Origin of the sequence: Kitasatospora sp. CB02891 (assembly GCF_002803145.1) — a bacterium.
Lineage (GTDB): Bacteria > Actinomycetota > Actinomycetes > Streptomycetales > Streptomycetaceae > Kitasatospora > Kitasatospora griseola.
Genome location: NZ_NNBO01000021.1, coordinates 1 through 57,671, shown reverse-complemented (window position 1 = coordinate 57,671; position 57,671 = coordinate 1). Strand labels below are relative to the sequence as shown.

Below are 57,671 nucleotides of genomic sequence, written 5' to 3'. Positions count from 1 at the left end.
CCGTTCGGCGTTCTGCGCGGTGCCGCGGGCGGCTACGCGGTGACGACCGCGTACCGCTCCAGCTCGGCCGCCAGCACCGCCGCCACCTTGGCGTGCAGCAGCGTGCCCTCCGCGGTGTGCTCGGCGGAGAGCAGTTCGCCCTCCGCGTGCACCCGGGAGACCAGGTCGCCGCGGGTGTAGGGCACCAGGGCCCGCACCTCCACGGCGGGGCGCGGCAGCTCCTCGTCGATCAGGGCGAGCAGTTCGTCGATGCCCAGGCCACTGCGGGCGGAGACCACGATGGCGTGCGGCTCGCGGCGCAGCAGGCGCTGGAGCACCGCCGGGTCCGCGGCGTCCGCCTTGTTGATCACCACGATCTCGGGCACGTTCTGCGCCTCGACCGAGACGATCACCTCGCGCACCGAGGCGAGCTGCGTCTCCGGCTCCGGGTGGGAGCCGTCCACCACATGCAGGATCAGGTCGGCGTCGGCGACCTCCTCCATGGTGGAGCGGAACGCCTCGACCAGGTGGTGCGGCAGGTGCCGGACGAAGCCGACGGTGTCGGCCAGCGTGTACAGCCGGCCGCTCGGGGTCTGCGCCCGGCGGACCGTCGGGTCCAGGGTGGCGAACAGGGCGTTCTCCACCAGGACACCGGCGCCGGTGAGCCGGTTGAGCAGCGAGGACTTGCCGGCGTTGGTGTACCCGGCGATGGCCACCGAGGGCACCTGGTGGCGCCGCCGCTCCTGCCGCTTGGTGTCGCGGCCCTTCTTCATCTCGGCGATCTCCTTGCGGAGCTTCGCCATCTTCTCGCGGATCCGCCGCCGGTCGGTCTCGATCTTGGTCTCACCGGGACCACGGGTGGCCATGCCGCCGCCCGAGGTGCCGGAGCCACCGCCACCCATCTGCCGGGACAGCGACTGACCCCAGCCGCGCAGGCGCGGCAGCATGTACTGCATCTGCGCGAGCGAGACCTGCGCCTTGCCCTCACGGGACTTGGCGTGCTGGGCGAAGATGTCCAGGATCAGCGCGGTGCGGTCGACGACCTTGACCTTCACCACGTCTTCCAGGTGGATCAGCTGACCGGGCGTCAGCTCACCGTCGCAGACCACGGTGTCGGCGCCGGTGGAGGCGACCAGGTCGCGCAGCTCCTGGGCCTTGCCGGAGCCGATGTAGGTGGCCGCGTCGGGCTTGTCACGGCGCTGGATCACACCGTCCAGGACTTCGGAGCCGGCCGTCTCGGCGAGCGCGGCGAGCTCGGCCATCGAGTTCTCCGCCTCCTCCAGCGTGCCGTCCGTCCACACGCCGACGAGCACCACGCGCTCCAGGCGGAGCTGGCGGTACTCGACTTCGGTGACGTCCTGGAGTTCGGTGGAGAGGCCGGCCACGCGTCGGAGCGCGGCGCGCTCGGAGCGGTCGTACTGCTCTCCGTCGTAGTTTCCGAGGCCCTCGTCGATCGCCGCGAGGTCCTCGTCCATCAGGGCTTCCGCCTTGAGGTCGGCGAGGCGGTTGGCCGACTCGCTCGATCGGGTGCGGCTGTCGAACGTGGAGGTCATTTCATCCTTGGATAGATCGGCTGGTGCTCTCGGACAACACGGCGGAGCCGCCGTGAATTCCCCACGATGGTCGCACGCCCGCTGTGCCCGAGTCATCCCTTTTACCAGCCGCCCCGGCGGCCCCCGTCACCGGCCCCGGCACGGCCGGCTCCGCCCCGGTCGGCGCGGCCGCCGCCCGGACCGGCACTTCCTCGGGCCCGCCCGGCCGGTACACGTCGTACACGCCCGAGACCCGGAGCATCGCCCGCATCACCGCGGGCAGCGCGGCGGCGTCGGCGAGTTCCAGGGTGTAGCTGTGCCGCACCCGCAGCTGGCGGGGCGGCTCGACGTCGGCGGAGAAGATCGACACGCCCTCGCCGGAGATCGCGGCGGTCAGATCGGCCAGCAGCCGGGGCCGGTTCAGCGCCTCGGCGTGCAGGGTGGCCCGGTAGCCCCACTGCGGGGCGCCGCCGGGCAGCCAGCGAACCGCGACCGCCCGGCGGCCGCCGCGCAGCATCCGGGTGCCGGTCGGACAGCCCGCCCGGTGCACCGCGACGACCTCGCCGCGCAGCACGATGCCGGTCACCTCGTCGGGCGGCACCGGCGTGCAGCAGCGCGCCAACCGGACGGCGGCGCCCGGCAGCTCCGGTGCGTCGGCGGGCGCGGCGGCGGGGGGCGCGGGCGGTGCGGCGGGCACCGGGGCGCCGGCCGCGGGCAGGCGTTCGGCGGCGGGCGCGGGCAGCGGGCCGGCCGCCAGCCGGCGCTCGATGGCGAGCCGGGCGGCGGGCGTGCGGACGTACTCCAGCCACTCCGGGTCGGGGCCGCTGTCCTCGCCGACGGGGGCGGTGAGCAGGCCGAGCACGTCGCCGTCGCGCAGTTCGGTGGAGAGCGCGGTGAGCCGGCCGTTGATCCGGGCGCCGATGCACCGGTGGCCGGTCTCCTCGCCGATCAGGTAGGCGGCGTCCAGACAGCTGGCCCCGGCGGGCAGGTGCAGGGTGGTGCCGTCCTCGGTGACGGCGGTGATCTCGCGGTCGTCGCGCAGGTCCGCCGTGAGCGCGGACCAGAAGGCGTCCGGGTCGGGGGTGTCCTGCTGCCACTCCAGCAGCCGGGCCAGCCAGCCGGGGCGGGCCGGGTCGGTGCGGTCCTCCGGGTCCTCGGCGGCGCCCTGCCGGTCGGTGCGCGGGTCGCCGAGCGCGACCACCCCGGTCTCGGCCACCTCGTGCATCCGCCGGGTGCGCACCAGGACCTCGACCACCTCGCCGCCGGGTAGCGCCACCGCGGTGTGCAGCGACTGGTACAGGTTGAACTTGGGGGCGGCCACGAAGTCCTTGAACTCGCCGGGCAGCGGCGTCCAGCAGGTGTGCAGTTCGCCGAGCACCGCGTAGCAGTCGGCGTTCTCCTCGACCACCACCAGCAGCCGACCGAAGTCGGCGGGCCGCAGCCCCGCGCCGTCCGGGCCGGCCCCGCGTTTGATCATCACCCGGTGCAGCGAGACCAGGTGCCGGGGGCGGACGGTGACGGCGGAGGAGATCCCGGCCTCGGCGAGCTGGCGGCCGAGCTCGGCGGCGAACGGGGCGAGCACGCCGTCCGTCCAGCCGCCGGCCACCGCTCCGGTGCGCTCGTACTCCTCGGGGTGCAGGGTGGCGAAGACGATGTCCTCCAGCTCCGCCTTCACCACCTGGATGCCGAGCCGTTCGGCGAGCGGGATCAGCACGTCCCGGGTGACGTTGGCGATCCGCACCTGGCTGGCCGGCTTCATGTGCCGGATGGTGCGCATGTTGTGCAGCCGGTCGGCGAGCTTGATCACCATCACCCGGACGTCGTCGCCGGTGGCGACCAGCATCTTGCGGAAGGTCTCGGGTTCGGCCGCCGCCCCGAAGTCGACCTTCTCCAACTTGGTGACGCCGTCCACCAGGTACGCGACCTCCGGACCGAAGTCCTCGGCGACCTGATCGAGCGTCACTTCGGTGTCCTCGACGGTGTCGTGCAGCAGCGAGGCGACCAGCGTGGTGGTGTCCGCGCCGAGCTGGGCGAGGATCATGGTGACCGCGAGCGGGTGGGTGATGTACGGCTCGCCGCTCTTGCGGGTCTGCCCGCGGTGGCCCTCCTCGGCGACCCGGTAGGCGCGGGCCAGCAGCGCCAGGTCGGCCTGCGGATGGTGCACCCGGTGCGCCTGCACGATCGGTTCGATGGCGTCGGGGACGGGCGTCCGCCCGGTGGCGAGCAGCGCCGCCCGGCCGGCCCGGCCGAGCGCCGCACGGCTGAAGCGGCTCGCCTGCTGCTTGGACGGCGAGCCCGCCAACTCGGAGCGGATGGTCATCTGCACCTCCGGCAGCAACACCGGAGCGACGGCCGACCCGGTGGTCCATGCTACCGAGCACAGCACGTTCGGCGAGCCCCCACTTCGGCTCTGCCATCGGCATCACCCGAACGGGGGGATTAGCCGGACAGCGGCCGGGGAAGCGGGAGCTGACGATTCGTCGGGCTGACCAGCCGTTACACCAGCACGCCCTCGGCGACGATCACCGCGGGGCCGGTCATCTCGATCCGACCGTCGGGGAACTCCTCGATCACCAGCCGCCCGCCGGGCAGGTCCACCGTCCAGCTGACGGCCCGTCCGGTGTCCGCCGGGTCCAGTCCGGCCCGCCGGATCGCGGCCACCGCGACCGCGCAGGCGCCCGTCCCGCACGAGCGGGTCTCGCCGGAGCCGCGCTCGTGCACCCGCATCGCCACGTGCCGCTCGCCCCGGTCCACCACGAACTCCACGTTCACGCCCTGCGGGTACACGCCCGCCGGCGCGGTGGCCGGCGCGTCGTACAGGTGCCCGGCGTGCGCGAGGTCCGCCACGAACGCGACCGCGTGCGGATTGCCCATGTTGACGTTCAGCGCGGGCCAGCTGCGCTCGTCGACGGTGACGGTGAGGTCGTCCGGGCCGGGCAGCAGCGCGCGGCCCATGTCCACGGTGATCCCGCCCGGGGTGCCGTCGGCGGCGTCCTCGGCGATCCGCACCCGCTTCACCCCGGCCCGGGTGGCGACCGACAGCTCGCCCGGCTTCGCGTGCCCGGCGTGCACCAGGTAGCGGGCGAAGACCCGCACGCCGTTGCCGCACATCTCGGCGATCGAGCCGTCCGCGTTGCGGTAGTCCATGAACCACTCGGCCTGCTCGGCCATCCCCGCCGCCACCGGGTCGGCCGCCGAGCGCACCACCCGCAGCACGCCGTCCGCGCCGATCCCGGCCCGCCGGTCGCACAGGGCGGCGACGGTGGCCGCCGACAGCTCCAGTTCGCCGTCCGGGTCGGGGACGATCACGAAGTCGTTCTGGGTGCCGTGCCCCTTGAGGAAGGCCGTTCCGCTGATTCCGCTGTGCTCGCTCACACCGCCGATGGTAATGGCCGGCGAGGGCTAACCGCGCAGGTGGACGACCCGCCAGACGGCCAGCGCCAGGACGGCGGCCACCACCAGGGTGTAGAGCACGATGGCCTTCCAGCCGGCCCGCTCGGAGCTGCCCCGGCGCGGCACGCCGGGCCACTTGTAACCGGCCCGGCGGGCGGCCATCGCGCCCCAGCCGACCGAGGCGGCGGTGATCAGCAGGCCGAGCATCCCGATCATCGCGGTCGCGCCCTCGCTGCCGAAGGCCAGCGGGAAGGCGAACATCAGCGAGCCGAACATCACCGACGCGGCGATCGGCAGGATCTGCCACCAGCGCAGCCGACGGCGCGGCCGGATGTCCCGCTCGTGCACCACGCCGGGCGCGGCGGCCAGATCGTCGATCGCGGGCAGCGCCACCGCGTACGAGGTGGTGGGGACGGCCAGTTCGGGCAGCGTCTCGGAACCGTCGGACACGTCGCCCAGCAGCTCATCGGTTTCGGGGCCGGTACCCGTTGACACGCGGCCTCCCCTGATGGCTCGACACGAGCTCCGGAGCTCGCGGGCGGTGAGGCCGGCCCGCGTGCCGGGCCTCGGTGCTACCGATGATGGCACGTGGCAAGACCCGGACAGGGCGTCCCACGGGGTGATCGGGTGATCCGATGCCAGGACGTGATCCGGTCGTGACCGCCGGTACCTCCTGCACCTGCGTCTGCCGGTGCAGCTGCCCGGGCGGCTGGCCGGATCACGCCCCCGGGCAGCCGAAATCCGCCGGTCAGCCGGTGTCGCCGGGACGTTCCGGGCGATTGATCAGTTCCATTGCGCGGCCCAGGAGTTCGACCGGATCGGCCCCCTCGGGACGGTCCAGCCAGTGGATCCGCGCGTCCCGCCGGAACCACGACTCCTGGCGCCGGGCGAACCGCCGGGTGGCCCGCACGGTCTCCTCCCGCGCCTCGTCCTCGGTGCACTCCCCGGCGAAGAACGCCAGCACCTGCTGGTAGCCCAGCGCCCGGCTCGCGGTCAGGCCCTCGCGCAGGCCGACCCGCTCCAGCGCCCGCACCTCGTCCAGCAGGCCGGCCTCCCACATCCGGTCCACCCGCAGCTCGATCCGCCGGTCCAGCTCCGGCCGCGGCACCTGCACGCCGATCTGCACCGCCTCGTACACCGCGCGCTGCGTCGGCAGGTTCGCAGTGAACGGCTGTCCGGTGATCTCGATGACCTCCAGCGCCCGGACGATCCGCCGCCCGTTGCTGGTCAGGATCGCCTCCGCGGCCGCCGGGTCCAGCTCCGCCAGCCGCCGGTGCAGCGCCCCCGGGCCGACCTGCTCCAGCTCCTCCTCCAGCCGGGCCCGCACCTCGGGGTCCGTGCCGGGGAACTCCATCTCGTCGATCGCCGCCCGCACGTACAGCCCCGAGCCGCCCACCAGCACCGGCACCCGGCCCGCCGCCAGCAGCCGGTCCATCTCGGCCCGGGCGAGGCGCTGGTACTCGGCCACCGAGGCGGCCTCGGTCACCTCCCAGATGTCCATCAGATGGTGCGGAATGCCGCCGCGCTCCGCCTCGGTCAGCTTGGCGGTGCCGATGTCCATGCCCTTGTACAGCTGCATCGAGTCGGTGTTCACCACCTCCCCGCCGAGCTCACGGGCGATCGCCACCGCCAGATCGGACTTGCCGGCCGCCGTCGAACCGACCACCGACACCACCCGGCGCGGACGTACAGAAGAAGAAGAGGAGGAACCGCTCACCCCACCAGTCTCGCAAAACCCGGGCACCTCTCGTGTCGCGGCCTCGTTCACCGGGGAAGATCAGCTATGTCTGGTACCGATCTGACGGGAAAAGCGAGGAATGCACCCCATGAGCCTGATGGACAACCTCAAGGGCAAGGCCGAGGAACTCAAGGACAAGGCCAGCGAACTGGCCGGAAAGCACGGCGACAAGATCGACAACCTGGTGGACAAGGCCGGCGAGACCATCGACAACGTCACCAAGCACAAGTACAGCGACAAGATCGAGAAGGGCGCCTCGGCCGCCAAGCACGCCCGCGACGACTTCGCCGCGAAGCCGAAGGACGACTGACCGCGACCTCCGGCCCGGTGGTCTGCTGGCGCACTCAGCGCCAGGAGGCCACCAGGTAGCCGACGCCGTACGGGGCGTCCTCGTACCGCAGCTCGCCACCGAGCGTCGCGCCCTCCGCCGCACCCGCGAGCACCTGCCAGGGGGCCCGGCCCTCCACCAGCAGCTCCGCCGAGAGGTCCGCGTCCAGTGCGGCCAGCGCCGACGCGTCCGCGGCGGCCAGCGCCCCCGCCACCGCACGGTCGTAGCCCTCGGCCCGCCCGTCCAGGTACCCAGGGGCCTTCACCGAACGCCGGGCACTGCCGTCGCCCATCACCAGCAGGCCCACCCGATCGGCGAGTCCGGCCAACCCCCGGCCCAGGCCCAGCAACCGCTCGGCGGCCGTGTCCGGCCGCACCGCGACGGCGTGCGTCGGCACCCGGACGCCCGCCTCCTCCAGCAGCCACGCCCCCACCGTCAACGCCGGCGACAGCTCCGGGCCGTCCACCCCGCCCAGCGGCAGCTTCACCGCCTTCGGCACCCCGTACCGGCGGAACGACCCCGCCCCGCCCTCCGTCCACACCCCGGCGCGATCGCCCGTCCCCACCACCACGACGAGCTCCACGTCCGCGAGCCCCCGCACCGCGTCCAGACACGCCCCCCGCAACGCCTCCGCCTCCCCCGCGGCCCCCGCCGCGACCTCGGGCACGAGCAACGGCGGACAGGGGCACACGGCGGCGGCAACAAGCATGTCGATCACTCTACGCGGTGCGAAAACAGGGGCGTGGGGAACTGCGCGGAGCCGAAGGGCCTGACCGCAAGGTCGCGACGAAGGCAATGACTTGCACTTGATCGCGACCTTGCGGACGTTCACTAGTTGCTCGCGCAGTCCCCCGCGCCCCCGGTTTCGCACCCCACGGCGCTCGGCAGGGGTGCCGGAACGCCGATCGACGGGAGGCCGAGGAGCACACCGGCCGGCTTCGCCGCGGGAGCGGCGTTCCGCTTCTCCCAGGCGTCGCCCGCCCGGGTGCGGCGGACGCCGAGGGCGGGGCCCTCCGCGAGGAGGTGGTGCGGGGCGGCGTAGGTGATCTCGACGGTCACCACGTCGCCGGGGCGCACGCCCGCCTCGGGGCGACTGAAGTGAACGAGCCGATTGTCGGGGGCGCGGCCGGACAGGCGGTCGGTGCGGTCGTCCTTCTTGCCTTCGCCCTCGGCGACGAGGATATCCAGCCTGCGGCCGACCTGCTTCTTGTTCTCCTCCCAGGAGATCTCCTCCTGGAGGGCGATCAGCCGGTCGTAGCGCTCCTGCACCACGGCCTTGGGGATCTGGTTGTCCATCTCCGCGGCGGGCGTCCCGGGCCGCTTCGAGTACTGGAAGGTGAACGCGTTGGCGAACCGGGCCTCCCGGACGACGTGCAGGGTCTGCTCGAAGTCCTCGTCGGTCTCGCCGGGGAAGCCGACGATGATGTCGGTGGAGATGGCGGCGTCGGGCATCGCGGCGCGGACCTTCTCGATGATCCCGAGGAAGCGTTCCTGCCGGTAGGAACGCCGCATCGCGCGCAGCACGGTGTCGGAGCCGGACTGCAGCGGCATGTGCAGCTGGTGCATCACGTTCGGCGTCTCGGCCATCGCGGCGATCACGTCGTCGGTGAAGTCCTTCGGGTGCGGCGAGGTGAAGCGGACCCGCTCCAGCCCCTCGATCTCCCCGCACGCCCGCAGCAGCTTGGAGAACGCCTGCCGGTCGCCCAGGTCGGAGCCGTAGGCGTTGACGTTCTGGCCGAGCAGGGTGACCTCGACGACGCCCTCGGCGACCAGTGCCTCGACCTCGGCGAGGATGTCGCCGGGGCGGCGGTCCTCCTCCTTGCCGCGCAGGGCGGGGACGATGCAGAAGGTGCAGGTGTTGTTGCAGCCGACCGAGATGGCGACCCAGGCCGCGTACGCGGACTCGCGCCGGGTGGGCAGGGTGGAGGGGAAGGTCTCCAGCGAGTCCAGGATCTCGACCTGCGCGGTCCGCTCGATCGCGGCGCGCTCCAGCAGCGCGGGCAGGTGGCCGATGTTGTGGGTGCCGAAGACGACGTCGACCCAGGGGGCCTTGCGGACGATGGTCTCGCGGTCCTTCTGGGCGAGGCAGCCGCCGACGGCGATCTGCATGCCGCTGTTGGCCTGCTTGGCGGGGGCGAGCCGGCCGAGGTTGCCGTACAGCTTGTTGTCGGCGTTCTCGCGGACCGCGCAGGTGTTGAAGACCACCAGGTCGGGGTCGGCCTCGGCGGCGGCCTTGGTGTAGCCGGCCTCCTCCAGCAGCCCGGACAGGCGCTCGGAGTCGTGGACGTTCATCTGGCAGCCGTACGTGACGACCTTGTAAGTTCGCAAGCTCTCCTCCATACCCACAGTGCACAAGGGTACGGGCAGCGGCAGGGGCCTCCCGCCGGGCGGTCGGGGCTGGCAGTATCCCTGCCATGGCTGCTTCGAGCGATCCGCCCCGTGCCGGTGCCGTGCTGCGTTCCGCGGTGCGCAGTCCGCTGGTGCGGGTGGTCGTGGTGCTGCTGCTGGTGGCGGGGGGCACGGGCGGTTGGTGGGCGTCCTCGGCGCGGGCCGGGTCGGGGCTGCGCGGGGAGGCGGCGTTCGCGACGGGGGTGTCGCGCGGGGTGTACGACCGGTACGGGGTGCTGCTGAAGGACTCGATGCGGTCGGCGTTGCCCGGGGTGAAGGTCCGGCTGGACAACTCGGAGGGTTCGTTCGACAACCTGGAGCGGGTGCTGTCGGGCCGGGACGACTTCGCGATAGCGACGGCGGACTCGGTGGCCAGCTTCAAGAATCCGCAGAAGTCGGAGCTGCGGGCGATCGCGCGGCTGTACGACGACTACATGCAGCTGGTGGTGCCCGCGGATTCGCCGGTGCACAAGGTGTCCGACCTGCGCGGCCTGCGGGTGGGGATGGGGCTGGGGAAGTCGGGCGTGAACCTGGTGTCCCGGCGGCTGCTGGAGGCGGCCGGCCTGGACCCGGACAAGGACGTGCGTCCGGTGCCGCTGGGGGTGCTGGAGGCGACGAACGGGTTGCGCGACAAGCAGTTGGACGCGTTCTTCTGGTCCGGCGGCCTGCCGACGGCGGCGCTGACCGACCTGTCGGAGCACACCCCGATCCGGATCGTGCCGATGGGCGACCTGTCGGACCCGCTGCACCAGTTGGAGGGCGGCGGGATGGACGCCTACCGGGCGGCGACCATCCCGGCGGACGCGTACCCGCTGGTGGAGCCGGAGCGGACGGCGGTGGCGACGGTGGCGGTGCCGAACCTGCTGGTGACCCGGGCCAACGTGGACCCGGCGCTGGTGGAGGCGCTGACCCGGGTGGTGATCGACAGCCGGGACCGGATCGGCGGCGAGGTGCACGCGGCGCAGCTGGTGGACCTGCGGACCGCGGTGTACACCGATCCGCTGCCGCTGCACGAGGGCGCGAAGCGCTACTACCAGTCGGTCAAGCCCTGACGTCAGTTCCGCTTCCGGCGGGGCACCGTGAGCAGCACCCGCAGCCCGTGCGGTTCGGCGGGCGCGAAGCGGAGGTCGCCGTCGCCGGCCAGCAGCAGGGTGCGGGCGATGGAGAGGCCGAGGCCGGAGCCGTCGACGTTCTGGTGCCGGGAGGAGCGCCAGAACCGGTCGCCGACCCGGGCGAGCTCCTCCTCGGTGAGGCCCGGTCCGGCGTCGGTGACGATGGCGGTGACCTCGTCCTTGGTGATGGTCAGGCCGACCCGCACGGTGCTGTCGGCCGGTGAGAACTTGAGGGCGTTGTCGAGGACGGCGTCCAGCGCGCTGCCGAAGCCGATCGGGTCGGCCCAGGCGTGCGCCATCGGCGGTCCCTGCCAGTGGAGCCGGACCTGGCGCCGGTCGGCGAGCGGCTGCCAGGCGTCGGTCCGGGTGCGGACCAGCGCGGCCAGGTCGACGGGTTCGGGTTCGGGCCGGGAGCCTTCGGCGGTGGCCAGGCCGAGCAGGTCGTCCAGGACGCGGGCGAGCCGGGCGCCCTCCTCGCGGACGGCGGCGATCTCCTCCTCGCTGCCCTCGGGGAGCGCCATCCCGATCAGCTCGACCCGCAGCAGCAGCGCGGCCAGCGGGTTGCGCAGCTGGTGGGAGGCGTCGGCGACGAAGGCCCGCTGCTGGTCGATGGCGAGCACCACGTGGTCGGCCATGTCGTTGAACGAGCGGGCCAGGCGGCGCAGTTCGGGCGGTCCGCCGCTGGGGGCGACCCGGACGCCCAGCCGGCCGGTGGCGATGTCGTGGGTGGCCCGGTCGAGGGTGCGGACGGGGCGCAGCACCCAGCCGGTGAGGCGGACGGCGAGCAGGATGGCGACCATCATGGCGAGCGCCTCGCCGCCGGCCAGCACCAGCCAGCGGTGCAGGATCCGGGCGCGCAGCGGCCCGGTGGGCGATTCGGTGAGCACCACGGCGACCACGTCGCCGTCGCGGACCACGGGCAGGGCGACGGTGAGGGTGCGGTCGGCGGTCCACGGCCACACCTGGGGCGGGTTGTGGCTGCGGCGGCCGGCCAGCGCCTCCCGGTAGGCCTGGCCGCCGGGGCCCTCGACGGGGGCGCGCCAGTCGTCGGGGGCGACGGCGACGGCGCTGCCGTCGCGCTGGAAGACGCCGATCCGGGCGCCGTACAGCTCGCGGTAGCGGGCGGCCTCGCTGGACAGGGCGTGCAGCCGGCCGCCGTCGCCGGGGCCGGGTTCCGGTTCGCCCTTGACGGCGGTGGCGCTGGCACGGCCCTGGGTGGGCAGGTCCTGGGCGAACCGGGCGGCGTCGTCGATCCGGTCGACGACCACCTTGGACTGCTCGGACGAGGCGATCAGGTAGGCCAGCGGCACTCCGAGGGCGGCGAGCACGCAGGCCATCAGGGCGATCAGGATGCCGAGCAGGCGGTTGCGCACGGGCGGTCAGCGCTCCGCGGCGTCGTCGGCGGACGGGTTGTCGGGGATGAGCCGGTAGCCGACGCCGCGGACGGCCTCGACCAGGCCGGGCAGGCCGAGCTTGGTGCGCAGCGAGCCGATGTGGACCTCCAGGGTGCGGCCGTTGCCCTCCCAGCCGGAGCGCCAGACCTCGCTGAAGATCTGCTCGCGGCGGTAGACCACGCCGGGGCTCTGGGCGAGCAGCGCCAGCAGGTCGAACTCCTTGCGGGTGAGCGGCACATCGCGTCCGTTGACGCTGACCCGGCGGCGTTCGCGGTCGATCTCGACGCCGCGGGAGGCGAGCGGGCCGTCCGGCTCGGGGCTGCCGCCGTCCTCGCCGGCCCTGGGGGTGCCGCGGCGGGCCACCGCGTGGATGCGGGCCAGGAGTTCGCCCATGTCGTACGGCTTGACCACGTAGTCGTCGGCGCCGAGGTTGAGGCCGTGGATCCGGGAGCGGATGTCGGCGCGGGCGGTCACCATGATGACCGGGACGCCGCTGCCGGCCCGGATCCGGCTGCACACCTCGAAGCCGTCGCGGTCGGGCAGTCCGAGGTCGAGCAGCACCACCCGGTAGGGCTCGCTGCCGTCCGGGACGAGCGCGTCCAGGGCTTCGTGGCCGCTGCGGGCGTGCCGGACCTGGAAGCCGTGCCGGCCCAGCACCGCGACCAGGGCGGCGGCGACGCGGTCGTCGTCCTCGACCAGGAGCAGGCGCATCGGGCTCCTTCCTGCGGTGTTCGTCGGGATGCGTACGGGCCGGTGGCGCGGTCGCCGTCGGCGGGTGGTCGGCATGGCGCGGGTCCGACGCGGAACCGGGCCATCCTGGCATCCACTCCCATCCGACGGCTCCAGGTCAACCGCATCGGCCGGTCCGTTACCGCTCCGGTATTCGCAGTGCACGACTACCCGGCGTAGCCGAACCGTGATGCTCAAGTTCAGCTCAGATCGGCTGACGGGGCGGCGTGTACCTGCCTAAAGTCGCCCCGTTCGGGGGCCGAGGGCTCCGCCGGCTCCGGCCCCCGAGCATGAGACGGACCATCACCGGCTCTGCGGACCAAGCGAGTTGGCCCCGGGTTCGGAGGACGAGGGAGCGGACGGCGATGACCGAGAACAGTGCCGAGCTGCGCGACACCGCGCCGCTGGTGGCCCTGCGCGGGGTGAACAAGCACTACGGCGCCCTGCACGTGCTGCAGGACATCGACCTGGAGATCGCCCAGGGTGAGGTCGTGGTGCTGATCGGCCCGTCCGGCTCCGGCAAGTCGACGCTGTGCCGCACCATCAACCGGCTGGAGACCATCGACTCCGGGACCATCGAGGTGGACGGCAGGCCGCTGCCGGCCGAGGGCCGCGAACTGGCCCGGCTGCGCGCCCAGGTGGGCATGGTGTTCCAGTCCTTCAACCTGTTCTCGCACAAGACCGTGCTGGAGAACGTGGTGCTCGCCCAGGTGAAGGTGGGCAAGGTCGCCAAGGCCGAGGCCGAGCGGACGGCCCGTGAGCTGCTGGAGCGGGTGGGCGTCGGCGCGCAGGCCGACAAGTACCCGTCACAGCTGTCCGGCGGCCAGCAGCAGCGCGTGGCGATCGCCCGTGCGCTGGCGATGGACCCGAAGGTGATGCTCTTCGACGAGCCCACCTCCGCCCTCGACCCGGAGATGGTCAACGAGGTGCTGGAGGTGATGCGTTCGCTCGCCGCGCGGGGCATGACCATGGTCGTGGTCACCCACGAGATGGGCTTCGCCCGCTCCGCGGCCAACCGCGTGCTGTTCATGGCGGACGGCCGGATCGTCGAGGAGAGCACTCCCGACGCCTTCTTCACCGCGCCGCGCACCGACCGCGCCAAGGACTTCCTGTCGAAGATCCTGCAGCACTGACTCCCCCAGCCGATCAAGCGTCAGTAGCGTCAATCCGCAGTGGCCCGGAGCGTGCCGTGGCCCCTATCGAGGAGAAGAACGACCGATGAAGGCCCGTCGCACCGTTGCCGCAGCCCTGTCCGTGCTCGCCCTGACGGCCGTCGCCGCCTGCGGCAAGGACGGCTCCCCGAGCGACGCCGCCCCCGGCGGCTCGTCCGCTCCGCAGCTGCCGACCTACACCGTCAAGACCGACGCCAAGCTGGACGCCTCCCCGGTGTGGACCGAGGCCAAGAAGCGCGGCAAGCTCAAGATCGGCGCCAAGGCCGACCAGCCGTTCCTCGGCTTCGAGGACGTCCAGACCGGCAAGCGCAGCGGCTTCGACATCGAGATCGCCAAGATGATCGCCGCCGACCTCGGCTTCTCCGCCGACCAGATCGAGTGGCAGACCGTCACCTCCACCAACCGTGAGACCTCCATCACCGGTGGCCAGGTCGACTACTACGTCGGCACCTACTCGATCACCCAGGCCCGCAAGGACAAGGGCGTCGCGTTCGGCGGCCCGTACTACATCGCCGGCCAGTCGCTGCTGGTGAACAAGGACAACACCGACATCACCGGTCCCGAGACCGTCAAGGACAAGTCGGTCTGCACCGCCACCGGTTCGACCTCGATCGCCAACATCCAGAAGTACGGCGCCAAGGTCACCCAGTTCGACAACTACTCGCTCTGCGTGGAGAAGCTGCTGACCAAGGAGGTCGACGCGGTCACCACCGACGACTCGATCCTCAAGGGCTACGCCGCGAAGAACCAGGGCAAGCTCAAGGTCGTCGGCAACCCCTTCTCCGAGGAGCGCTACGGCGTCGGCCTGAACAAGACCGACGCGGCGCTGCAGAAGGCGATCAACGACGCCCTGAAGGCGCACGAGGACAACGGCGACTGGAAGAAGGCGTACGACGCCACCCTGGGCCTGTCCGGCTCCGCCGCGCCGAGCATCCCGGCCCTGGACCCGATCGCCGGCTGACGCCCGGCCAGACCCACTACTGAGAAAGGAGGGCCGCCTGCATGGGACTCATATTCGAGAACGGCAACTTCTCGGCATTCGTCGAAGGTTTCCTGCGGACGATCGAACTGAGCGCGCTCAGCGCCCTGTTCGCGCTGCTGCTGGGCTTCGTGCTGGCGGCCTTCCGGGTCTCGCCCGTCCCCGTCCTGCGGTGGTTCGGCACCGCCTGGGTGACGGTCTTCCGCAACACCCCGCTGCTCCTGCTGTTCTTCGCAGTGACGTTCATGCTGCCGCCGCTCGACGTGCACCTCGACAGCTTCACCGCCGCGGTGATCGCGCTCAGCGCCTACACCGGCAGCTTCGTCTGCGAGGTGCTGCGGGCCGGCATCAACACCGTGCCGCTCGGCCAGGCCGAGGCGGCCCGCTCGCTCGGCATGGGCTTCGGCCAGACCCTGAGCCTGGTGGTGCTGCCGCAGGCGGCCCGCTCGGTGATCTCCCCGATGGGCTCGGTGTTCATCGCCCTGCCCCGCAACTCGGCCATCGCGGGCGCCTTCAACGTGCCCGAGCTGTTCAGCTTCCAGAAGGTCCTGAGCGAGGAGGCCTACGACATCTTCGCCATCTTCTTCTGGATCGCTCTCGCCTACCTGGCGATCAGTTTCTCCATCAATGCCGTCTTCTCCACCCTGGAGCGTCGCGTGGCGGTCGCCCGATGAGCATGCGTACCGCCTCCGTCCTGTACGACGTCCCCGGCCCCCGGGCCCGGACCCGCAACCTGGTCCTCGGCGTCGTCGGCCTGCTCGGCATCGCCGGCCTGTTCTGGTACGTCATCAGCAGCTTCGCCGACGCCGGCCAGTTCGAGGCCGCGCTGTGGACGCCGTTCGAGTACACGGGCGTCCAACAGCGTTTCGTCGACGGCGCGTTGGACACCCTGAAGGCCTTCGGCCTGGCCGCGGTCGGCTCGCTGGTGCTCGGCTCGCTGCTCGCCGTCGGCCGGCTCTCCGACCACTTCGCGGTGCGGGTCGTCTCCACCGTGGTGGTCCAGTTCTTCCGGGCCATGCCGCTGGTGATCATGGTCTTCGCGCTGTACCGCGCGGCGTTCGGCGCCCAGCCGATGTGGGCCCTGGTGATCGGCCTGGCGCTCTACAACGGCGCCGTGCAGGCCGAGATCATCCGCTCCGGCATCAACGCCGTCCCGCGCGGCCAGGCCGAGGCCGCCTACGCCCTGGGCCTGCGCAAGACCCAGGTGATGGGCATCGTGCTGGTGCCGCAGGCGGTCCGCTCGATGCTCCCGGCGATCATCGGCCAGCTGGTGGTCACCCTCAAGGACACCTCGCTCGGCTACATCATCACCTACCCCGAGCTGCTGTGGCAGATGAAGCTGATCGCCTCCAACTCGGACGGCTACCCGTACATCCCGGTGGTCCTGGTCGGCGCCCCGATCTACATCGCGATGTGCCTCGCCCTCGACGGCCTCGCCCGCTGGATCGAGTCCCGGGGCCGCCGCGGCGCGACCCGGCGCAGCACAACCGCTGCTTGACGGACACCCAGGTGATCTGTTGCATTGCTCTTCGTGACACCACCTGGGAGCTCCCACCCGGCAGCTGACGCAACGGCCGACGATCCCGGCTCGAAGGCCCCGACATGGATCCAGTGATCATCGTCGGGGCCGGGCCGGTCGGCCTCGCCCTCGCCCTCGCCCTGGCCCGCAACGAAGTCCCCAGCGTGGTCCTCGACGAGGGCGCCGGCGTCTGCCCCGAGAGCCCCCGCACCGTCGTCCTCGGCGCCGACACCGCCGCCTTCCTCGCCCGCATCGGCTACACCCGGGTCGGCTCCGACGCCGCCCGCTGGGACGCCTTCACCATCTGGCGCCGCCGCGCCGAGGTGCTGCGCCTGCCGCTGGACGACGAGCCGGTCCTGCACCTCGCCCAGCACCGCCTCCAGCGCGGCCTGCGCGACGCCGCCACCGCCACCCCGCTGATCCGCCTCACTCCGCGGCACCGGGTGGTCGAGCTCACCCAGGACCTCGACGGCGTGACCGTCCGCACCACCTCCCCCGACGGCGAGAACCGCTGGCACGGCAGCCACCTGGTCGGCTGCGACGGCGCCCGCTCCACCGTCCGCAAACTCCTCAGGATCAGATTCCCCGGCCGACCCGCCGTCGACCGGCACGCCGTCGCCACCGTCCGTGTCGACCTGCCCTTCCCCGGCGAGGCCCGACTGCACCGCGAACCCCCGTGGCGCGGCGACCGCGAAGCCTCCGCCCGCCCGCTGCCCGACGGCCTGTGGCGACTCGACTGGCGGCTGCCCCCCGGCCGCCCCCAACCCACCGAACCGGTCGACCCGCACGCCACCTGGCCGGGCATCGTCACCGGCGACACCCTGCTCACCCGGGTCACCTCCGCGCTCACCGGCTGGTGCGGCGAACTCCCGCCCCACCAACTGCTCGCCGCCGCCGACCACACCTACCAGCAGCGCCTCGCCGGACGCTTCCGCACCGGCCGCTGCTTCCTGGCCGGCGACGCCGCCCACCTGCACGGCGCCCTCGGCATGCAGAACCTCGCCGACGGCCTGCGCGACGCCGACAACCTCGCCTGGCGGCTCGCCCTCGCCTGGCACCTGCCGCCCGACGGCGCCCCCGCCGAGAGCGCCCTGCTCGACGGCTACGAGAGCGAACGCCGCGGCGCGGTCGGCGCCCGACTGCGCGCCGTCGACCAGACCATGCCGCTGCTCCGCCCCCTGCGCGGCTGGGCCCAGACCCGGCGCTCGCTCGTCTCCGGCTCCTTCCGCAAGCACGCCCCGCTGCTCGCCGACGGCCAACTCGGCACCGGCCGCTTCGGCGGCGCCCCCGCCTACCCGGCGACGCCCGCCGGCGTCGCCGTCCGGGTCCCCGAGCAACGCGGCACCGGCCGCGGCACCTCGCTCACCGAACAGCTCACCCCCACCACCCCCGGCGTCCAGGTCCCCGACCTGCCGGTGGTCACCGCCGACGGCACCGCCGACACCCTCCGCGCCCGCCTCGGCACCGTCTTCCTGCTCGTCCTGGTCGCCCCCGGCACCACCGTCTGGTCCGCCGAGCACTGGCTCGGCGCCGGCCTGATGCCCCGCCTCACCGAACTCGCCGACGCCCTCCCCGTCCCCACCGAAGTCCTGGTCACCGACGCCTACCCCGGCGCCACCCCCCACACCGTCCTCCTCGTCCGCCCCGACGGCCACCTCCTCGGCACCACCCCGGGCCTCCACCCGGAAACCCTCCACACCCTCACGGCCCCGCTGTCGGCTGCGCCGGGCCTGGAACAGGGAGCCGCAGGCTGAATCAGGCGCGACCGGAGGGGCGCCGACCAGAGAGCAGGGAGAGCACGACCAGGGGCGCGGGCCCGCTCGCCCGCTACCGCGCGAACTCCGTCGCGCGCGACTCCCGCACCACCGTGATCCGGATCTGCCCCGGGTACGTCAGTTCCTCGCGGACCTGCCGGGCCACCTCCCGGGCGATCTCCTGGGCGCGGAGGTCGTCGACCTTCTCCGGTTGCACCATCACCCGGACTTCGCGTCCGGCCTGCATGGCGTAGACCTTGGTGACTCCGTCGTGGGCCCGGGCGATCTCCTCCAGGCGTTCGAGCCGGCGGACGTACGCCTCCACGGATTCCTTGCGTGCGCCGGGCCGGCCGGCCGAGCAGGCGTCCGCGGCCTGGGTGAGGACGGCCTCGACGGTCTTCGCCTCGATCTCGCCGTGGTGGGCGGCTATCGCGTGGACGACCTCCGCGGACTCCCCGTGCCGACGGGCGAACTCCGCGCCGGTCAGGGCGTGGCTGCCCGCCACCTCGTGGCTGAGCGCCTTGCCGATGTCGTGCAGCAGCGCGGCGCGGCGCACCGGCTCCGGGTCGACGCCCAGTTCCGCGGCCATCACTGCGGCGAGGTGCGCGGACTCCACCAGGTGGCCGAGCACGTTCTGCCCGTAGGAGGTGCGGTAGCGCAACGTGCCGAGGGTGCGGACCAGTTCGGGCGCCATCCCGTCCGCGGTGCCGATGCCGACGGTGAGCAGGGCGTCCTCCCCCGCCCGGACGCAGAGCCGTTCGACCTCGCTGCGGCTGCGCTCGTGCGCCTCCTCGATCCGGGCGGGGTGGATCCGCCCGTCGGTGAGCAGCGATTCGAGGGTGAGTCGGGCGCTCTCCCGCCGGACGGGGTCGAAGCAGGAGAGTTGGACCAGCCCGGGGGTGTCGTCGACGATCAGGTTGACGCCGGTGACGGCTTCGAAGGCGCGGATGTTGCGGCCTTCCCGGCCGATCACCCGGCCCTTCATGTCCTCGCTGGGCAGCCGGAGCGTGGTGACCACGGTCTCCGCGGTGTGTTCGGCGGCCAGTCGCTGGACGGACGAGGCGATGATCTCGCGGGCCCGGCCCTCGCCTTCGACGACCGCGCGCCGTTCGATCTCCCGGACGGTCAGCGCGGCTTCGCGGCGGGCCTCGGCCTCCGCGGCACGGACCACTTCGTCCCTGGCCTGGGCGGACGTCAGCCCGGCGGTGCGTTCCAGCAGCAGTCGGCTCTTGGCGCTCTGTTCGGCGAGTTCGCCGCGGATCCGCTCGGATTCGGCGGCGCGGGCGGCGAGTTCGTCCTCGTGCAGGTGCAGGCGCTGGAGTTCGGCGGTCAACCGCTCTTCGCGGCGGTCGAGTTCGGCGCGGCGTTGACGGAGCATCCGGAGCGCGGCGACCAGCACCAGGCCGAGGGCGGCGATCAGGATGCCGGCGGCCAGCAGCAGGGAGGAACCCGTTCCGGTGTTCTGAGCGATCCCCATCCGGGCACTCCCCGTCCTGCGCACGCTGCCGCCGAGGTGACCTCCGCGATCGTCCAGCCACTGAGTGCGAGGCTAGGCGGAGGTTACGAAACGGTCAAGATGCGATCGAGAATTGGCTCCGGTGATCCGATCAGCGGTCATCGCCCGCCGTCAGTTCACCTACCAGTCGTCGCCCTCCTCCTGCGGTTCCGCGTCCAGCGCCTCCCGGACCACCCGGAACGCCAGGCCCTCCGAGTAGCCGCGCCGGGCCAGCACTCCGACCAGCCGGCGCATCCGTACGTCCCGGTCCAGCCCGGCGGTGGAGCGCAACTTCCGTTCCACCAGGGCCCGGGCGGCGTCCGTCTCGTCGTCGGCGTCGACCTGGAGCAGGGCGCGTTCCGCGGTCTCCCCGGTGACGCCCTTGGTGCGCAGCTCCTGGGCCAGCGCCCGCCGGGACAGTCCGCGCACCGCGTGCCGGGACTCCACCCACGCCTCGGCGAAGGCGGCGTCGTCGATCAGCCCGACCTCCTCCAGCCGGGACAGCACCTGCTCGGCGACCTCGTCCGGAATCTCCTTGCGGCGCAGCGCATCGGCCAACTGCTTGCGGGACTTGGCGGCGCCGGTGAGCAGCCGCAGGCAGATGTCCCGGGCCCGGTCCGCCGGGTCCCCCTGCTCGGCGGCGGCCCCCTGCCCGCGCCGCTTGCCCCGCGCCCCGGGCTCGGCCGTCCGCTCCGGCTCGCCCGCCGGCCGCTCGGCCTTCGCCCGCCGCTTCGGCCGGGGCTGCTCCTCGGCCGGTGCCGCGACCGGAAGTTCACCGAGCGCGCTGCGCCGCCGGCGCCGCCCCCCGGCCAGTTCGGACGCCCGCACCAACCCGGGCAGCTCCTCCACCGGGAGCTCCGCGGACGGCTCCTCGGCCACCGCCGCGAACCAGTCCGGCGGACCCGGGGCGTCGTCCTCCTCCGCGACGGCCGCGAACCAGTCCGGCGGGCCGAAGGCGTCGTGCTGTTCTTCTCCCGATACGCCCACACCGGGCCCGTCCTCGGACGGACCCGGTGCCGGGTGGTCGATGTGGTGCCGGTGAGTCAACGGATCAGCCCTTGGCGGCGGCCGCCGTCTTCTTGGCGGCGGCCTTGGCGGGGGCGGCCGCGGCCGGGATCTCCACCGCGGGGGCGCCGCCCTCGGCCTCGGCCGGCTTCGGGCCGATGCCCAGCTTGCCCTTGATCTTGGCCTCGATCTCGTCGGCCAGCTGCGGGTTGTCGCGCAGGAAGTTGCGGGCGTTCTCCTTGCCCTGGCCGAGCTGGTCGCCCTCGTAGGTGTACCAGGCGCCGGACTTGCGGATGAAGCCGTGCTCCACGCCCATGTCGATCAGGCCGCCCTCGCGGCTGATGCCCACGCCGTAGAGGATGTCGAACTCGGCCTGCTTGAACGGCGCGGCGACCTTGTTCTTGACCACCTTGACGCGGGTGCGGTTGCCGACCGCCTCGGTGCCGTCCTTCAGGGTCTCGATGCGCCGGATGTCGAGGCGGACCGAGGCGTAGAACTTCAGCGCCCGGCCACCGGTGGTGGTCTCGGGGGAGCCGAACATCACACCGATCTTCTCGCGCAGCTGGTTGATGAAGATCGCGGTGGTGTTCGACTGGTTCAGCGCACCGGCGATCTTGCGCAGCGCCTGGCTCATCAGGCGGGCCTGCAGACCGACGTGCGAGTCGCCCATCTCGCCCTCGATCTCGGCGCGCGGCACCAGCGCGGCCACCGAGTCGATGATCACCAGGTCGATCGCGCCGGAGCGGATCAGCATGTCGGTGATCTCCAGCGCCTGCTCACCGGTGTCCGGCTGGCTGACCAGCAGGGCGTCGGTGTCCACACCGAGCTTCTTGGCGTACTCGGGGTCGAGCGCGTGCTCGGCGTCGACGAAGGCGACGGTGCCGCCGGCCTTCTGGGCGTTGGCGGCGAGGTGCAGGGTCAGGGTGGTCTTGCCGGAGGACTCCGGGCCGTAGATCTCGATCACTCGGCCGCGCGGGATGCCGCCCACGCCCAGCGCCACGTCGAGGGCGGTGGACCCGGTGGAGATCACCTCGATCGGCTCGTTCGCCTTCTCGCCGAGGCGCATCACCGAGCCTTTGCCGAACTGCCGTTCGATCTGGGCGAGTGCGGCCTCCAGGGCCTTCTCGCGATCCGTTCCTGCCATGGCTTCCACCCTCGGGTTCTGTGCGTTGCGCTTCATCGTCATCGACGCTAGCGCGTCCCACCGACAATCGGCCCCGGACGGGCTCGGCCTGTGGAAAACTCTGCGCCGAAGCGTACAAAGAACACACGTTCGAATCCAGTCGAAGGCCACCCGACACGCCGCGGCCCCGCCCCCGGAGGACCGGGAACGGGGCCGCAGGAACCGCTTCGGGCGCCTACTCGCTGAGCAGCTTGGTGCCGGCGTCCGGCAGCGCGACGCCGTTCTTGTCGAAGAACTGCCACGAGGTGGTCTTGAGGCCGGGCCGCTCCGGGACCACCACCATGCGGTACGGGGAGTCCTCGACGACGACCGGCTTCGGCTCGGCGGCACTGCCGTCCGACCAGTTCACCACCACCTTGCCGACGTCCGGGCCGATGGCCAGCACCGCGAGCCTGATCGGCAGCGGGCCCGGCGTGCCGGACTTGGCCGAGGGCCCGAGGACGCCGCCGCTGAAGGTGTCCGCCATCCGCGGGTCGAGGTGCCCGGGCGCCGGGTAGCTGCCCTGCCGGTCGTACTTCTGCCGGGCCCCGTCCAGGGTGGCGTAGGTGTTGACGACGTCCTCGGTGGGCTGCCAGTACTGCTGGACGAACGCCTCCGTCGGCTTCTCGATCGACGGGTCGACCGCGTGGCGCTCCTCCCAGACCGCCACCGCCTGCGCGTACGCCTGCTCCTTCGGGGCGACCGGCCAGAGCGCCTCCCAGAGCTGCCACTCCTTGCCGTCGACGGTGCCCTGTCCGATCACCACCCGGACCGGCTTGAGCGGGTCCCGCACGCCGGTCGCCGTCTTCGTCGCCGCGGCGCCCGGGGCGGCCGACGCCTCCGCGCCCGGCACCAGCGGGAGGGCCCCGCCACTGCCGCCGGCCTGCAGGGCCTGCGCGGTCGAGCCGCTCCCGGCGAAGCCGTTCAGGCCCGCCACGGTGCCGCCGCCCAGGGCCACCACCGAGGCCAGCGCGAGCGCGCCGACCACCGTGCGGCGGCGGTTCCGGATCCGCCGCCCGCCGGCCAGGATGCCCTCGACCGGCACCGAGCCGATCTTCACGTCCGCCGCCGCCGCCGCGAGCCCGAGCTCGACCGCCATGTCCCCGCCCGGCATCTCGTTGTTCCCCGCGGTCATACCGCACCCCCCACATGTGTCATGTCCGTCAGTTCCTTCAGCCCCGCGGTGTGCCGCAGTCTCGCTATCCCCTTGGCCGCGTGGCTGCGCACGGCCCCTGTCGAGCAGCCCATCGCGGCGGCCGCCTGGCTGTCGGTCAGGTCCTCCCAGTGCCGCAGCACCACGGCCTGGCGCTGCCGGGGCGGCAGTGTCGCGAGCGCCGTCATCAGCACCCGGCGCTGGTCGGAGCGGGCGTACCCGTCCTCCCGCCCGGCCGTGTCCGGCACGGACTCCACCAGCACCTCGGGGGCCTGGCGCCGCCAGCGGCGGGCGTGCTGGTTGATCATGATGCGGCGCACGTAGCTGTGCGGGTCGTCGGCGCGGCGCACCTTCGACCAGGCCGCGCAGGTCCGCTCCGCCGCCGATTGGGCCAGGTCCTCGGCCGCGTGCTGGTCGCCGGTCAGCAGGTACGCCGTGCGCAGCAGCCAGGGCCAGGCGCCGACGATGAACGCCCGGAACTCGTCGTCCGGGCCGAGCTGTTTGTCACCCATGAACACCTCCTCGCCCATCAAGAGCCCGGCGGTGGGGCAAACCGCTTACTCCCGCCGCCGGTGGGGCCGGCGGCGGGGTCGCGGCCGTCAGTCCTCGGCCCGCTGCTCCTCCCGTCCGGCCGGCGCCCCGGCCGGGTCGGTCGAACCGCCGGCCACCATCCGGCGCAGTCGCCGCACGGCGTCCCGCCGCCGCGCCCGGCGCTCCTCGCCGCGGTCGATCCGCGGGTCGTCCTCGACCTCGTAGCGGCGCACGTAGGTGCCGACGAAGCCCTGCAGGGTGGCGGCGGCCGGGATGGCGATCAGCGCGCCGACCGCGCCGAGCAGCGCGGCGCCGGCGATCACCGCGCCGAAGGCGACGGCGGGGTGCACGTCGACGGTCTTGGCGGTGATCCTCGGGTGCAGCAGGTAGTTCTCGATCTGCTGGTAGACGATCACGAAGCCGAGCACCCACACCGCGTCCACCGGCCGGCCGGTGAGCGCGACCAGGACGGGCAGCGCGCCCGCCAGGTAGGTGCCGATGGTGGGCACGAACTGCGACATGACGCCGACCCAGACGCTGAGCGCGGCCGCGTACGGCAGTCCGATGATCGTGAAGAACGCCCAGTGTCCGAGCGAGGAGACCAGCGCCAGCACGGCCCGCGAGTACAGGTAGCCGCCGGTCTTGGCGAGCGCGATCTCCCAGGCGCGCAGCACCTCGGCCTGCTTGGAGGGCGGCAGCATCGAGCAGACGGTGCGCCGGACCCGGGGGCCCTCGGCGGTGAAGTAGAAGGTGAACAGGCCGACGGTGAACGCCTGGAAGAGCCCGCCGACGACGGTGCCGGTGACGCCCCAGACGTTGTCGGCGGCCTGCTGGGCGTACTTCTCGATGGTGCCGGAGTCCTTGAGCACCTGGTGCTGGAGCTGGTCGAGCGACAGCTCGGTGTGGAAGGTGCGGTTGACCCAGTCGATCAGGTCGTGGAGCATCTGCGGCAGTTTCCCGGCGACCTGGGTGACCTGGTCGACCATCAGGGTGCCGAGCGCGGTGAGGAAGGCGGCGACCGCCAGGCCGACGCCGATGAACACCAGGAAGGTGCCGAGGCCGCGGCGCACGCCGCGGGCGGCCATCCGGTCGACGGCGGGTTCCATCGCGAGCGACAGGAAGAACGCGACCAGCAGCATCACGAGCAGGTCGATCAGCTGGTGGAAGGCCCAGTCGGCGAGCTGGAAGAGGCCGACGCCGACCAGCGCGAGCAGCATCGCCTTGGGCAGCCAGCGCGGCATCGCGCCGCTGCCGGCGGCGCTGCGGCGCAGCTGGCGGGCGCCGGGGTCGGCGGTGTCGCCGCCGCTCTGCCGGCCCGGTTCGGGGCTCGTGGGGAGGTGCTCTTCGGACAGTCGGTCGGGGGTTTCTGCACTGCTGGACACCGGCCAAGTCTCACCCACCGGCCGGCGAATCGGGTCACCTCAGCCGATCTGACACTCCCTGGGTGACGCAGACCACGCGCCACACGTCCTTGGCCTCCCAGCCGGCGTCCAGCGCCTGGCGGACGGTGCGGCCGCCGAGGTCGGCCATCACGTGGTCCTGGGCGAAGGACTCCGCGTAGGTCTCGCCGAAGTGCAGGTACATGCGTCGCCAGAACTCGGTCAGCCTCATGCGCCCCAGTATCGGGCACCGGCGGGTCAGCGCGGCAGCGCCAGGATGCCCGCACCGTAGTAGTCGCGGTCCTGGCAGCCGATCGGGAGGGTCTGGACGCAGTTGCCGTCGGCGGCCTTGGCGAGGGCGACGGCGATCCGGTCCGGGTCCCAGTCGGGGTGCTGGGCGGCGACCACGGCGACGGCGCCGGTGACGTGGGCGGCGGACATCGAGGTGCCGGCCAGGGCGGCGTACTTGCCGCCGGGCCAGTCGGAGACGACGGCGCCGTCGGCGCCGCCGTCGGGGTCGCCGCCGGGTGCGCTGAGGGAGATCCGGCCGCGGCCGTAGTTGCTGTAGGAGGCGGGCAGGCCGTTGCGGTCGACGGCGCCGACGGTGACCACGCCGGGCAGCTCGCCGGGCAGCCGGATGCACTCGGTGCCGAGCTCGCGGTCCTGCGGGGGGCCGCTGGTGCGGTCGTTGGGGCTGCGGTGGTCGGGGCGGGCGCCGGTGAGGTCCTGGGCGTCGTTGCCGGCCGAGGCGACCACCACGGCGCCCTTGCGCTGGGCGTAGGCGACGGCGCGGCCGACGGCGGCGATCAGCGCGGCCTGGTCGGCGTCCTCGGGGCAGTTGTACTTCCACGGGTCGGCGAAGTAGCTGTCGTTGATGGCGCGGGCGCCGTGGTCGGCGGCCCAGAGCATGCCGCAGACGATGTTCTCCGCGTAGTACTGGCCGAGCGGGCCGAGCAGCCGGACGGCGGCGATCCGCACGCCGGGGGCGACGCCGGTGACGCCGTGGCCGTCGCGGGCGGCGCCGACGATGCCGGCGACGTGGGTGCCGTGGCCGCTCTCGTTGATGGCCTCGTCGGGCCGCCAGGCGCCGCTGCGGGCGTCGGGGCGGCCGTCGGCGCAGGAGGCGGAGGCGGCGGGGTCGACGGCGGCGCGCAGGTCGGGGTGGGTGTCGTCGACGCCGGAGTCGAGCACGGCGACGGTGACCTGGGACAGCTGCTGGGCGGTGGGCAGCGCGCCGGTGCGGTCGGCGGAGCGGTCGGCCGGGCGGTCCAGTGGCGGGTGCAGCAGGGCGGCGCGGCCGGGCGGGCGTTCGACGGCGCCGATCATGGCGAGGTTCCAGTCGTTGTGCTCGCCGGGGTCGGGGACGGTGGCGGTGCTGTCCTCCTGGCCCTCGGCGACGTCGGCGGCCGGGGCCCCGGGGCCGAACGCCGCGCCGGCCAGCGGCCGGGGCGGGGAGGGCACCGGGACGGTGCGGGTGGCGCCGACCGCGGCGGTCCCGGGCCGGCCGCGCAGCTTCTCGGCGAACCGGCCGCCGGCGTAGGCGAGCACGGCGCCGATCTGCGGATAGGCCTGCACGACCTGCCCGCCGGCCGCCCGGACCTGCTCGGCGGCGCGGTCGGCGCCCTGGGCGTCGGCGCGCTCGTCCAGCACCAGGTAGCTGAGGTAGGTGCCGTCGGTGCCGGTGACGTAGGGGACGGCTCCGCCGAGCAGCAGTCCGCAGAGCAGGGTCGCGCCGAACACGCGGACGCTGCGGCGCCGGGGGGCGCTGTCGGGGGCCTGGCTCACCTGCTCCATCGCGTGTTCTCCGCTCGTCGGCCGGGCCGGAGTCCCGTGGTGGGTGGGTCCGATTCCTCACCATATGAGCGATTTGTACGATTTGCTGTGCGGGTTGCGGCAGACGGTGACCGTCCCCCGGCCTGTCAGCCCGTCGGGGCACCATGGGTGCATGGCCACCTCCACCCCCGACGCGCCCGGCAGCCCGAACCCGCTGGACGGCTTCGCCCCGGCCACCCGGTCCTGGTTCACCGGCGCGTTCGCCGCCCCCACCGAGGCCCAGTCCCGGGCCTGGTCGGCGATCCGGCTGGAGACCGACGTGCTGGTGGTCGCCCCGACCGGCTCCGGCAAGACCCTGGCGGCCTTCCTGTCCGCCCTGGACCGGCTGAGCTCCACCCCGCCCCCGGCCGACCCCAAGCGCCGCTGCCGGGTGCTCTACATCTCCCCGCTGAAGGCCCTCGCGGTGGACGTCGAACGCAACCTGCGCGCCCCGCTCGCGGGCCTGCGGCAGGCCAGCGTCCGGCTCGGCCTGCCCGAGCCCGAGGTGCAGGTCGGCATCCGCTCCGGCGACACCCCCGCCGCCGACCGCCGCAAGTTCGCCACCCACCCGCCGGACATCCTGATCACCACCCCCGAGTCGCTGTTCCTGCTGCTCACCTCCGCCTCCCGGGAGGCCCTGCGCGGCATCGACACGGTGATCCTGGACGAGGTGCACGCGGTGGCCGGCACCAAGCGCGGCGCGCACCTGGCGCTCAGCCTGGAGCGGCTGGACGAACTGCTGGACCGCCCGGCCCGCCGGATCGGCCTGTCCGCCACCGTCCGCCCGGTCGAGGAGGTCGCCCGCTACCTCAGCCCGCAGCGCGGCGCGGCGATCGTCCAGCCCGGCAGCGACAAGCGCTTCGACCTGTCCGTGGTGGTGCCCGTCCCCGACCTCGCCGACCTGCCCGCCACCCCCGCCGAGGAGAGCGACCCGCAGCGGCAGTCCTCGATCTGGCCGCACGTCGAGGAGCGGATCGTCGACCTGGTGCAGGCGCACCGCTCGACCATCGTGTTCGCCAACTCCCGCCGCCTCGCCGAGCGGCTGTGCAACCGGCTGAACGAGATCGCCTACGAGCGGGCCACCGGCGCCCCGCTGCCCGAGTCGCACGCCCCCGCCGAACTGATGGGCGGCTCCGGCGCGGCCGCCGGCGCCCCGCCGCTGCTGGCCCGGGCGCACCACGGGTCGGTGTCCAAGGAGCAGCGCTCCCTGGTCGAGGAGGAGCTGAAGGCCGGCCGGCTGCCCGCCGTGGTCGCCACCTCCAGCCTGGAACTGGGCATCGACATGGGCGCCGTCGACCTGGTGGTGCAGGTCGAGTCACCGCCGTCGGTGGCCTCCGGCCTGCAGCGGGTCGGCCGGGCCGGGCACCAGGTCGGCGCGGTCTCCACCGGCGTGGTCTTCCCCAAGTACCGGGGCGACCTGGTGCAGTCCGCCGTGGTCACCGAACGGATGCGCACCGGCGGCATCGAGGCCCTGCGCGTCCCCCGCAACCCGCTGGACGTCCTGGCCCAGCAGCTGGTCGCGATGACCGCCCTGGACACCTGGGAGGTCGACGAGCTGCTCGCCGTCTGCCGCCGCGCCGCACCGTTCGCCACCCTGCCGCAGTCCGCGTTCGACGGCGTGCTCGACATGCTGGCCGGCCGCTACCCGTCCGACGCCTTCGCCGAACTGCGCCCCCGGGTGGTCTGGGACCGCGTCGCCGGCACCGTCGCCGGCCGCCCCGGCGCCCAGCGCCTCGCCGTCACCTCCGGCGGCACCATCCCCGACCGCGGCCTGTTCGGCGTCTTCATCGTCGGCACCACGGGATCCGATTCAAAAACGGGGAAAAAGGGCGGCGGCCGGGTGGGCGAGCTGGACGAGGAGATGGTCTACGAGTCGCGGGTCGGCGACGTGTTCACCCTCGGCACCACCTCCTGGCGGATCGAGGAGATCACCCACGACAAGGTGCTGGTCACCCCCGCCCCCGGCATCCCCGGCCGGCTGCCGTTCTGGAAGGGCGACTCGCTCGGCCGCCCGCTCGAACTCGGCCGCGCGGTCGGCGCGTTCGTCCGCGAGGTCGGCGCGATGGAGCCCGCCGCCGCCACCGCCCGGCTCCGCGAGGCCGGCCTGGACGACTGGGCGTCCGGCAACCTGCTCGCCTACCTCGCCGAGCAGCGCGAGGCCTGCGGCCACCTGCCCGACGACCGCACCATCGTGGTCGAACGCTTCCGCGACGAACTCGGCGACTGGCGGATCGTCGTCCACTCCCCGTTCGGCGCCCAGGTGCACGCCCCGTGGGCACTGGCCATCGGCGCCCGGCTGCGCGAGAAGCACGGCCTCGACCCGCAGGTGATGCACGCCGACGACGGCATCGTGCTGCGCCTGCCCGACGCCGACCTGCTGGCCGACTTCCCCTCCGGCATCACCGCCCCGCCCCCGGAGGAGGCCCCGGTCGGCGCCGACGCCGCCGTCTTCGACTCCGGCGACATCGAACAGCTCGTCACCGACCAGGTCGGCGGCTCCGCCCTGTTCGCCGCCCGCTTCCGCGAGTGCGCCGGCCGCGCCCTGCTGCTGCCCCGCCGCAACCCCGGCAGGCGCACCCCGCTCTGGCAGCAGCGCCAGCGCGCCTCCCAACTCCTGGAGGTCGCCGCCGAGTACGGCTCCTTCCCGATCGTGCTGGAAGCCGTCCGCGAATGCCTTCAGGACGTCTTCGACGTGCCCGGCCTGGTCGAGCTGATGCGCGACCTGGAGACCCGCGCCGTCCGCCTGGTCGAGGTCACCACCCCCGAGCCGTCCCCGTTCGCCCGCTCCCTGCTGTTCGGCTACGTCGCCCAGTTCCTGTACGAGGGCGACTCCCCGATCGCCGAACGCCGCGCCGCCGCCCTCTCGCTGGACTCCCGGCTGCTGTCCGAACTGCTCGGCCAGGCCGAACTGCGCGAACTGCTCGACCCCACGGTGCTCGCCGACCTGGAGGCCGAACTCCAGCGCCGCACCCCCGAGCGCCGCATCAAGGACGCCGAGGGCGTCGCCGACGCGCTGCGCCTGCTCGGCCCGCTCAGCGAGGGCGAACTCACCGACCGCGGCGCCGAAGCGCTGTGGGCCCTGGAACTCGAAGCGGCCCGCCGGATCATCCAGGTCCGGATCGGCGGCGAACTGCGCTGGTCCGCCATCGAGGACGCCGGCCGGCTCCGCGACGCCCTCGGCACCCCGCTGCCGGTCGGCGTCCCCGAAGCCTTCACCGAACCCGTCAAGGACCCGCTCGGCGACCTGCTGGCCCGCTACGCCCGCACCCACGGCCCGTTCACCGCCCACGCCGCCGCCGAACGCTTCGGCCTCGGCACCGCCGTGGTCACCGGCACCCTGCACCGCCTCACCGCCGCCGGCCGCCTGGTCCAGGGCGAGTTCCGGCCCGAGGCCACCGGCACCACCCCCGAATGGTGCGACGCCGACGTCCTGCGCCGCCTGCGCCGCCGCTCCCTCGCCGCCCTGCGCCACGAGGTCGAAGCCGTCCCGCCGAAGGCCCTGGCCGCGTTCCTCCCGCAGTGGCAGCACCTCGCCGGACACCGCCTGCGCGGCGCCGACGGCCTCTACCGGGTGGTCGAACAACTCCAGGGCACCGCCCTGCCCGCCTCCGCGCTCGAAAAACTGGTCCTGCCGGCCCGGCTCACCGACTACTCCCCCGGCCTGCTGGACGAACTGATGGCCGCCGGCGAGATCGGCTGGTCCGGCGCGGGCGCACTGCCGGGCAAGGACGGCTGGATCAGCCTCCACCTGCCGGAGAACGCCCACCTGCTGCGCCCCGAACCGCTGCCGCTCACCCCCGGCCCGATCCACACGGCTCTGCTGGAGGCCCTCACCGGCGGCTACGGCGCGTTCTTCCGCCAGCTCGCCGAACGCGTCCCCGACACCCCGGACGCCGAGATCGTCGAAGCCCTGTGGGACTTGGTCTGGGCGGGCTACGTCACCAACGACACCCTCGCCCCGCTGCGCAACCTCCTCGGCTCCGGCCGCACCGCCGGCGCGACCGCCCACCGGGCGCCGCGCTCCACCCCCCGCGGCCGCTACGGCGGCGCAGCCCGCGGCCTGGCCCGCCCCAGCTCCCGCTCCGGCCCGCCGACGGCGGCCGGCCGCTGGTCGCTGCTGCCCTCCTTCGGCGGCGAACCGACCGTACGCGCCGCCGCCCAGGCACAGGCCCTGCTGGACCGGCACGGCATCCTCACCCGCGGCACCGTCTCCGCCGAACGGATCCCCGGCGGCTTCGCCGGCGTCTACCGCGTCCTGGCCGCCTTCGAGGAACGCGGCAAGGCCCGCCGCGGCTACTTCGTGGAAGGCCTCGGCGGCGCCCAGTTCGCCATGGAGGGCGCCGCGGACCGCCTCCGCTCGGTCAACTCCCGCCTGGAGCGGGCGAACGGCGAATGGTCGGCGACCTCTCCTGCGGAGAGCCCGCAGGCCGTCGTACTGGCCGCCGCCGACCCCGCCAACGCGTACGGCGCGGCGCTGCCCTGGCCGGAGCCCCCGGAGGACACCACCGCCGCCCACCGCCCGGCCCGCAAGGCCGGCTCACTGGTCGCACTGGTCGACGGCGAGTTGGTCCTCTACCTCGAACGCGGCGGCAAGTCCCTGCTCACCTGGTCCACCGAAGGCCCCGCCGTCACCGCAGCCCTCGCCGCCCTGGCCCAACCCCTCACCATCGAACGCATCAACGGCCACCCGGCCCTCACCAGCCCCCTGGGCCCCCACCTGGAAGCGGCCGGATTCCACGCCACCCCGAAGGGCTACCGGATCAGGTAGCGGGAGCACCGCCGGGAAAGGAACTGCGCGACAAGCGCAAGGCCCGTCCGCAAGGTCGCGAACACGTGCAAATCATTCTCCTGCGTCGCGATCTTCCGGACGGGTGCGTTCCCCTTCCCGCAGTTCCCCGCGCCCCCGGTTGTTCTCCCCCGCTCTCGCGTGCACGGGAATCAGGCCCATCCCCCACCAACCGGCCGCGAGCATGCCGAGGGCGGCACCGCCGGAAATCGCGGTGCCGCCCGTGAGCAGCAGTATCAGACCCAGGCCGACCAGTGCCGTCGTGCCCAGCAGCAGCGCACTGCGCATCGTGCGCATTGCGACCCTCCTTCGCCCGGCGCCCCCCGGGAACGGGAGGCGGGTCGAGGTCCGGTCAGGCCGCCACCACGTCCATCGCCGCCTTGGGCGAGATGGATCCGGACCGGTCGACACCGGGGGCCGGCAGCGGAACCGGTTCGAGCACCGGCCTCAGCAGATCACCCTCGGAGAGGGTGGCCATCGCCGCAAGTTCGGCGAGCGACAGTTCGTCGCTGACCTCGCGCATGACCTCGGACATCCGCACGTCGAGTGCGTCGCAGATGGCGGAGAGCAACTCGGAGGACGCCTCCTTCTGACCCCGCTCGACCTCGGAGAGGTACCCGAGCGAAACCCTGGCGGCTGCCGACACCTCGCGGAGTGTGCGGCCCTGGCGCTGGCGCTGCCGACGCAGCACATCGCCCAGCAGGCGACGGAGCAGAATCATCGGTGCCTCCCTCCTCGGACTGCGGATCGAGATGTCACGACCCCACCGTACCGCCTTGTCCGTGTCCCGTGCGGGGACCGGGGTCGTGTTCACTCTGGGCTGCAAGGCGTCCCCTCCCCTGTTCTTCCCGTTCCGGGCCGTCGAACCACCCGTGACGGGCAGATGTCCGGCTCCGGACGCCCGGTCGACTCCCGGTCGACGCGGGGGCGGTCCGACCGGGGTCGTCCCGGCCGGAGCATCCGGTCTAACACGTTCCTCCATCGGGTGCGGCGGGTTCGCGGGTTTCGGCCCGCGGCCGCCGGCGCTCGGTGATGCTCAGCGGTCGGTGTCCGGTCCGGTCAGCCGGCGCAGCAGCAGGTCGAGCGCGGCTTCCACGGACTGGTGTCGGATCCTGTCACGCCCACCGGACAACCGGAGCGGGAGGGCTTCTGTTCCCCGCGCCCCGGCGAGGCCCACGTACACGGTGCCGACGGGCTGTCCGTCCTGCGGGTCGGGCCCGGCGACGCCGGTGGTGGCCAGCGCCCAGTCGGCGCCGAGCAGGTTCCGGACGCCCTCGGCCATCTGCCGGGCCACCACGGGGTGGACCGGTCCGCGGACGTCCAGCAGGCCCTCGTCGACGCCGAGCACGGACGCCTTGAGGTCGGTGGCGTACGCGGTGACCGAGCCGCGGAACACCGCGGAGGCGCCGGGGACGTCGACCAGGGTGGCGGCCAGCAGGCCGCCGGTGAGCGACTCGGCGACGGCCAGGGTGGCGCCGTCGGCCTCGAGCGCCGCGAGCAGGCGGGCGGCGAGCTCACTCACCGCGGCGCTCCCGGGCGATGCCCTCGCGGCGCAGCCGGATCGCCTGGACCACGTAGTCGAGGCCGGTGGCGACGGTGAGGACGACGGCGATCGCCATCATCACGGCGCGGCCGGTGGCCAGCGGGCCGGTGAGCACCAGGACGTACATGCCGACCGCGATGCCCTGGGTGAGGGTCTTCAGCTTGCCGCCGCGGCTGGCCGGGATGACGGCGTAGCGGATCACCCAGAACCGCATCAGGGTGATGCCGAGTTCGCGGGCCAGGATGACCGCGGTGACCCACCAGGGCAGGTCGCCGAGGATCGACAGGCCGATCAGGCCGGCGCCCATGATCGCCTTGTCGGCGATCGGGTCGGCGATCCGGCCGAAGTCGGTGATCAGGCCCTTGCTGCGGGCCAGCGCCCCGTCGAAGACGTCGGTGATCATGGCGACGGCGAACGCCGCCCAGGCGAACGCCCGCCACTTGGGGTCGTGCCCGCCGTCGGCGAACAGCAGGGCGACGAAGACCGGCACCAGCAGCAGCCGGAACATCGTCAGCACGTTGGCGATGTTCCACAGGCCGGGCTGCGGCGGGACGGCGGCCGGGGTCGGCCGGGTCTCGGCCGGGGCCCCCGGCCCCTTGGTCATACGTCGGCTCCGAGCAGCGTGATCGCCTCGGCGACCAGGTCGACGCCCTCGGTGCCGACCACGGTGGCCCGGTAGAACTGGCCGATCTCGGCGTCGTCGGCGCCGAGCAGGGTGGTCAGGCCGTCGGTCTCGGGGGCCTGGTGGGCGGCGCGGCCCTCGACCACGCCGTCCTCGATCGACTCGACCAGCACGGTGACCTCGCTGCCGACGCGCTGTTCGGCGCGCTGCGCGGTGAGCTCCTCGGCGAGCTTGGAGAGCCGGGTGACGCGGTCGTCGACCACGTCCTGGTCGAGCTTGCCGTCGTAGCCGGCGGCCTCGGTGCCGTCCTCGTCGGAGTAGCCGAAGACGCCGATGGCGTCCAGGCCGGCGTGCGTGATGAACCGTTCCAGCTCCGCGAAGTCCTCCTCGGTCTCACCGGGGAAGCCGACGATGAAGTTGGAGCGGGCGCCGGCCTCGGGGGCCTTGGCGCGGATCGACTCCAGCAGGCCGAGGAACTGCTCGGTGGAGCCGAAGCGGCGCATCCGGCGCAGTACGGCGGGCGCCGAGTGCTGGAAGGACAGGTCGAAGTAGGGCATGACCTTCGTGGTGCCGGTCATCACGTCGATCAGACCGGGGCGCATCTCGGCGGGCTGCAGGTAGCTGACCCGGACCCGCTCGATGCCCTCGACGGCGGCGATCTCGCTGAGCAGGGTCTCCAGCAGTCGGATGTCGCCGAGGTCCTTGCCGTAGGACGTGTTGTTCTCGGAGACCAGCACGACCTCGCGCACGCCCTGGCCGGCCAGCCAGACGGCCTCGTTCAGCACGTCGCTGGGACGGCGGGAGATGAAGGAGCCCCGGAAGGCGGGGATGGCGCAGAACGAGCAGCGGCGGTCGCAGCCGGAGGCCAGCTTGATCGAGGCGACGGGGGCGTCGTCGAGACGCTTGCGCAGGGTGCGCGGGCCGGAGGCGGGGGCGAGGCCCTCGGGGAGGTCCTCGGGGGTGCCGTGGCCGGGCAGGGCGACCTCGGCCGCGGCGGCCTGCCGTTCGACGGGGGTGAGCGGGAGCAGCTTGCGGCGGTCGCGGGGCGTGTGGGCCTCGACGTGGCCGCCGGAGAGGATGGTGTTCAGGCGGGTGGAGATGTCGGCGTAGTCGTCGAAGCCGAGGACGCCGTCGGCCTCGGGGAGGGCGTCGGCGAGTTCCTTGCCGTAGCGCTCGGCCATGCAGCCGACCGCGACCACGGCCTGGGTACGGCCGTGGCCCTTGAGGTCGTTGGCCTCCAGCAGGGCGTCGACGGAGTCCTTCTTGGCGGCCTCGACGAACCCGCAGGTGTTGACGACGGCGACATCGGCTTCGCTGGCGTCGTCGACCAGCCGCCAGCCATCGGCCTCCAGTCGCCCGGCGAGTTCCTCGGAGTCGACCTCGTTGCGGGCGCATCCGAGCGTGACCAGGGCGACAGTGCGGGGTTCAGGCATGACGCCAAGATTAACGCGCGCCCCCCGGTGGAGTTCCCCCCGGAGGGCGCGCGGTTCGATCGAGCGGCCGGATCAGCCCGCCTGCGGGTCGCCCGGGGTGTAGGTGAGGTGCACCACCTGGCCGTCCTGACCGGCCGGACCGAGGTCCTTGCCGTTGACGAACAGGTGCACGGCCCCGGCGTTGCCGATCACCAGAGTGATCTTCTTCGGGTCGGTGAAGGTCTGGTCCTGGCCGGCTTCCAGGTTGTTGGAGAACAGCGACTTCCCGCTGCCGTCCTTGGCGGTGACCCAGCTCTTGTCCTGCCCGGCGACCAGCTTGACGGTGACCTTGTCGGCGGGGGCGCCGGCCACCGCCCCGGCGCCCGCCTCGGGGGCGGGCGGCTGCGCGGAGGCCTCCAGGGTGGCCGGGGCGGAGACGCCGGAGGGCAGCGGGGCGCTGGCCGCGCCGGGCCCGTTGCCGGCGGGGGACGAGGAGCCGACCAGGTTGTAGCCGATCAGCACGACCACCGCGACGATCGCGGCGACCATCGCGCCGGTCCAGTTCGGGCGGCGGTGGTCCTTGACCGTGACCGGCCCGACGTCGAACAGCCGGGTGGCGGACGCGCCGCCCCCCCCGTGCTCGGCGTCGTAGCGGGCGACCAGCGCCTCGCCGTCCAGGCCGACCTCGCGGGCCAGCAGCCGCAGGTGGCCGCGGGCGTAGAAGGCGCCGCCGCAGCGGTCGAAGTCGTCGGCCTCGACGGCGTGCACGATCGGCACCCGGATCCGGGTGCGGGTGCTGACCTGGTCGACCGTCAGGCCGGCGTCGATCCGGGCCCTGGCGAGCAGCCGCCCGATGCTCGGCCCGTCGGCGGCGTGACTCTGCTCCGCGGGGTGCTCCGGAGCGGCGGAGCCGGGCGCGGAAGGGCCGGGGGCGGAACGGCGGGGGGACTTGCCGATGGTCACTGGGCACGCCTTTCGAGCGGAGGCCACCTGCTGAGGAACCAGTCTAGGGGTGGTGCCGTAACGTTTCTCAACCGGAGGGGGCCCGAACGTGCCACAGTTCTGCTACTGAAGTTGACGGGTGGTCACCTCGCTTTCCGGCCATCGGGACCACCCGTCGCTCACCCCCGCAGGGTGATCAGCACGCCGTCCAGCTCGTCCGGTTTGACCAGCACGTCGCGGGCCTTGGAGCCCTCGCTGGGGCCGACGATGCCGCGCGACTCCATCAGGTCCATCAGCCGGCCGGCCTTGGCGAAGCCGACCCGGAGTTTGCGCTGGAGCATCGAGGTGGAGCCGAACTGGGTGGTGACGACCAGTTCGACGGCCTGCACCAGCAGGTCGAGGTCGTCGCCGATCTCCTCGTCGATCTCCTTCTTCGGGCCGGACCCGACCACCACGTCGTCCCGGTAGCGGGCCGCCAGCTGGTCCTTGCAGTGCTGGACGATCTTGGCGATCTCCGCCTCGGTGACGAACGCGCCCTGCATGCGGACCGGCTTGGAGGCGCCCATCGGCAGGAACAGCGCGTCGCCCTTGCCGATCAGCTTCTCCGCGCCGGGCTGGTCGAGGATGACCCGGGAGTCGGCCATCGCCGAGGTGGCGAAGGCCAGCCGGGACGGCACGTTGGCCTTGATCAGGCCGGTGACCACGTCCACCGAGGGTCGCTGGGTGGCCAGCACCAGGTGGATGCCGGCGGCGCGGGCCAGCTGGGTGATCCGGACCACCGAGTCCTCGACGTCGCGCGGGGCGACCATCATCAGGTCGGCCAGCTCGTCGACGATCACCAGCAGGTACGGGTAGGGGGTCAGCTCGCGTTCGCTGCCCAGCGGCGGCTGCACGGTGCCGGCCCGCACCGCGGCGTTGAAGTCGTCGACGTGCCGGAAGCCGTAGGCCGCCAGGTCGTCGTAGCGCATGTCCATCTCGCGCACCACCCACTGGAGGGCCTCGGCGGCCTTCTTCGGGTTGGTGATGATCGGCGTGATCAGGTGCGGGATGCCCTCGTAGGCGGTCAGCTCGACCCGCTTGGGGTCGACCAGCACCATCCGCACCTCGTCGGGGGTGGCGCGCACCAGCACCGAGGTGATCAGGCAGTTGATGCAGGACGACTTGCCCGCGCCGGTGGCGCCGGCCACCAGCACGTGCGGCATCTTCGCCAGGTTGGCCATCACGGTGTGGCCCTCGACGTCCTTGCCCATGCCGACCACCATCGGGTGGGTGTCCTCGGCGGCACTGCGCGAGCGCAGCAGGTCGCCGAGGGTGACCATCTCGCGGTCCCGGTTGGGGATCTCCACGCCGACCGCGGACTTGCCGGGGATCGGCGAGATGATCCGCACGTCGGGGGTGGCCACCGCGTAGGCGATGTTCTTCGCCAGCGCGGTGATCCGCTCGACCTTGACGGCGGGGCCGAGCTCGACCTCGTAGCGGGTGACCGTCGGGCCGCGGCTGAAGCCGGTGACCTTGGCGTCCACCTTGAACTCGGCGAACACGCCGGTGAGCTGGGCGACGATGTCGTCGTTGACCTGCGAGCGGGCCTTGGCCGGCGCACCGCGCTCCAGCAGGTCCAGCGACGGCAGGGCGTAGGTGATGTCGCCGGCCAGCTGGAGCTGTTCCATCCGGGCCGGGGCCTCGCCGTGGCCGTCGGGGGCCCGGTCGGCGGGCGCCTCGGACGGCCAGGGCTCCTCGGGCGGCACCGTGTTGTCCTTGACCTGCCCGACCACGCTGGCCACCGCCGGCGAGCCGGCCACGCCGAACAGCAGCGCGCCGTCCACCAGGTCGGCGGCGACGCCGGCGGCCAGGTCGCGGGTCTGGTACGGGTCCTTCTCGAAGGAGACCGGCGCGGACTCCGCCGGGTCCGACTCGGCCTGCTTCCGGCGGCGGCGCCTGGGGCGGGCGTCGTCGTCCTCGATGGTGATCGGCAGCGCGTCCGGGTCGGCGTCCTCCGGCGGGGCGGTGGAGTACTCCCGGTCGTCGGCGCCCGGCCCGGCGTCCTCGAACTCGCCGGGCAGCGGCTCGGCGACGCCCAGGCGGACACCCAGCAGGCGCAGGCGCTGCGGAATGCGCTTGATGGGGGTGGCAGTGACCACCAGCAGGCCGAAGACGGCGAGCAGCAGCAGCAGCGGAACGGCCAGCAGCGGGCCGGCGGCGGCCATCATCGGGGTGGATCCGGCCCAGCCGATCAGGCCGCCGGCCTGCCGGATCCGGGTGGCGCCGGAGCCCATGGCGGGCGCGCCGCAGCCGATGTGGACCAGGCCGAGCACGGCGACCACCAGCGCGGTGAGGCCGATCACTATCCGGCCGTTGGCCTCGGGCATGTCGGGGTGGCGCATCAGCCGCAGCGTCATGGCGCCCAGCAGGAAAGGCACCAGCACGTCGAGGCGGCCGAACAGGCCGGAGACCACGGCGGTGGCGGCCTCGCCGAACCAGCCCTGCGGGGTGAACCAGGTGCCGGCGGCGGTCACCAGGGTGAGCGCCAGCAGCAGCAGCGCCACGCCGTCCCTGCGGTGCTCCGGGTGCAGGTTGCGGGCGCCGTGCCCGTAACTGCGGAAGACCGCGCCGATGGCGTTGGCCAGGCCCAGCCAGATCCGTCGGACGGCCCGGAAGAGTATCGGCCGGGGCGGCGGCGCGGGCGCCGCGGCCGCCTTCTTGGTCGGGGACTTCTTCGCCGGGGCCTTCTTGGCGGCCGGTTTGGCCGCGGCGGCCTTCTTCGCCGGTGTCTTCTTGGCCGGCCCGGGCTTGCTGGTGCGTGCGGCGGCGCTTCCGGGCGTTCGTGTGGCCATGGAGGGCAGCCTACCGGCGCAACCCGGCCCCGGACATGCGCGGGAGCACTTCGGCGGGTTGCGCCGTCGACGCGCCGTCAGCGGCCCGTGAACCACCCGGACGAGTGACGCTGACGGCCGCTCAGTTTGCGCCGGGGCGCAGTGCGTCCAGGGCCCGGCGCAGGCCGACCAGTTTGCGCTCCAGGTGGGCGGCGGTCGCGGCGGCTCCGGCGCTGTCGGCAGTGGCGTCGAGCTGCTTGGTGAGCGCCTCGGCCTGTTCCTCGACGGCGGCCAGCCGGGCCGACAGCTCGCCGAGCAGCGCCCCGCCGATGGCCGGTTCCTCGTCCGTCTCCAGTTGCAGGCGCAGCAGCGCGGCCTGCTCCTTGAGCTGGGTGTTCTTCTGGTAGAGGTCGACGAAGACGGAGACCTTGGCGCGCAGCACCCACGGGTCGAAGGGCTTCGAGATGTAGTCGACCGCACCGGCCGCGTAGCCGCGGAAGGTGTGGTGCGGACCGTGGTTGATCGCGGTCAGGAAGATGATCGGAATGTCCCTGGTCCGCTCGCGACGCTTGATGTGCGCGGCGGTCTCGAAGCCGTCCATGCCCGGCATCTGCACGTCCAGCAGGATGACCGCGAAATCGTCGGTGAGAAGTGCCTTGAGCGCCTCCTCGCCGGAGGAGGCGCGCACCAGTGTCTGGTCGAGCGCGGAGAGGATCGCCTCCAGGGCGAGCAGGTTCTCCGGACGGTCGTCGACCAGGAGGATCTTCGCCTTCTGCACCAGGACCCGCCCTCCTGCCGGTTGTTTCCCCAGAGCGGGCACCTTCGTGCCGCCCATCACTGCCCCGGTCATGCTAGCCGTACCCCCTTGCCCGCCACAGGCCCGGTGCCGGGCGTCACCGTCCGGTCACTGTTGGCAACGACGGGTGACCTTACCGGGTTCCCGGCCGGGGCCGCCAGCGCGGGCGGCCCCGTCGGGCGGCGGTTACCTGACGGGCAGGTGCTGGCGCATCACCGCCAGCAGGTGGTCGGTCTCCACGGGTTTGGTGATGTGGTCCGTGGCGCCGGCCTGCAGGCTCTTCTCCTTGTCGCCCTTCATCGCCTTGGCGGTCAGCGCGATGATCGGCAGCCCGGCGAACCGGGGCATCCGGCGGATCTGCTCGGTGGTCGCGTAGCCGTCCAGCTCCGGCATCATGATGTCCATCAGCACCAGGGCGACGTCCTCGTGCTGTTCGAGCATCTCGATGCCCTCCCGGCCGTTCTCGGCGTACAGCACGGTCAGGCCGTACTGCTCCAGCACACTGGTGAGGGCGAACACGTTGCGGATGTCGTCGTCGACGATCAGCACCCGCTCGCCGTCGAAGCGGATCGGGGCGCCGGTGTTGGTGCGGACCGGCTCGCCCTGGCGCGGGATGGTCTCCTCGGCCGGGCGCGGGGCCTCCTCGGGGCGGGCGGCGCGGCGGCGCTCCAGGGTGGAGCGGCGGCGCTCCTCGACCAGCCCGCGGGCCTCCTGGGTCCACTGCTCGGCGGGCGTGCGGGAGGGCTCCAGGGCGCGCGGCGCGGCGCCGCGCTCCAGGGCCACCGGCTCCGGGCCCTCGCTGCGCAGCGGCAGGTAGAGGGTGAAGGTGGAGCCCCCGCCGAGTTCGCTGGCCACGTGGATCTCGCCGCCCAGCAGCCGGGCGATCTCCCGGCTGATGGACAGGCCGAGGCCGGTGCCGCCGTACTTGCGGCTGGTGCCGCCGTCGGCCTGCTTGAACGCCTCGAAGATCTCCCGCAGCTTGTTGCCGGGGATGCCGATGCCGGTGTCGGAGACCGAGAAGGCGATCAGCTGCTCGTCGGGGTCGCCGATGGTGCCGGTCTCCAGCAGTTGCTCGCGCACGTGCTGGGGGGTGTCCGGACCGGACACCGGGCGGATCATCAGCTCGACCGCGCCGGCGTCGGTGAACTTCACCGCGTTGGACAGCAGGTTGCGCAGCACCTGCTGGAGGCGCTGCTCGTCGGTGTGCAGGGTGATCGGCAGGTCCGGGGAGACCCGGACCGCGAAGTCCAGGTTCTTCTCGGCGGTGAGCGGCCGAAACGCGGCCTCCACGTAGTCGACCAGCTGGACCAGGGCGATCCGGGCCGGGCGGACGTCCATCTTGCCGGCCTCGACCTTGGACAGGTCGAGGATGTCGTTGATCAGCTGGAGCAGGTCGCTGCCCGCGCCGTGGATGGTCTCGGCGAACTCGACCTGCTTGGCGGACAGGTTGCCCTCGTTGTTGTCGGAGAGCAGCTTGGCCAGGATCAGCAGCGAGTTGAGCGGGGTGCGCAGCTCGTGCGACATGTTGGCGAGGAACTCGCTCTTGTAGCGGGAGGCCAGCGCGAGCTGTTCGGCGCGCTCCTCGAGGATCTGCCGGGCCTCCTCGATCTCGCCGTTCTTGATCTCGATGTCGCGGTTCTGCTGGGCGAGTTGCTCGGCCTTCTCCTGCAACTCCTCGTTGGTGCGCTCCAGTTCCTCCTGCCGGGCCTCCAGTTCGGCGGAGCGCATCGACAGTTCGGCGGTCAGTCGCTGGGATTCCAGCAGCAGGCCCTCGGTCTTGGTGTTGACCGAGATGGTGTTGACGGTGACGCCGATCTGGTCGGCGATCTGGTTCAGGAAGTCCAGCGCGACGGTGGTGAAGCTGGAGAAGGTGGCGAGTTCGATGACGCCGAGCAGCCGGTCCTCGAACAGCACCGGCATCACCACCACGTGCGCCGGGGAGGACTCGCCGAGGCCGGAGGAGATCTTCAGGTACCCGGGCGGGGTCTCCTTCAGCACGATCGGCCGCTTCTCCACCGCGGCCTGCCCGATCAGGCCCTCGCCGAGCCGGAAGGTGGTGGGCATGGTGCGCCGGTGGTAGCCGTAGGAGCCGATCAGGCGCAGCACGATGTCGTTCTCGTCGTCGTCCTCGGTGACGAGTTCGGCGGTGCGGCCGGCGGGCTGGGCGAGGAAGAACGCGCCGTGCTGGGCGGAGACCACCGGGGTGAGCTCGCTCATGATCAGCGAGGCGACGGCGGACAGGTCCCGGCGGCCCTGCAGCAGGCCGGACATCCGGGCCAGGTTGGACTTCAGCCAGTCCTGTTCCTTGTTGGTCCGGGTGGTCTCGCGCAGGTTGGCGATCATCTGGTTGATGTTGTCCTTGAGCTCGTCGAGCTCGCCGGACGCGTCCACGTTGATCCGCAGCGACAGGTCGCCCCTGGTGACGGCGGTGGCGACCTGGGCGATCGCGCGCACCTGCCGGGTCAGGTTGTTGGCGAGTTCGTTCACCGACTCGGTGAGGTCCTGCCAGGTGCCGGCCACGCCGGGGACGCGGGCCTGGCCGCCGAGCCGGCCGTCGGTGCCGACCTCGCGGGCGACGCGGGTGACCTCGTCGGCGAACGCGGACAGCTGGTCGACCATGGTGTTGATGCTGGTCTTGAGCTCCAGGATCTCGCCCCGGGCGTCCACGTCGATCTTCTGCGAGAGGTCGCCGCGGGCCACCGCGGTGATGACGAGCGCGATGTTGCGGACCTGGCCGGTGAGGTTGTTGGCCATCAGGTTGACGTTCTCGGTCAGGTCCTTCCAGATGCCGGCCACGCCCGGCACTCCGGCCTGGCCGCCCAGCATGCCGTCGGTGCCCACTTCGCGGGCGACGCGGGTCACCTCGAAGGCGAAGGCCGAGAGCTGGTCGACCATGGTGTTCAGGGTGTCGGCGAGCGCCGCGACCTCGCCGGCCGCGTCGACGGCGATCTTCTTGGACAGGTCGCCGCGGGCCACCGCGGACGCCACCTCGGCGATGTTTCGCACCTGGGAGGTGAGGTTGGACGCCATCAGGTTGACGTTGTCGGTCAGGTCGCGCCAGATGCCGGACACGCCGGAGACCCGGGCCTGGCCGCCCAGCATGCCGTCGGTGCCGACCTCGCGGGCCACGCGGGTGACCTCGTCGGCGAACGCGGACAGCTGCTCGACCATGGTGTTGACGGTGGTGACGAGCTCGCGGATCTCGCCCTTGGCGTCGACGGTGATCTTCTTGGAGACGTCGCCGCGGGCCACCGCGGTGGTCACCTCGGCGATCGAACGCACCTGGCTGGTCAGGTTGTTGGCCATCAGGTTCACCGAGTTGGTGAGGTCCTTCCAGGTGCCGGAGACCCCGGGCACGCTGGCCTGGCCGCCGAGGATGCCCTCGGTGCCGACGTCCCGGGCGACCCGGGTGACCTCGTCGGCGAACGCCGAGAGCTGGTCGACCATGGTGTTGATGGTGTTCTTGAGCTCCAGGATCTCGCCGCGGGCGTCCACCTGGATCTTCTGCGACAGGTCGCCCTTGGCCACCGCGGTGGTCACCTGCGCGATGCCGCGGACCTGCGAGGTGAGGTTGTTCGCCATCGAGTTGACGTTCTCGGTCAGGTCCTTCCAGACGCCGGCCACGCCCGGCACCTGCGCCTGCCCGCCGAGGATGCCCTCGGTGCCGACCGCCCGCGCCACCCTGGTCACCTGCTCGGCGAAGCCGGACAGCTGGTCGACCATGGTGTTGATGGTGTTCTTGAGTTCGAGGATCTCGCCGCGCGCGTCGACCTCGATCTTGCGCGACAGGTCGCCCTTGGCGACCGCGGTGGTCACTTCCGCGATGTTGCGGACCTGCGCGGTCAGGTTGGCGGCCATGAAGTTCACCGAGTCGGTCAGGTCGCGCCACACGCCGGCGACCCCCGACACCTGCGCCTGACCGCCCAGCCGGCCCTCGGTGCCCACGTCGCGGGCCACCGTGGTGACCTGCGCGGCGAAGGAGTTGAGCTGGTCCACCATGGTGTTGACGGTGTTCTTCAGCTCCAGCATCTCGCCGTCGACGTCGACGGTGACCTTGCGCGACAGGTCGCCGCGGGCCACCGCGGTGGTCACCTCGGCGATGTTGCGCACCTGCGCGGTCAACCGACCGGCCATGGTGTTGACGGAGTCGGCGAGGTCCTTCCAGGAGCCGGAGACGCTGCGCACCCGGGCCTGCCCGCCGAGCTTGCCCTCGGTGCCGACCTCGATCGCCACCCGGGTCACCTGCTCGGTGAACTCGCTGAGCTGGTCGACCAGCCCGTTCACGGTCCGGCCGACCTTCAGGAACTCGCCGCGCAGCGGGTAGCTCGCGCCGGTGGTGTGCACCGAGCGCAGCTCCATGGTCTGCGTCAGGTCGCCCTCGGCGATCGACGACAGCACCCGGCCGACCTCGGCCATCGGCCGGGCCAGGTCGTCGATCAGCGCGTTGCAGTTGTCGACGGCCGCCATCCAGGCGCCTTCGCCGACGCCGGTCTCCAGCCGCTCCGACAGCCGGCCCTCGCGGCCCACCGCGCGCCGCACCCGGGCCAGTTCACCGGTCAGGTGCTGGTTGCGTTCGGCGACCTCGTTGAACACCGCGGCGATCTCGGCCAGCAGGCCGTCGCCGGGAAAGGTCAGCCGGCGGCGGAAGTTGCCGTCGCGCATCGCGGTGAGCGCGGCCAGCAGCTTGCGCAGCTCCGCGGGCTCCGCGCCGCGCCCGGGGCCCTGGCGCCGGCCACCGGCCCGCGAGGGGGGCGCCGACCGCGTGCCGCGCGCAGCGGCCGTCGTGGTACCGGACACGTCCTTGGTCGCCGAACTCAACGGGGCCCTCCCAGGTCCTCACTGTCACCGCGGCGGAAGGGCCGGCGAACGGCCCGTCGATTCCCCGCCGTCCCCTCGACCGTACTGCGGTGGGCGACGGCACACGGACCCCCCAGTGTGACAGCACTGGCACCCGGTGTCGGACCGGTTGCGGAGGGTTTCCCCGGGCGACCAGGGGAACGACCGGGGAAAGTCGTGAAGGAAATCACCCCCAGGGGCTTGTTTCAGCGCCCCGCCCCCGCGGGGTACCAACCGGAAAGTAGGGTGGAGGGCCGCACGTGCCGAGGCGACCCCCGCCCCGGCCCGCCGCAGGACCTCATCCACCCGCCGTACCAGCAGCAGAGGAGACGTGGCCGTGGTCACCGCGCGCGCAGCCGCCACCTTCGAACCGGTCGACCGGTCGGCCGCCGCGGCCCGCGGCTTCGTCCGGGACGCCCTGCTCGGGTGGGACCTGCCCGAGGTGGTGGACGACGCCGTGGTGCTGGTCAGCGAACTCGTCACGAACGCCGTGGTGCACGCCGGGACGGCCGCCGAGGTGGCCTGCCTGCGCGAGGAGGAGACCGTCCGGATCGAGGTCAGCGACCGGCACCCGGAGCGCGGCCAGGACTCCTTCGCCAATGTGACGCTCAACTCGGACCGGTACGCCGACCCGGACGGCGAGGGCGGCCGCGGTCTGCTGATGTGCTCGGCGCTGTCCAGCAGCTGGGGCGTCGAGTACGCGGCCGGCCGGAAGACCGTGTGGTTCCGCCTCACCCTGCCCGAGCAGCAGCCCGGCACGCGGTACGCGCTGCCCAGCCTGCCCGGCGGCGAACTGCCCGCCGCGGACGGGCTGGTGCGGGTCGCCGTCGTCCAGCTCGACGACCACGGCCGGATCCGGCACTGGAACGCCGACGCCGAATCGCTCTTCCACCGCCCCGCCGACGCCGTGTTCGGCCGCCCCTGGGCGGAGCTCGCCGTCTGGCCGCACACCCCCGGCCTCGGGCTCGGCGACACCCTGCGGCTGGCCCGCTGGGAGGGCAGCTACACGGTGCGCGGCGGCGACGGCTCCGCCCGCGAGGTGTACGGCACCCACGTCCGGCTGCGCGACAGCGAGGGCGCGCCGATCGTGCTGTGCCTGCTGGTGCGCGAGTCCGACCGGGCGGTGCTGCGCACCCCGGGCACCGCCGCCGCGTCCACCGAGGCCGTCACCACCGCCGTCGAACCGCTCGACCTGCTGGTCGGCCCGGTCTCCCCCGACGACCTGTCCAGCCTGCTGCAGCGGATCGTCGAACGGGCCCGCGACCTGCTCGACGCGGACGCCGCCTACCTGATGCTCACCAGCGAGGACGAGACCGAGTTCGAACTGCGCGCCGCCACCGGCCTGGCCGGCCCGGCCCGCCGCTTCGCCCGGCTGCCGATCGACGGCGGCGCCGGCCGCTTCGACTCGGCCCGGCTCCCGGCCGTCCACGAGGACCTGGCGGTGCGGCCCGGCGCCGCGCCGCTGCTGGCCGGCACCGACCTGCGCTCGCTGATCACCGTCCCGCTGAAGGTCGAGGGCCGGCTGACCGGCTCGCTCGGGGTGGCCGCCGCCCCGCCCGGCCGCTACGACAACGAGGACGCGCTGCGCCTGCAGTTCGCCGCCGACCGGATCGCGCTGGCCCTGGAGAGCGCCCGGCTCGGCGAGTTGGAGCGGCTGCGGCGCGGCTCGCTGTCCTTCCTGGTGGAGGCCTCCGACCTGCTCGCGGGCACCCTGGAACACGAGCAGACGCTCGCCCTGATGGCGCAGATGGCGATCCCCACCCTGGCGTCCTGGTGCGCCGTCTACACCACCGCGGACGCCGCCGCGGGCGCCGAACTCGCCTTCGTGCTGCACGAGGACGAGGACCGGATCGACGCGCTGCGCGCCCTGCTCGACAAGTCCCCCGCCCCGGAGGCGGAGTTCAGCCCCGGGGCCTGCCCGTGGACGGCGCCGGCCGACACCGCCCGCGCCCTGGGCCTGGCCGACAGCCCCGAACTGGCCGGCCTGCTCGGCGAGACGGTGGTGCTGCCGCTGTCCGCCCGCAACCGGGTGATCGGCCTGCTGGTGCTCGGCACCCGGCGCGGCGTCCGGTTCCGCCAGGAGATCCTGGAACTCGGCGAGGACCTGTCCCGCCGGGCCGCCCTGGCGCTCGACAACTCCCGCCTCTACTCGGAGCGCACCGCCACCTCGCAGGCCTTCCAGCGCGCCCTGCTGCCGCCGGAGCTGCCGAAGATCCCCGGCGTCGAGGTCGAGGTGTTCTACCAGGCCGCGGGCGAGGGCAACGAGGTCGGCGGCGACTTCTACGACCTGTTCCCGATCCGCGAGGGCACCTACGGCTTCGCCATCGGCGACGTCTGCGGCACCGGCCCCGAGGCCGCCTCGGTCACCGGCCTGGCCCGCAACTCGCTGCGCCTGCTGGCCCGCGAGGGCCTGAGCGCCCCGCAGGTCCTCACCCGGCTGAACGCGGCGATCCTCGACGAGGGCAGCCGGGCCCGCTTCCTCACCCTGCTCTACGGCGAGTTGACGCCCCGCGAGGACGGCTCGACCGCGCTGTCGCTGGTCTGCGCCGGCCACCCGCTGCCGCTGCGGCTGCGCACCGACGGGCAGGTCGACCAGGCCGCCTCGCCGCAGCCGCTGCTCGGCGTGATGGACGAACTCGATCTGACCGCCGAGGAGTTGGTGCTCGCCCCGGGCGAGGTGCTGCTGTGCGTGACGGACGGCGTCACCGAACGCCGGGAGGGCCGCCGGATGCTCGGCGACGACGGCCTGATCGAGGTGCTGACCGGCTGCGCGGGCCTCACCGCGGGCGCCGTCGCCGCCCGGGTGCACCGCGCGGTGGAGCGCTTCGCACCCGAGCCGCCGTCCGACGACATGGCGATCCTGACCTTGCGCATTCCGACCCAGCGGCTCAACTAGTCACGGTTTGCTCACACTTGCTCGCTCAGGGCGGTTCACAAGGGTACAAGTCCCGGGGGCCGGGTAGACCGTAGGCGCCGGGGGCTTCCACCCCGGAGGGCATCGACCGGTGGCTGAGCCGCCGGTTCTCTCATCTCGCCGCAGCCGCCGCACCCTTCTTCGGTGCGCCCACGACCCGGCACCCGGCACCATCTCGCACGCCCCACCCTTCACCGCGATCTCGCCATGCCCTGGCGCAGAGTGAAAGGAGCCTCCGGTGAGCAATGACGCCTCCGGGGCGAACGCCCGATCCGCTGACGCGGGTCCGCTCGGTTACCTGGCCCTCGGTCTCACCCTCCTCGCGTACGGCCTGCTCGGCACCGGTGTCCTCAGCGGCACCACCACCGGCGGCGCCTCCGCGCTGGCCCACCTGGTCGGCGGGGTGACGCTGTTCGTCGCCGGCCTGTGGCAGTTCCGCGGCGGCGACCGCTTCAGCGGCACCGCTTTCACCGCCCTCGGCGCCTTCTGGGCGACCTGGGCGGCGGCCGGCCCGGCGGGCCGGCACACCGCGGGCCTGTTCCTGCTGCTGTGGGCGCTGCTCGCGCTCACCCTGACCGCCGCCGCCTGGGGCTCCGGCCTGCTCGCCCGTGCGGTGTACGGCCTGCTGACCCTCGCCCTGGTGCTCAACGCCGTCGGCGTCCTCAGCGGCTCCGGCGGCTGGGGCAAGGTCGGCAGCTGGTTCGCCGCCCTGGCCGGCCTGGCCGCCTGGTACTGGGCCACCGCCACCCTCACCGGCGGACGCTGGGGCCGGGTGGCACTCCCGGTCAAGTAACCGCCGCAGTCCCCGAGGCCCGGACGCCACCCCCACGGCGCCCGGGCTTCGGCATGCCTGCGCCCGTTCGCGTCTCCGCTGGTCAACGCCCTTGCGCAATCCTTTACTTGACGGTCCGTCGGATCATCAGTTCTATAGTGCTAGGAAGCTAGATAAATGAGGTTGCGGTGATCGAGTTCCACATCGAGCCCCGGTCCGGTGTCGCCCCCTACCTGCAACTGGTCCACCAAGTGCGGCAGGCCCTCCGACTGGGCCTGCTCCACCAGGGCGACCGGCTGCCGAAGGTCAAGGACGTCGCGGCGAAGGTCGCGATCAACCCCAACACCGTGCTCAAGGCCTACCGCCAACTGGAGAACGAGGGCCTGGTCTCCCCCAAGCCCGGCGTCGGCACCTTCGTCACCGGCACCCTCGGCGACCCCGCCACGTCCGAACACGAGCCGCTGCGGCAGGAGTTGCGCCGCTGGCTGGCCTCGGCGCGGGCCGCCGGACTGGACCAGGAGTCCATCGAGGCCCTCTTCCAGCAGACCTTCCGAACCACCGTCGAAGAGGAGCGATGACCGCGATCGTCGAAACCCGGGCGCTGACCAAGCGCTACGGCCGCCGCACCGCGCTGGCCGACTGCACCCTGACCGTCCCCGCCGGACGCGTCGTCGGGCTGGTCGGCCCCAACGGCGCCGGCAAGTCCACCCTGCTGCAGCTCGCCTGCGGCCTGCTCACCCCCACCAGCGGCGCCGTCGAGGTGTTCGGCCGGCCCCCGGCCGCCGACAGCGCCCAGCTCGCCCGGGTCGGCTTCGTCGCCCAGGACACCCCGACCTACGCCACCCTGACCGTCGCCGACCACCTGCGCCTCGGCGCCCGCCTCAACCCCCACTGGGACGCCGCACTAGCCGATCGCCGCGTCCGGCAACTCGGCCTCGACCCCGCCCAGCGGGCCGGCCGCCTCTCCGGCGGCCAACGCGCCCAGCTCGCCCTCACCCTCGCCGTCGCCAAACGGCCCGAACTGCTGCTGCTGGACGAGCCGGTGGCCGCCCTCGACCCACTGGCCCGACGCGCCTTCCTGCAGAGCCTGATGGAGTTCGTCGCCGAATCCGAGTCGCAGGCCACCGTGGTGCTCTCCTCCCACCTGGTCTCCGACCTGGAACGGGTCTGCGACCACCTGATCGTGCTGGCCGACTCCCGCGTCCGGGCCGACGGCGAGATCGACGATCTGCTCGCCACCCACTTCCGGCTCACCACCGCCCGCCGCGACGCCGACACCCTGCCGGCCGGCATGCGGGTCGTGCACGCCGAACACACCGAACGCCAGAGCACCTTCGTGGTCCGCGCCGACGCCGCCGTCGACGACCCGTCCTGGGTGATGGACCCGATCGGCCTGGAGGACCTCGTCCTCGCCCACCTCGAACCCTCTGCCGACTCCCGACCCGCCCTGGAGCCCCAGCGATGACCTGGCTGACCTGGCGTCAGTTCCGCGCCCAGTTCCTGGCGGCCGCGGCCGTACTCGTCGCCGCCACCGCGTACCTGCTGATCTCCGGCCTGGACCTGCGGGACAAGTACCACGACCTGACGGCCGGCTGCCCCGACGGCGGCTGCGCCGACGGCAGCCAGCTGCTCGACACCTACGTCTTCCCCTACTGGACCGGCAGCGCCCTGGTCCTGCTGGTGCCCGCCCTGATCGGGGCGTTCTGGGGCGCGCCGCTGATCGCCCGCGAACTGGAGACCGGCACCTACCGGCTGATCTGGAACCAGGGCATCGGCCGCGGCCGCTGGCTGACCGTCAAACTGCTGCTGGTCGGCGTCACCGCGGTGACCGTCACCGGGCTGCTCAGCCTGCTGGTGACCTGGTTCGCCTCCCCGCTGGACCACCTCAACCGCGACCGCTTCACCCCGCTGCTGTTCGCCTCCCGCGGCATCGTCCCGCTCGGCTACGCCGCGTTCGCGGTCGCCCTCGGCAGCTGCCTCGGCCTGTTCCTGCGCCGCACCGTCGCCGCGATGGCCGTCACCCTGGCCGTCTTCGCCGCCGTCCAGGTGCTCGTCCCGCTCGCCGTCCGCCCGCACCTCGAACAGCCCGTGCACAGCGTGGTCGCACTGGACGCCGCCACCCTGAGGTCCACCAGGATGCTCGGCTTCACCGGCTCCCACGGGCCGTCCGCCACCTTCGTCGCCGGCCTCGCCGTGCCCGACGCGTGGATGCTCTCCGACAGTTCGCCGATCCGCGACAGCTCCGAACGCGTCCTCACCTTCGGCACCCAGCCGTGCGCGAACAACAGCCACGACGTCCCGTCCGAGGACTGCCTCGCCCACGCGAACCTGCACGTCGCCATCGACTACCAACCCGCCGACCGCTACTGGCCGTTCCAGTGGATCGAGACCGCGATCTTCCTCGCCCTCACCGCTGCCCTGACCGCTCTCACCACCTGGGGCCTGCACCGCCGCCTCGGCTGATCGACATTCAGGTGCGGCCGAAGCCAACGCAACTGGCTTCGGCCGCACCGTCACCTTACGGCCACCACACCACCCGGTCGGGTGGCGGGTGATCCCGCAATCCCCTCCCGTCCCACCTGCCGATTGCTACTGTCTCCGATCGGAGGAGACGCATGGGCCAGTGGCAGGTGAGCACGGAGGCGCTCGTCGCATGCCGTTTTGCCTTCTCGCCGCTGGTCGAGACCGTCGCCACCCTCGGCATCCTCACCGAGATCCGGCCCGAACCCTGGCGCCGCGCCTGGCTCGCCACCCACCGGCCCGCATTCCAGCAGCACCTCGCCACCGCGCCCCACCTCGACGACTGGCTGCGCGCCCGGACGGCCGCCCGCTGGCCCACCGAGTTCCGGCTGCCCCCGCCCGACCCCGACGCCGCCCCGCACGGACTCGACCTCACCGGGCTCGGCCTGGCCCCCGCGCTCGCCGAACTCCTCGACTGGACCTGGCAGCACGTCGTCCACCCCGAGTGGCCGGCCCGCCTGCGCACCCTCCGCGCCGACGCCACCGCCCGCCGCCGCCTCGCCGACCACCACGGCTGGCCCGCCGCCCTCCCCGCGCTCGGCCCCCGGCACCGCTGGCTGTCCACCGGTCGGCTCCAGCTCACCGTCCCCGACGAGCCCGCGGACGCCGAACTGCTCTTCGTCCCCACCGGCGCCCGCCACGGCTGGATCGCCCAGGACACCACCCGCGTCGCCGTGATCTACCCGATCTCCGCCGCGCCCGTCCCCACCCCGCGCACCCCGCCCGCCAGCCTCGGCCGCCTGCTCGGCAGCGCCCGGGCCGAACTGCTCGCCGGCCTCGACCGCCCGCGCGACACCGTCCAGCTCGCCACCCTCACCGGCCTCAGCCCCGCCGCCGTCGGCGACCACCTCACCGTCCTGCTCGACGCCCGACTGGTCTCCCACGCCCGTTCCGGCGCCGCCGGCCGCTACTACCGCACCGCCCTCGCCGAAGCCCTGCTCTCCGCCCAGCCCGGCTGAACCCGTCTGAACCCCGTCGCCCTCAGCTCTGCACGGCGCTGGGCTCCCGCTCCTCCGGACGCGCCGTCGCGGAATCCCCCGGCTCCGGCCGACGCCACCCCGTCAGCACCGCCTGCAGCAGGTACACCGTCAGCAGTATCGCCAGCGCCACCACCCCGTCCGCCCAGAAGTGGTTGGCCGTCACCACCACCACCCACACCGTCACCAGCGGATGCAGCACCATCAGCCACCGCCACGGCCCGCGTGCGACGGCGATCACCGCCACTGCCGTGATCACGCACCACGCCACGTGCACCGAAGGCATCGCCGACAGCTGGTCCGCCACCACCCCCGCGACCGCGTTGCCGTACACCGACTGCCCGTACTGTGCCGCCAGGTCCACGAACCCGTTCCCCGGCAGCATCCGCGGCGGCGCCACCGGAATGAACTGGACCAGCAGACACACCGCCGTGGTCGCCACCACCGTCGTCCGCACCCACGCGTACCGCTCACGGTGCCGCAGGAACAGCCACAGCAGCACGACCAGCATCACGCCGAAGTGCATCGTCGCGTAGTAGTAGTTCGCCGCCTGCACCAGCCACGGATGCCCCACCACGGCCTGCTGCCAGGACGCCTCGTCCGGCAACCCCAGATCCAGCTCCGTCCGGTGGATCCACGCCGCCCGGTCCAGCGCATTGTCCGTCCCCATCAACGACAGGTGCCCGACCACCTGCCACAGCGCGAACAGCGCCAGCAGCGTCCCCGCCTCCCGCAGCACGTCCGCCGCGACCCGCCCCCTCCGCTGCCCACTGCCGGCCCGGCTCGCAGCGACCCGCCCGGCGGCGAACGCCGCCCCGTACAGTGCCGCGGAGGCAGCGGCCGAGGTTTGCCAGGTCAAAGTCAGGTTCTGCATTGGCGAAGGGTATCCGGAAATTTCCGGTCCGGAAACGCGAAGAAGCCCCCTGACATCCCGTCAGGGGGCTTCTTCTGAAGAATTGTTCGGCGGCGTCCTACTCTCCCACAGGGTCCCCCCTGCAGTACCATCGGCGCTGTGAGGCTTAGCTTCCGGGTTCGGAATGTAACCGGGCGTTTCCCTCACGCTATGACCACCGAAACACTATGAAACTGTCGAACCGGAACCCGACCCGATCAACGGGGCGGGGTTCTGTTCGTGGTTTCAGAACCAACACAGTGGACGCGAGCAACTGAGGACAAGCCCTCGGCCTATTAGTACCGGTCAACTCCACCCCTCACAGGGCTTCCATATCCGGCCTATCAACCCAGTCGTCTACTGGGAGCCTTACCCTCTCAAGGAGGTGGGAGTGCTCATCTCGAAGCAGGCTTCCCGCTTAGATGCTTTCAGCGGTTATCCCTCCCGAACGTAGCCAACCAGCCATGCCCTTGGCAGGACAACTGGCACACCAGAGGTTCGTCCGTCCCGGTCCTCTCGTACTAGGGACAGCCCTTCTCAACACTCCTACGCGCACAGCGGATAGGGACCGAACTGTCTCACGACGTTCTAAACCCAGCTCGCGTACCGCTTTAATGGGCGAACAGCCCAACCCTTGGGACCTACTCCAGCCCCAGGATGCGACGAGCCGACATCGAGGTGCCAAACCATCCCGTCGATATGGACTCTTGGGGAAGATCAGCCTGTTATCCCCGGGGTACCTTTTATCCGTTGAGCGACGGCGCTTCCACAAGCCACCGCCGGATCACTAGTCCCTACTTTCGTACCTGCTCGACCCGTCAGTCTCACAGTCAAGCTCCCTTGTGCACTTACACTCAACACCTGATTGCCAACCAGGCTGAGGGAACCTTTGGGCGCCTCCGTTACTCTTTAGGAGGCAACCGCCCCAGTTAAACTACCCACCAGACACTGTCCCTGATCCGGATCACGGACCCAGGTTAGACATCCAGCACGACCAGAGTGGTATTTCAACGGCGACTCCACCATGACTGGCGTCACGGCTTCAAAGTCTCCCACCTATCCTACACAAGCCGAACCGAACACCAATATCAAGCTATAGTAAAGGTCCCGGGGTCTTTCCGTCCTGCTGCGCGAAACGAGCATCTTTACTCGTAATGCAATTTCACCGGGCCTGTGGTTGAGACAGTCGAGAAGTCGTTACGCCATTCGTGCAGGTCGGAACTTACCCGACAAGGAATTTCGCTACCTTAGGATGGTTATAGTTACCACCGCCGTTTACTGGCGCTTAAGTTCTCAGCTTCGCCCGACCGAAATCGGACTAACCGGTCCCCTTAACGTTCCAGCACCGGGCAGGCGTCAGTCCGTATACATCGCCTTACGGCTTCGCACGGACCTGTGTTTTTAGTAAACAGTCGCTTCTCGCTGGTCTCTGCGGCCACCACCAGCTCAGGGAGCAAGTCCCATCACCAGCAATGGCCCCCCTTCTCCCGAAGTTACGGGGGCATTTTGCCGAGTTCCTTAACCACAGTTCACCCGAACGCCTCGGTATTCTCTACCTGACCACCTGAGTCGGTTTGGGGTACGGGCCGCCATGAAACTCGCTAGAGGCTTTTCTCGACAGCATAGGATCATCCACTTCACCACAATCGGCTCGGCATCAGGTCTCAGACTTGATGTGACGCGGATTTGCCTACGCAACGTCCTACACCCTTACCCCGGGACTACCACCGCCCGGGCTGGACTACCTTCCTGCGTCACCCCATCGCTCACCTACTACCCCGTTGGGTCACCGGCTCCACCACGTCCCATTGTCCGAAGACTCCGGGCCGGCTTCACGGGCTTAGCATCAAGAGGTTCAGCGTTGGCGCTTCAAAGCGGGTACGGGAATATCAACCCGTTGTCCATCGACTACGCCTGTCGGCCTCGCCTTAGGTCCCGACTTACCCTGGGCAGATCAGCTTGACCCAGGAACCCTTGGTCAATCGGCGCAAGAGTTTCCCACTCTTGTATCGCTACTCATGCCTGCATTCTCACTCGTGAACCGTCCACAACTCGATTCCTCGGCTGCTTCACCCGGCACACGACGCTCCCCTACCCATCACAGCCTCCGTTGGGAGTATTGCTGCAATGACACGACTTCGGTGATGTGCTTGAGCCCCGCTACATTGTCGGCGCGGAATCACTTGACCAGTGAGCTATTACGCACTCTTTCAAGGGTGGCTGCTTCTAAGCCAACCTCCTGGTTGTCTCTGCGACTCCACATCCTTTCCCACTTAGCACACGCTTAGGGACCTTAGTCGGTGTTCTGGGCTGTTTCCCTCTCGACCATGGAGCTTATCCCCCACAGTCTCACTGCCGTGCTCTCACTTACCGGCATTCGGAGTTTGGCTAAGGTCAGTAACCCGGTGAGGCCCATCGCCTATCCAGTGCTCTACCTCCGGCAAGAAACACACGACGCTGCACCTAAATGCATTTCGGGGAGAACCAGCTATCACGGAGTTTGATTGGCCTTTCACCCCTAACCACAGGTCATCCCCCAGGTTTTCAACCCTGGTGGGTTCGGTCCTCCACACGGTCTTACCCGCGCTTCAACCTGCCCATGGCTAGATCACTCCGCTTCGGGTCTTGGGCATGCAACTCAAACGCCCTGTTCGGACTCGCTTTCGCTACGGCTACCCCACACGGGTTAACCTCGCTACACACCGCAAACTCGCAGGCTCATTCTTCAAAAGGCACGCAGTCACAGCCCGAAGGCTGCCCCCACGGCTTGTAGGCACACGGTTTCAGGTACTATTTCACTCCGCTCCCGCGGTACTTTTCACCATTCCCTCACGGTACTATCCGCTATCGGTCACCAGGGAATATTTAGGCTTAGCGGGTGGTCCCGCCAGATTCACACGGGATTTCTCGGGCCCCGTGCTACTTGGGAGAAGCTCAAGCGAGCCGTACAGATTTCGTCTACGGGGGTCTTACCCTCTACGCCGGACCTTTCGCATGTCCTTCGACTACCCATACGGTTTCTGACTCGCCCAGCCGCCGGCAGACGACTGAAGAACTTTCCCACAACCCCAACATGGCAACCCCTGCCGGGTCTCACACCATGCCGGTTTGGCCTCATCCGGTTTCGCTCGCCACTACTCCCGGAATCACGGTTGTTTTCTCTTCCTGCGGGTACTGAGATGTTTCACTTCCCCGCGTTCCCTCCACACTGCCTATGTGTTCAGCAGCGGGTGACAGCCCATGACGACTGCCGGGTTTCCCCATTCGGACACCCCCGGATCAAAGCTCGGTTGACAGCTCCCCGGGGCCTATCGCGGCCTCCCACGTCCTTCATCGGTTCCTGGTGCCAAGGCATCCACCGTGCGCCCTTAAAAACTTGGCCACAGATGCTCGCGTCCACTGTGCAGTTCTCAAACAACGACCAGACACCCAAACTCGGCAACCCCAACAGGGGCGCCTCGCATGAGGCCGGCATCCCAGAAGAAACGATCACTCGTTCCCTCAGGACCCAACAACGTGCCCGACACACCGACTCCGAACCGCGTTCCACGCCCCCGAGGGGCAGTACTGGCAGTCATCACCGTGTGTGCCGAATAGTCAACGTTCCACCCATGAGCAACCAATCCGAGACGTTCGCTCGGATCTGGCTATGTGCTCCTTAGAAAGGAGGTGATCCAGCCGCACCTTCCGGTACGGCTACCTTGTTACGACTTCGTCCCAATCGCTGGTCCCACCTTCGACGGCTCCTCCCCTTACGGGTTAGGCCACCGGCTTCGGGTGTTACCGACTTTCGTGACGTGACGGGCGGTGTGTACAAGGCCCGGGAACGTATTCACCGCAGCATGCTGATCTGCGATTACTAGCAACTCCAACTTCATGGGGTCGAGTTGCAGACCCCAATCCGAACTGAGACCGGCTTTTTGGGATTCGCTCCGCCTCACGGCATCGCAGCCCTTTGTACCGGCCATTGTAGCACGTGTGCAGCCCAAGACATAAGGGGCATGATGATTTGACGTCGTCCCCACCTTCCTCCGAGTTGACCCCGGCAGTCTCCTGTGAGTCCCCGACATTACTCGCTGGCAACACAGAACAAGGGTTGCGCTCGTTGCGGGACTTAACCCAACATCTCACGACACGAGCTGACGACAACCATGCACCACCTGTACACCGACCACAAGGGGGCGCCCATCTCTGGACGTTTCCGGCGTATGTCAAGCCTTGGTAAGGTTCTTCGCGTTGCGTCGAATTAAGCCACATGCTCCGCTGCTTGTGCGGGCCCCCGTCAATTCCTTTGAGTTTTAGCCTTGCGGCCGTACTCCCCAGGCGGGGAACTTAATGCGTTAGCTGCGGCACCGACGACGTGGAATGTCGCCAACACCTAGTTCCCAACGTTTACGGCGTGGACTACCAGGGTATCTAATCCTGTTCGCTCCCCACGCTTTCGCTCCTCAGCGTCAGTAATGGCCCAGAGATCCGCCTTCGCCACCGGTGTTCCTCCTGATATCTGCGCATTTCACCGCTACACCAGGAATTCCGATCTCCCCTACCACACTCTAGCCTGCCCGTATCGAATGCAGACCCGGGGTTAAGCCCCGGGCTTTCACATCCGACGCGACAGGCCGCCTACGAGCTCTTTACGCCCAATAATTCCGGACAACGCTCGCACCCTACGTATTACCGCGGCTGCTGGCACGTAGTTAGCCGGTGCTTCTTCTGCAGGTACCGTCACTTGCGCTTCTTCCCTGCTGAAAGAGGTTTACAACCCGAAGGCCGTCATCCCTCACGCGGCGTCGCTGCATCAGGCTTTCGCCCATTGTGCAATATTCCCCACTGCTGCCTCCCGTAGGAGTCTGGGCCGTGTCTCAGTCCCAGTGTGGCCGGTCGCCCTCTCAGGCCGGCTACCCGTCGTCGCCTTGGTAGGCCATTACCCCACCAACAAGCTGATAGGCCGCGGGATCATCCTGCACCGCCGGAGCTTTCCACCCACTCCCATGCAGGAGCAGGTCATATCCGGTATTAGACCTCGTTTCCAAGGCTTGTCCCAGAGTGCAGGGCAGATTTCCCACGTGTTACTCACCCGTTCGCCACTGATCCACCCCGAAGGGCTTCACCGTTCGACTTGCATGTGTTAAGCACGCCGCCAGCGTTCGTCCTGAGCCAGGATCAAACTCTCCGTGAATGCTTCCACGAAAGAGCGGCACAGCAACCACCGGAATAGGGCGGTCCTGCGCACTGCGTCCTCGCTAGTGATACTTCATAAAGGAATCTCCAACCGATCCAGAGGACCGGCCGGGG

General features: G+C 71.6%; 41 protein-coding genes and 3 rRNA genes. 14 read left to right on the top strand and 30 right to left on the bottom strand.

The window, feature by feature from the left end; translation table 11 throughout:
• Positions 1-32 precede the first annotated feature (32 nt).
• From hflX to miaA, 5 genes are all read right to left on the bottom strand, one after another.
• Positions 33-1,532 (bottom strand): GTPase HflX, encoded by a 1,500-nt coding sequence (gene hflX, locus CG736_RS32875; RefSeq protein ID WP_100589777.1) that lies wholly within the window; start codon positions 1,530-1,532, stop codon positions 33-35.
• A gap of 1 nt (position 1,533) precedes the next feature.
• Complete coding sequence (locus CG736_RS32870) at positions 1,534-3,831, bottom strand: bifunctional (p)ppGpp synthetase/guanosine-3',5'-bis(diphosphate) 3'-pyrophosphohydrolase (protein ID WP_100589835.1); 2,298 nt, start codon at positions 3,829-3,831, stop codon at positions 1,534-1,536.
• 176 nt (positions 3,832-4,007) lie between these two features.
• Positions 4,008-4,886 (bottom strand): diaminopimelate epimerase, encoded by an 879-nt coding sequence (gene dapF, locus CG736_RS32865; protein ID WP_198520693.1) that lies wholly within the window; start codon positions 4,884-4,886, stop codon positions 4,008-4,010.
• A 27-nt stretch (positions 4,887-4,913) separates the two neighbouring features.
• Positions 4,914-5,399 (bottom strand): hypothetical protein, encoded by a 486-nt coding sequence (locus CG736_RS32860; protein ID WP_100589776.1) that lies wholly within the window; start codon positions 5,397-5,399, stop codon positions 4,914-4,916.
• 253 nt (positions 5,400-5,652) lie between these two features.
• Positions 5,653-6,621, bottom strand: coding sequence for a tRNA (adenosine(37)-N6)-dimethylallyltransferase MiaA (gene miaA / locus CG736_RS32855; protein ID WP_100589775.1), 969 nt, complete (start codon positions 6,619-6,621; stop codon positions 5,653-5,655).
• Positions 6,622-6,730: 109 nt separating this feature from the next.
• Between miaA and CG736_RS32850 the strand changes: the two genes are divergently transcribed.
• Complete coding sequence (locus CG736_RS32850) at positions 6,731-6,952, top strand: antitoxin (protein ID WP_043909793.1); 222 nt, start codon at positions 6,731-6,733, stop codon at positions 6,950-6,952.
• Positions 6,953-6,986: 34 nt separating this feature from the next.
• Here CG736_RS32850 and CG736_RS32845 read toward each other — a convergent pair whose 3' ends face one another.
• Both CG736_RS32845 and miaB read right to left on the bottom strand, forming a co-directional pair.
• Complete coding sequence (locus CG736_RS32845) at positions 6,987-7,679, bottom strand: hypothetical protein (protein WP_100589773.1); 693 nt, start codon at positions 7,677-7,679, stop codon at positions 6,987-6,989.
• Between the two features lie 122 nt (positions 7,680-7,801).
• A complete protein-coding gene (miaB, locus tag CG736_RS32840; protein WP_100589772.1) occupies positions 7,802-9,310 on the bottom strand; it encodes a tRNA (N6-isopentenyl adenosine(37)-C2)-methylthiotransferase MiaB in 1,509 nt (502 codons plus the stop codon).
• A 74-nt stretch (positions 9,311-9,384) separates the two neighbouring features.
• Between miaB and CG736_RS32835 the strand changes: the two genes are divergently transcribed.
• Positions 9,385-10,410 carry a TAXI family TRAP transporter solute-binding subunit gene (locus CG736_RS32835; protein ID WP_100589771.1) on the top strand — a complete coding sequence of 342 codons (1,026 nt, stop codon included), beginning with the start codon at positions 9,385-9,387 and terminating at the stop codon, positions 10,408-10,410.
• A gap of 2 nt (positions 10,411-10,412) precedes the next feature.
• On the opposite strand, the gene CG736_RS32830 is transcribed toward CG736_RS32835, so the two are convergent.
• A complete protein-coding gene (locus CG736_RS32830; RefSeq protein ID WP_100589770.1) occupies positions 10,413-11,843 on the bottom strand; it encodes a HAMP domain-containing sensor histidine kinase in 1,431 nt (476 codons plus the stop codon).
• Positions 11,844-11,849: 6 nt separating this feature from the next.
• Entirely contained in the window at positions 11,850-12,575 is a 726-nt protein-coding gene (locus CG736_RS32825) for a response regulator transcription factor (RefSeq protein WP_043909782.1), read from the bottom strand.
• Positions 12,576-12,997: 422 nt separating this feature from the next.
• Between CG736_RS32825 and CG736_RS32820 the strand changes: the two genes are divergently transcribed.
• From CG736_RS32820 to CG736_RS32800, 5 genes are all read left to right on the top strand, one after another.
• Positions 12,998-13,726, top strand: coding sequence for an amino acid ABC transporter ATP-binding protein (locus tag CG736_RS32820; RefSeq protein WP_198520696.1), 729 nt, complete (start codon positions 12,998-13,000; stop codon positions 13,724-13,726).
• Between the two features lie 85 nt (positions 13,727-13,811).
• Positions 13,812-14,726: a glutamate ABC transporter substrate-binding protein gene (locus CG736_RS32815; protein WP_100589768.1), complete on the top strand. Its 915-nt coding sequence runs from the start codon at positions 13,812-13,814 to the stop codon at positions 14,724-14,726.
• A 41-nt stretch (positions 14,727-14,767) separates the two neighbouring features.
• Positions 14,768-15,418: an amino acid ABC transporter permease gene (locus CG736_RS32810; RefSeq protein WP_043909777.1), complete on the top strand. Its 651-nt coding sequence runs from the start codon at positions 14,768-14,770 to the stop codon at positions 15,416-15,418.
• Complete coding sequence (locus CG736_RS32805) at positions 15,415-16,242, top strand: amino acid ABC transporter permease (RefSeq protein WP_100589767.1); 828 nt, start codon at positions 15,415-15,417, stop codon at positions 16,240-16,242. Before CG736_RS32810 ends, CG736_RS32805 begins: the two co-directional genes overlap by 4 nt.
• A 104-nt stretch (positions 16,243-16,346) precedes the next feature.
• A complete protein-coding gene (locus tag CG736_RS32800) occupies positions 16,347-18,017 on the top strand; it encodes an FAD-dependent monooxygenase (protein WP_232734339.1) in 1,671 nt (556 codons plus the stop codon).
• A 73-nt stretch (positions 18,018-18,090) separates the two neighbouring features.
• On the opposite strand, the gene rny is transcribed toward CG736_RS32800, so the two are convergent.
• The 8 genes from rny to CG736_RS32760 form a co-directional block, all read right to left on the bottom strand.
• Complete coding sequence (rny, locus tag CG736_RS32795) at positions 18,091-19,494, bottom strand: ribonuclease Y (RefSeq protein WP_232734338.1); 1,404 nt, start codon at positions 19,492-19,494, stop codon at positions 18,091-18,093.
• Between the two features lie 159 nt (positions 19,495-19,653).
• Positions 19,654-20,499 (bottom strand): regulatory protein RecX, encoded by an 846-nt coding sequence (locus tag CG736_RS32790; RefSeq protein WP_232734337.1) that lies wholly within the window; start codon positions 20,497-20,499, stop codon positions 19,654-19,656.
• Between the two features lie 64 nt (positions 20,500-20,563).
• Positions 20,564-21,661 (bottom strand): recombinase RecA, encoded by a 1,098-nt coding sequence (gene recA, locus CG736_RS32785; RefSeq protein WP_043909771.1) that lies wholly within the window; start codon positions 21,659-21,661, stop codon positions 20,564-20,566.
• Positions 21,662-21,875: 214 nt separating this feature from the next.
• Complete coding sequence (locus CG736_RS32780; RefSeq protein ID WP_100589765.1) at positions 21,876-22,814, bottom strand: hypothetical protein; 939 nt, start codon at positions 22,812-22,814, stop codon at positions 21,876-21,878.
• Positions 22,811-23,344: a SigE family RNA polymerase sigma factor gene (locus CG736_RS32775; RefSeq protein ID WP_100589833.1), complete on the bottom strand. Its 534-nt coding sequence runs from the start codon at positions 23,342-23,344 to the stop codon at positions 22,811-22,813. Before CG736_RS32775 ends, CG736_RS32780 begins: the two co-directional genes overlap by 4 nt.
• Before the next feature lie 87 nt (positions 23,345-23,431).
• Positions 23,432-24,745, bottom strand: a complete 1,314-nt coding sequence (locus CG736_RS32770; protein WP_369880795.1) for an AI-2E family transporter — start codon at positions 24,743-24,745, stop codon at positions 23,432-23,434.
• 34 nt (positions 24,746-24,779) lie between these two features.
• The gene (locus tag CG736_RS32765; protein WP_043909767.1) at positions 24,780-24,974 is read right to left on the bottom strand and encodes a DUF3046 domain-containing protein; all 195 of its coding nucleotides are present in this window, start codon (positions 24,972-24,974) and stop codon (positions 24,780-24,782) included.
• A 26-nt stretch (positions 24,975-25,000) separates the two neighbouring features.
• Positions 25,001-26,536 (bottom strand): S8 family serine peptidase, encoded by a 1,536-nt coding sequence (locus CG736_RS32760; protein WP_100589764.1) that lies wholly within the window; start codon positions 26,534-26,536, stop codon positions 25,001-25,003.
• Between the two features lie 151 nt (positions 26,537-26,687).
• Here CG736_RS32760 and CG736_RS32755 point away from each other — a divergent pair, with 151 nt between their 5' ends.
• On the top strand, positions 26,688-31,322 hold the full coding sequence (locus tag CG736_RS32755) for an ATP-dependent helicase (RefSeq protein WP_198520692.1): 4,635 nt from the start codon (positions 26,688-26,690) through the stop codon (positions 31,320-31,322).
• Positions 31,323-31,394: 72 nt separating this feature from the next.
• Here CG736_RS32755 and CG736_RS32750 read toward each other — a convergent pair whose 3' ends face one another.
• From CG736_RS32750 to CG736_RS32710, 9 genes are all read right to left on the bottom strand, one after another.
• A complete protein-coding gene (locus CG736_RS32750) occupies positions 31,395-31,637 on the bottom strand; it encodes a hypothetical protein (protein ID WP_100589762.1) in 243 nt (80 codons plus the stop codon).
• A gap of 55 nt (positions 31,638-31,692) precedes the next feature.
• On the bottom strand, positions 31,693-32,061 hold the full coding sequence (locus tag CG736_RS32745; protein WP_030457965.1) for a helix-turn-helix domain-containing protein: 369 nt from the start codon (positions 32,059-32,061) through the stop codon (positions 31,693-31,695).
• Between the two features lie 315 nt (positions 32,062-32,376).
• Positions 32,377-32,862 (bottom strand): CinA family protein, encoded by a 486-nt coding sequence (locus tag CG736_RS32740; RefSeq protein ID WP_198520691.1) that lies wholly within the window; start codon positions 32,860-32,862, stop codon positions 32,377-32,379.
• Positions 32,855-33,487, bottom strand: coding sequence for a CDP-diacylglycerol--glycerol-3-phosphate 3-phosphatidyltransferase (gene pgsA, locus CG736_RS32735; RefSeq protein WP_100589761.1), 633 nt, complete (start codon positions 33,485-33,487; stop codon positions 32,855-32,857). The genes CG736_RS32740 and pgsA overlap by 8 nt, the downstream gene beginning before the upstream one ends.
• Positions 33,484-34,938 carry a 30S ribosomal protein S12 methylthiotransferase RimO gene (gene rimO / locus CG736_RS32730; RefSeq protein ID WP_100589760.1) on the bottom strand — a complete coding sequence of 485 codons (1,455 nt, stop codon included), beginning with the start codon at positions 34,936-34,938 and terminating at the stop codon, positions 33,484-33,486. Before rimO ends, pgsA begins: the two co-directional genes overlap by 4 nt.
• Before the next feature lie 72 nt (positions 34,939-35,010).
• The gene (locus CG736_RS32725; protein ID WP_232734336.1) at positions 35,011-35,880 is read right to left on the bottom strand and encodes a helix-turn-helix domain-containing protein; all 870 of its coding nucleotides are present in this window, start codon (positions 35,878-35,880) and stop codon (positions 35,011-35,013) included.
• A gap of 158 nt (positions 35,881-36,038) precedes the next feature.
• Positions 36,039-38,690 (bottom strand): DNA translocase FtsK, encoded by a 2,652-nt coding sequence (locus CG736_RS32720; protein WP_100589758.1) that lies wholly within the window; start codon positions 38,688-38,690, stop codon positions 36,039-36,041.
• Positions 38,691-38,811: 121 nt separating this feature from the next.
• Positions 38,812-39,450, bottom strand: a complete 639-nt coding sequence (locus tag CG736_RS32715) for a two-component system response regulator (protein WP_043912221.1) — start codon at positions 39,448-39,450, stop codon at positions 38,812-38,814.
• 201 nt (positions 39,451-39,651) lie between these two features.
• A complete protein-coding gene (locus CG736_RS32710) occupies positions 39,652-44,127 on the bottom strand; it encodes a HAMP domain-containing protein (protein ID WP_100589830.1) in 4,476 nt (1,491 codons plus the stop codon).
• A gap of 511 nt (positions 44,128-44,638) precedes the next feature.
• Here CG736_RS32710 and CG736_RS32705 point away from each other — a divergent pair.
• The 6 genes from CG736_RS32705 to CG736_RS32680 all read left to right on the top strand — a co-directional run bounded on the left by CG736_RS32705 (position 44,639) and on the right by CG736_RS32680 (position 51,466).
• Positions 44,639-47,197, top strand: coding sequence for a SpoIIE family protein phosphatase (locus tag CG736_RS32705; protein ID WP_100589829.1), 2,559 nt, complete (start codon positions 44,639-44,641; stop codon positions 47,195-47,197).
• A 256-nt stretch (positions 47,198-47,453) separates the two neighbouring features.
• Entirely contained in the window at positions 47,454-48,008 is a 555-nt protein-coding gene (locus tag CG736_RS32700; RefSeq protein WP_100589757.1) for a GPR1/FUN34/YaaH family transporter, read from the top strand.
• Positions 48,009-48,175: 167 nt separating this feature from the next.
• Positions 48,176-48,565 carry a GntR family transcriptional regulator gene (locus CG736_RS32695; protein WP_043909742.1) on the top strand — a complete coding sequence of 130 codons (390 nt, stop codon included), beginning with the start codon at positions 48,176-48,178 and terminating at the stop codon, positions 48,563-48,565.
• A complete protein-coding gene (locus CG736_RS32690) occupies positions 48,562-49,452 on the top strand; it encodes an ABC transporter ATP-binding protein (RefSeq protein ID WP_100589756.1) in 891 nt (296 codons plus the stop codon). The genes CG736_RS32695 and CG736_RS32690 overlap by 4 nt, the downstream gene beginning before the upstream one ends.
• A complete protein-coding gene (locus tag CG736_RS32685; RefSeq protein WP_100589755.1) occupies positions 49,449-50,450 on the top strand; it encodes an ABC transporter permease subunit in 1,002 nt (333 codons plus the stop codon). Before CG736_RS32690 ends, CG736_RS32685 begins: the two co-directional genes overlap by 4 nt.
• Before the next feature lie 152 nt (positions 50,451-50,602).
• Entirely contained in the window at positions 50,603-51,466 is an 864-nt protein-coding gene (locus tag CG736_RS32680) for a winged helix-turn-helix domain-containing protein (protein WP_100589754.1), read from the top strand.
• A gap of 22 nt (positions 51,467-51,488) precedes the next feature.
• Here CG736_RS32680 and CG736_RS32675 read toward each other — a convergent pair whose 3' ends face one another.
• The 4 genes from CG736_RS32675 to CG736_RS32660 form a co-directional block, all read right to left on the bottom strand.
• A complete protein-coding gene (locus CG736_RS32675; protein WP_232734335.1) occupies positions 51,489-52,343 on the bottom strand; it encodes a phosphatase PAP2 family protein in 855 nt (284 codons plus the stop codon).
• A gap of 99 nt (positions 52,344-52,442) precedes the next feature.
• Positions 52,443-52,559: ribosomal RNA gene (rrf, locus tag CG736_RS32670) — 5S ribosomal RNA — on the bottom strand.
• Positions 52,560-52,652: 93 nt separating this feature from the next.
• Positions 52,653-55,758: ribosomal RNA gene (locus tag CG736_RS32665) — 23S ribosomal RNA — on the bottom strand.
• A 280-nt stretch (positions 55,759-56,038) separates the two neighbouring features.
• Positions 56,039-57,555: ribosomal RNA gene (locus CG736_RS32660) — 16S ribosomal RNA — on the bottom strand.
• Together the 16S, 23S and 5S rRNA genes form the textbook arrangement of a ribosomal RNA operon.
• Between the last annotated feature and the right edge of the window lie 116 nt (positions 57,556-57,671).

Bases quoted from the DNA above. Each gene is read 5' to 3' on its own strand.
- hflX (WP_100589777.1), bottom strand. From the start codon at position 1,532: ATGACCTCCACGTTCGACAGCCGCACCCGATCGAGCGAGTCGGCCAAC.
- CG736_RS32870 (WP_100589835.1), bottom strand. From the start codon at position 3,831: ATGACCATCCGCTCCGAGTTGGCGGGCTCGCCGTCCAAGCAGCAGGCG.
- CG736_RS32850 (WP_043909793.1), top strand. From the start codon at position 6,731: ATGAGCCTGATGGACAACCTCAAGGGCAAGGCCGAGGAACTCAAGGAC.
- CG736_RS32845 (WP_100589773.1), bottom strand. From the start codon at position 7,679: ATGCTTGTTGCCGCCGCCGTGTGCCCCTGTCCGCCGTTGCTCGTGCCC.
- miaB (WP_100589772.1), bottom strand. From the start codon at position 9,310: ATGGAGGAGAGCTTGCGAACTTACAAGGTCGTCACGTACGGCTGCCAG.
- CG736_RS32835 (WP_100589771.1), top strand. From the start codon at position 9,385: ATGGCTGCTTCGAGCGATCCGCCCCGTGCCGGTGCCGTGCTGCGTTCC.
- CG736_RS32825 (WP_043909782.1), bottom strand. From the start codon at position 12,575: ATGCGCCTGCTCCTGGTCGAGGACGACGACCGCGTCGCCGCCGCCCTG.
- CG736_RS32815 (WP_100589768.1), top strand. From the start codon at position 13,812: ATGAAGGCCCGTCGCACCGTTGCCGCAGCCCTGTCCGTGCTCGCCCTG.
- CG736_RS32810 (WP_043909777.1), top strand. From the start codon at position 14,768: ATGGGACTCATATTCGAGAACGGCAACTTCTCGGCATTCGTCGAAGGT.
- CG736_RS32805 (WP_100589767.1), top strand. From the start codon at position 15,415: ATGAGCATGCGTACCGCCTCCGTCCTGTACGACGTCCCCGGCCCCCGG.
- CG736_RS32800 (WP_232734339.1), top strand. From the start codon at position 16,347: ATGGATCCAGTGATCATCGTCGGGGCCGGGCCGGTCGGCCTCGCCCTC.
- rny (WP_232734338.1), bottom strand. From the start codon at position 19,494: ATGGGGATCGCTCAGAACACCGGAACGGGTTCCTCCCTGCTGCTGGCC.
- recA (WP_043909771.1), bottom strand. From the start codon at position 21,661: ATGGCAGGAACGGATCGCGAGAAGGCCCTGGAGGCCGCACTCGCCCAG.
- CG736_RS32780 (WP_100589765.1), bottom strand. From the start codon at position 22,814: ATGACCGCGGGGAACAACGAGATGCCGGGCGGGGACATGGCGGTCGAG.
- CG736_RS32775 (WP_100589833.1), bottom strand. From the start codon at position 23,344: ATGGGTGACAAACAGCTCGGCCCGGACGACGAGTTCCGGGCGTTCATC.
- CG736_RS32765 (WP_043909767.1), bottom strand. From the start codon at position 24,974: ATGAGGCTGACCGAGTTCTGGCGACGCATGTACCTGCACTTCGGCGAG.
- CG736_RS32760 (WP_100589764.1), bottom strand. From the start codon at position 26,536: ATGGAGCAGGTGAGCCAGGCCCCCGACAGCGCCCCCCGGCGCCGCAGC.
- CG736_RS32755 (WP_198520692.1), top strand. From the start codon at position 26,688: ATGGCCACCTCCACCCCCGACGCGCCCGGCAGCCCGAACCCGCTGGAC.
- CG736_RS32750 (WP_100589762.1), bottom strand. From the start codon at position 31,637: ATGCGCACGATGCGCAGTGCGCTGCTGCTGGGCACGACGGCACTGGTC.
- CG736_RS32745 (WP_030457965.1), bottom strand. From the start codon at position 32,061: ATGATTCTGCTCCGTCGCCTGCTGGGCGATGTGCTGCGTCGGCAGCGC.
- pgsA (WP_100589761.1), bottom strand. From the start codon at position 33,487: ATGACCAAGGGGCCGGGGGCCCCGGCCGAGACCCGGCCGACCCCGGCC.
- rimO (WP_100589760.1), bottom strand. From the start codon at position 34,938: ATGCCTGAACCCCGCACTGTCGCCCTGGTCACGCTCGGATGCGCCCGC.
- CG736_RS32720 (WP_100589758.1), bottom strand. From the start codon at position 38,690: ATGGCCACACGAACGCCCGGAAGCGCCGCCGCACGCACCAGCAAGCCC.
- CG736_RS32710 (WP_100589830.1), bottom strand. From the start codon at position 44,127: ATGCGCGACGGCAACTTCCGCCGCCGGCTGACCTTTCCCGGCGACGGC.
- CG736_RS32690 (WP_100589756.1), top strand. From the start codon at position 48,562: ATGACCGCGATCGTCGAAACCCGGGCGCTGACCAAGCGCTACGGCCGC.
- CG736_RS32685 (WP_100589755.1), top strand. From the start codon at position 49,449: ATGACCTGGCTGACCTGGCGTCAGTTCCGCGCCCAGTTCCTGGCGGCC.
- CG736_RS32680 (WP_100589754.1), top strand. From the start codon at position 50,603: ATGGGCCAGTGGCAGGTGAGCACGGAGGCGCTCGTCGCATGCCGTTTT.